The sequence below is a fragment of the Dehalococcoidia bacterium genome (assembly GCA_040902535.1).
Classification (GTDB): domain Bacteria; phylum Chloroflexota; class Dehalococcoidia; order DSTF01; family JACRBR01; genus JBBDXD01.
On record JBBDXD010000022.1, the window covers coordinates 177,855 to 235,525 of the forward strand.

The following is a 57,671-nucleotide window of genomic DNA, read 5'->3' on the forward strand; positions in this document are numbered from 1 at the left end:
GTTCGGCAACGTCGAGGAAGAACGCTGATGTGTGTACACGTCATCCTGAGCCGCGGCGAAGATCTCTCTCGTCATGCGGGCACTTCGGCCAGGGCGAGAGCTGCTTCGCTTTGCTTTACATGACTCCTGGGCTCCGGCCCTCTACAGCTCTGAGTTGCGCCCGCTGAGCTTCGAGAACGCGAAACCCGCCACCGCGAGTACGACCACGAGGATAAGGAGCTTCTTCACGATTGAATCCTTTCCACTCCGCCAATTTCCGGCCGGCTAGCCTATGGCTGTTCCACCGACCGTCATTCCACTGATCAACACCGTCGGGATGCCGACGCCGACGGGGACGGACTGACCGTCCTTGCCGCAGGTCCAGCGACCATCGCTCAGCGCGAAGTCGCTGCCGACTGCGGTCACCTTGCGTAACACGTCCGGCCCGTTGCCGATGAGGTTCACGTTCCGGATCGGCGCGGTGACCTTGCCGCCCTCGATCATGTACCCCTCGGTGACGCTGAACACGAAGTCGCCGTTGCTGATGTTCACCTGGCCGCCGTTGAACGCGACGCAATAGATGCCGCGCTCGACGGAGCGGATGATGTCCTCCGGCGCCGACTGTCCCGCCAGCATGTAGGTGTTCGTCATGCGCGGCATGGGATAGTGCTTGAACGACTGCCGGCGGCCGTTGCCCGTCGGTTCGACCTTGAAGTGCTTCGTGCTCATGTGATCCTGGATGTAGCCCTTGAGCACGCCATCTTCGATAAGCACGTTGTAGCCGGGCAGGTTGCCTTCGTCATCGATATTGATGGAGCCTCGGCTGTCCTTGATCGTGCCGTCGTCGACGACAGTGCACAACTCGGACGCGACGACGTTGCCGACCTGATCCGTGTAGTTGCTCGTGCGCTTGCGGTTGAAGTCCGCCTCCAGTCCGTGACCGATCGCCTCGTGCAGCAGGATGCCGCTGTCGCCGCCGGCCAACACGACCGGAAATGTGCCCGCCGGCGCGTCGATGGCGGATTGCAGCACCGTCGCCTGGCGCGCCGCTTCCCGCGCGAGCATCTCCGGCGTGTGCGTCTCGAAGTACGACATGCCCATGCGGCCACCGCCGCCCCAGCGCGCGTTCTGACGGTTGCCTTCCCGCTCGGAGAGGCACGACACGTTGAAGCGCACGAGCGGCTGCACGTCGCCCGCCATGCGGCCGCCGGCGGTCACGATCATCACGTGCTTCAACTCGTCGATGAAGTTGACATCGACCCGCGCGATGCTCGCGTCGTAGGCGCGCGCAGCGTCATCGGCGCGGCGGATCAGGTCGACCTTGTCGGAGGCAGGGACGCTGAGCGTACCCGCTTCGGGCGTGTAGAAGTTGGCCGACTCGTAGTGCATCACATCGACCGGCTCTGCCTTGTCGCCGCGCGATGCAATGCGTGCGGCCGTGTCGGCGGCGCGGCGCATCGACTCGCGGCTCAGGTCCTCGCTGTACGCATAGCCGATGGCGTCGCCCTGCAACACGCGCACGCCGACGCCCTGCGTGGTCGTGCGGCTCGCCGTCTTCACGTGCTGCTGCTCGAACGTGATGTTCGAGCCCTGGCGGTGCTCGAAATACAACTCCGCGTGGTCGCCGCCCCGGCTCATCGCGACGCCGATCAGGTCAGCGGCCACGGTCCCATCGATGTTGTAGCGGTCGCGAAAGAAGGCCTCGGCCATGCGTCCGCTGTCGGTCATCGGGAAGTCCTCTCGGTGGAGCGTTCGACGGGTGTCGCGAGCATGATAGCAAGGCCGCGCGGCGGACACCGATTCGTCATAACGAGCGCACTGTTGAACGAGCTCGCGCCGTGTCTGTTGACGGTAACTGGCTCATGGCTTGCTTCCGTGCGACGAATGTCAGGCTCTTCGGCCAGATCAGCGCGCCCGCGCCGTCGATCGCCGCGATGAAGCGCGACGTGCGCATCGCCTCGCGCAGATGGCGACGCCATGCCGGCACGCGACGCTCCGCGGCCACGGCGATCAAGACCGCGGCTTCGAAGTCGCTCTTCGGCTTTGTAGGGCGCACGAAGTCCACCAGACAGAACCGCAGCCAGAACAGCGAGTCGACAAAATGCACGTACCGAAAGTCCGTGACCGCAAGTCCCGCATCGCAAAGCCGTCGAAACAGCACCTTCGGCGCATAGATGCGGACGTGGCCGCCCGGCGTCTCGTAGTAGCCGCGCGACAACTTCCAGAACGGGATCTCCGTGAAGTGCGATGGCACGGCGCCGTGCAGTGTCCCGCCGTCGCGCATGGCGCGCGCGATCTCAGCGATCGCGCCGGCGTCGTCAGGCAGGTGCTCGAGCGTTTCGGTGCAGATGACGGCGTCGAACGCGGCGTCGCGGAACGGGAGATGCGACGCATCGGCCGCGACGAGGTCCACGCGATGCGCGCCGATGCGTTGGCGCGCCTTTCGCAGCTCCGCCGCGTCGTAGTCGACGCCGACAGTGAAGCACCCGCGCTTCGCCGCTTCGATGATGTGGCGTCCATCGCCGCACCCGACGTCGAGCACGCGCATGTGCGCGCCGCGCGGCAGGCGCTCGGGGCGAATACTGAGCTTGGCGGACGCGATCTCAGGCATGGGTGGTGGACAACAGAGAACAGACAACAGACAACAGAGGAGACGCGCAGTGTCTGGGGAACGAAGGCTTGCTGTTCGGTTGGTGGCATTCCACGGCGGGATCCTTCGCTGCGCTCAGGATGACCTTCGGTTGGTCGCTGCCGCATCGGGGTCTACCACTGACGACTGACAACTGACGACTCACCCCAGCTACGTCATCCGCATGCCGTCGAGGTGAGCGAGGTCGTTGAGACGCCAGAGCGCGCGTCGGGCGCCCGCCGCCCGGATCGACGTGATCGATGCGTTGAACGCGTAAAACGGGAAGTCCGAGTGCAGACCCAGCACGTGCCCGACGTACGACTGGATGACGCCGCCGTGGCACGTCACCGCGACCTTCTTGCCGGGATTCTCGGCGATGATCTGGTCGATCGCGCCCGAGATGCGGGCGCGGAACGGCGCGCTCTTCTCGTTGCCGGGGAGGTTGTCCCAGGTCGGGTCGTCTTCGAAGCGGCGCTTGATGGCCTCGTGCGTCATGCCCGGCGGCAGGATCTCCTCGGGGTTCACCTCGGTGCCGCGGAGCGGTTCGTTGATCTCCTGCAGGTCGTCGAGGACTTTGATTTCCAAGTTGAGGCGCTTGGCGATCTCGGCGCCCGTGTTGTAGGCGCGCTGCAGCGGGCTGCTGTAGACGACGTCGACGCCGTAGGTGGCCATGCGCTCGCCGAGCCTCCGCGCCTGCTCCTCGCCGACGGGCGTCAGCGGCGGGTCGAAGACGGACGGAGCGCCGACGAGGCGAGCTTCGTTATTGCCGGACTGGCCGTGACGGATCAGGTAGAGGCGGACGGCATCGGGGCGGTTGAGGAGCAGGATGTCCTGGAAGTAGTACGCCATCGGGTCGATGGGCGCGGGTACGGTCCGGGGGTCGCGGTCGGGGTCGCGCATCGAGGGGTTCGCCATGGCGGCAAGGTAATGCGGGGTCGCGATTGAGGCAACCACACTTCGCCCCAAGGACTCGGCGGCGACGGGGCATTGTTTCACGTGAAACATTAGTTCTGGATTACGACGAGTGCCCATGTTGACAGGTGACCAAAACGTCACCTAACATTCGACGGTGGAAGCGGTGTTCAAAGCGCTCAGCGACGAGCATCGGCGGGTGCTGCTGGACCGGCTCTTCGAGCGTGATGGCCAGGCGCTCACGGAGCTGGAGGCGGCATTGCCATCGATGACCAGGTTCGGGGTCATGAAGCACCTGCGCGTCCTGGAGGGCGCAGGGCTCGTGACTACGCGCCGGGTGGGGCGCCAGAAGCTGCACTATCTCAACCCCGTCCCGATCCGTCTCGTGCTCGACCGCTGGATCAGCAAGTACGCCGCACCCTGGGTCGAGACGATGACGGGCATCAAGCATGCACTGGAGGACGACATGACGACCCAAACAGCACCCAAGCATGTCTTCGAGATCTACGTGAAGACAACGCCACAGAAGCTCTGGGACGCGATCACGAGCCGAGAGATGACGCGCGAGGTTTTCGGCCTCGACGTTGAATCCGACTGGCAGCCCGGCTCGAAGTATCGCTACTCGTTCCTCAGCGCGTTCTCGATGGGCGAGATGAACGTGCAGGCGGGCGACTCCGCCCACTTCGGCACGATTCTCGAGGCGGAACCGCCGAGGCGGCTCGTGCAGACGTTCGAGAGCGACTTCCCGGAGGAGATGGGCGGCGGGCCGGACCAGGCGACGAAGGTGACGTGGGAGATCGAGCAGATGGGCGACGTCTGCAAGTTAACACTGCTGCACGAGGGCTGGAAGGACGAGTCGATGGCGTTCCAGTCGTCGCGGACCGGTTGGGCGCAGATCTTGAGCAGCCTGAAGTCGCTGCTGGAGACGGGATCGGTGCTGGCGTTCCCGGAGGCGTAAGCTTCCGGCAGGGACGACGGGCACGTTTGGACGGAGCGCGATGACACCTGCACGCATGGCCCTGCGCATCGATGCGCTGTTTGAACTCGCGCTGGCAACACTCGTCGTGGTGGCGGCGGCGACAGGCGTCGATGTGGGAGAGGCGTTCGCACTCAACGAGTGGCTGGTCATCGTGATTGGCATTGCGCTGGTGCCGGTCGGCGTCGGCCTGTGGCTGGCGAAGCCCGACCGACCGACGCTGTTGACCATCGGCGTCGCGAACGCGGTCGGCGCGGTGGCGTTCGCGGTCTACCTGGCGCTTCGAGGGGGCGAGATGAACGGCTACGGCCTCGCCGTCGTGACCGCCGCCGTCGTGGGGCTGGTCGCGCTCGCAGTGGCGGAATTGTCGCTGGCGCGCGATGCGGGACGGCACGCCTTTGTCTCCTGATGGCTGGTTATGAAGCCGGAGACAGCGTTACACTGAAGTGCAAATGTTCACACCAGCCGAAGTAATAGGAGGCCTGTTTTGGCTCGAGAAGTAGTCATCGTCAACGCCGTACGGAGCGCGATGGGACGTCGCAACGGCATGCTGTCGGGCACGCACCCGGTGACGCTGGGCGGGAAGGTGCTGCGGGCGGTTGTCGACCAGGTAGGCGTCGACGATGCGCTCGTCGGCGACGTCGTGTTCGGCAACGTCTCGCAGGTGGGCGAGCAGGCCGCGAACATCGGCCGCAACGTCGTGCTGGAGGCGGGCTTTCCGATCGAAGTGCCGGGCACGACGGTGGACCGGCAGTGCGGGTCCGGCCAGCAGGCGATCCACTTCGCGGCGAATCTGATCGCGGCGGGCGTGGTCGACGTGGCGATCGGCGGCGGCGTCGAGGTGATGTCGCGGGTGCCGATGGGCTCGAATTTCAAGGTGGCGGGTTTCCCGTTCACGGAGTTCATGCGCACCGAGTACGACCTGACGTCGCAGGGCGTCGCGGCGGACAACATCGCGCGCAAGTGGGGCATTTCGCGGCAGCAGCTCGACGAGTTCGCGCTCGAGAGCCAGAACCGGGCGAAGGCGGCGCGCGACGGCGGCAAGTTCAAGAAGGAGATCCTCGGCGTCGAGGTCGAGCACGAGGGCGTGAAGGGCACCTTCGACACGGACGAAGGCATTCGCGACTCGTCGCTGGAGAAGCTGAGCACGCTCGCGCCTTCGTTCGGCGAGGATGGCCTGCATCACGCCGGCAACTCGAGCCAGATCACGGACGGCGCGGCGGCGGTGCTGATGATGTCGCGCGAGAAGGCGGATGAGCTTGGCCTCAAGCCGCGGGCGCGCATCGTCGCGCAGGCGGTGGTCGGCTCGGACCCGCACCTGATGCTGACGGGCCCGATCACCGCGACGCCTGCCGTGCTCAAGAAGGCCGGCCTGACGTTCCAGGACATCGACCGCACGGAGATCAACGAGGCGTTCGCGTCGGTCGTGCTGGCGTGGCAGAAGGAGACGGGCGCGGACCTGTCGAAGGTCAACGTGAACGGCGGCGCGATCGCGCTGGGCCACCCGCTGGGCTGCACGGGCGCGCGGTTGATGACGTCACTGCTGCACGAGTTGGAGCGCACGGGCGGCCGTTACGGGCACGAAGTGATGTGCTGCGGCGGCGGCATCGGCACGGCGACGATCATCGAGCGGTTGTAAACCTTCGGACAACAGAGAACAGACAACAGAGAACAGAGGAGCCCCGGCGATTGGCCGGGGCTTCATTGCGGGCGTGGCCCGTCACCTGGTCTAGTTGCGACGGGCGTGCCGTGATGAGATCCTTCGCGTTCGCTCAGGATGACGTTATGCGATGCTCTGTTGTGTCGCTGCGACGACTGTGTCGTGATGAGATCCTTCGCGTTCGCTCAGGATGACGTTATGCGCCGGTTGGTGCGCGGGTCGAGCTGTTCGTGCTGGGAGATTCTTCGCTTCGCTCTGAATGACGGTATGCGGCGGCGCTGGTGTGCGGTGGGTCGGTGTCGCCGTGACGGGATCCTTCGCCTGCGCTCAGGATGACGTCGATGTAGAGATCACTCCGTCCACTCGATCGGTGCGTCGTCTGCGCGGTGTGTGAGTTGTCCGCGCTCGGCGGTGTTGACGTCGATGATCGTGATGCCGGCGACGTCTTCTCCGTGGATCGCGAGGAAGCGTCCGTCGGGCGACCAGACGATGACGCAGCCGTCCATCAGGTGGCGGCCGGCGCCGGTGATCGGGTCGACGACCCACGTTTCGTGGTGCGTGCGCTCGATGTCGTACGTGGAGACTGCGATGTTCGTGCCGTCGGCCGTCCAGCGGATCTCGCCCGGGTAACCGCTGGGGAACTCCGTGACGACGCTGGCGCCCGTGTCGATGTTCACCGTCGTCATGATGTACGGCGGATCGAAGCCGCCGCCGAACGCGACCTGCGTGCCGTCGGGCGACCAGGCGAGGTACATCGGGCCGCCCTTGCCCGCTGCTTCGGGCGCGAGTTGTTCGGGCGTGCTGGCGTTCGCCGGATCCGAGCCCATGTTGCCGAGATTCGTCACAGCGTTGGTCGTCGCGTCGAGCATCCAGAGTTGCCAGCCATCGGCCGCGGCCTGCGTGAAGAGGAAGCGCGATCGATCCGGCGACGGGTAGAAGTACATCGCCGCGCCGGGGACGCCGTCGACCGGGGTCAGCGCCCCATCGAGCGAGAGCCAGCGCAGGCCGGCCCTGCCAGCGAAGGTGCCGGAGACCAGCAGGCGGTCGCCGTGCCAGGCGAGCGTGCTGATGCTCGTGGTTGCGTCTGCATCGATGAGCACGCGGACGGATGGCGATGCACCATCGATCACGATCAGTTGCGTGCGGTTGTCGAGCGTCGTCGCGGAGAACGCGAAGCGCGCGCGGGCGGGCGACCATTCGGGCGACATGCACCACTGAAACTCTTTGGCGTAGGCAACGCCGCCGGTCGACGGGCCGGGGTTGGCGTCGTCGTGGAGCGTCACGGTGCAGGTTTCGTCGCCACCGAGTTGCACCCACCAGCCGGACGCCGACGAGAGGTCATCGACCGGCGTCGATGGCGGTGCGTAGCGCTGCTCCTCGATGACCTGCGGGAAGCGCACGCCGACCAGTTCGTGGCCGGTGCGGTAGGTGAGGGCGCCCCAGACGCCGGCGGGCAGGTCTGGCACCGGCGTGGCGGTCGGCGCGGGACGCGGGGTCGCGGTGGCGTCGGGGTTAGCGACGGTGGCGCTGCCGGGGTTCATCGCCACCCAGGCGAACACGGCGGCGAGCAGCATGGACGGCACGAGCAGGATACGAAGCGCGGTCATGGGGCACCTCCTGTGATGCTAGTACAGCGCAGCGCGGGTGATGGTTCCGGACGGGTGGCTGGCGGTTGGGCTACGCGTCGTAACCGATGGGTGTGTTGGTGGTTGTCCGCGTGCGGCGGACGTGAACAGCCGAGGGCGGCTGGTCTCCGCGCTTCGCGTCAGGTGTACCGGCGACGGAGACAAACATGTGCAGCCACGGCAGGGCGGCGATGCGGAGGGGCGTCATCGAACGCCAGTGGTTGTCCCGCCTGCGGCGCACGGAACAGCCGAGGGCGGCTGTTCTCCACGCTGCGCGTCTAGTCTTGTCGCGCACGCCAGGCCATGCGAGCGGGATGCGCGCTAGGGCAGGGATTCGGCGATGCGGAGGGCGTCGTCGAACGCGAGCGCCGTTTCCATGCGGAAGAACGTCTGGCCGTCGTTCCAGATGAGCGTGTTGGCTTCGACGGTGCGGTCGGAGCCGGGGACGAATACGCCGCCGGCGTCGTAGAACTGGACGATGTGGGCGCCGCCGCTGACCCATCGCGCGGGCATGCCGTCGACGAAGGTGTCCTCGACGGTGACGCCGGGCGGGGCGCCCTTGCCGAAGTTCGCGTCGGAGGGAAGGCGGGCCTGCCAGAGGTCGAACTCGTCATAACGGATCACGGCGACGGCCTGGTCGCCGTAACGGACGATGTAGGTGGCGCGCGGATCTTCGCCGGCGGGCAGCACCAGGTCGAAGCCCGTCGCGTCGCTCGCATCGTCGATGGACGTCAGCCACGCGCGCGACGCGATGTCGTCGGGCGGCGGCAGCGGCGTTTCGGCGGGGATGACTTCGATCTCGGAACCTTCGATGCCGAAGAAGTCGGCGACCGCGGAGCGGCTCGACGGGACGGCCAGCGTCGCCACGATCGCCGCCAGGACGATGGCGAGCGCGGCGCCGGCGAACGCGAACGGCGGGCGCGTGTGCGGGGTCGTGCGCCGCGTTGCGGGCGTTCCGGCGATCGAAGCGAGCACGCCTGCGCGCAGCGACGGCGTCGCTGGATATGACGCCCGCGCGGCAATCGCGCCGATATCCCGGTCAAAGGTGGACTCATTCATGGATGGCCTCCGCCAGTTGCGGGTATTTCTGCTCGATCAACTCGCGCAGACGCTTGCTTGCGCGGTGCAGCCTGGATTTCACGGTGCCGGCCGGCTTGCCGATCGTCGCGGCGATCTCACGCTCGGGCAGGTCGAGGAAGTAGCGCAGGTGCAGCACGACGCGGTCATCGAGCGGCAGTTCGTTGATGGCGCGGGCGAGTGTGGATGCGTGGGCATCGCCAAGCGAGACGTCGGGCGCTTCGGTGGACGTCGGGGTGATGGCGGCGAAACGTCCGAGCAGGCCCGTCCGACGCTGCCGTGAGCGGACCTCGTTGATCGCGGTGTTGGTGACGATCCGCAGCAGCCAAGGCCGGAAGGGCTCGCCGCGTCGGAAGCTGGCGAGGTGGCGATAGGCGCGGATGAAGGCGTCCTGGGCGACGTCTTCCGCGGCGGGGGCATCGCGCACGACGAGGTATGCCGCACGGAAGGCGACCTCCTGGTATTGCTCGACGAGCGAGCCGAAGGCGGCGTGGTCGCCGCTGCGGGCGCGCTCGATCGCTTCGGCTTCGCCGATGAGCGTCTGTTTCACGTGCTAACGGTACACCGGTGGGTGTGGGGTGGTTCCGTTTGGGCGTCCGGGGATGTTGGATGTTGGAAGGAGGGAGTCATCATTCGGTGCGGCATTCACAAAGGGTGGGGTGGGGTCGTAAGATGGATGGGAGTCGTGATTAGGAGATGCGCCCCGAGGGGCCTGAAAGGAAGCTTCGCATGCGGAGAGTGGCAGTCGTCGGCGCGGGCATGACGCGCTTCGGAAAGTGGATGGACCGCGGGCTTAAGGATCTGGGGCGCGAGGCCGTCGAGGGCGCGATGAAGGAAGCGGGCGTCGAGCAGTCGCAAATCGAGGCGGCCATCGTCGGCAACGCGACGGCGGGGCTGATTACCGGCCAGGAGATGATCCGCGCACAGGTGATCCTGCGCGAGATGGGCTTCGGCGACATCCCGATGATCAACACCGAGAACGCGTGCGCGAGTTCGTCGACGGCGTTCCACCTGGCGTGGATGTACGTCGCGTCGGGCATGTATGACGTCGTGCTCGCGCTGGGCGTCGAGAAGCTCTACCACGAGGACAAGCGTCGGTCGTTCCAGGCGATCGGATCCGCCGTGGACATGGAGGCGATCAAAGACCTGATGAAGGCGACGGCCGCGCGCGGGCGCAGCGAGGGCGATGCGTCGAACGCGGAAGACGGCGGCGGCGCGGGCGAGAAGCGCTCGATGTTCATGGACTTTTACGCGGCGAGCGCGCGCGAGCACATGAAGCGCCACGGGACGACGGCGATCCAGTACGCGAAGGTGGCGGTGAAGAGTCACCAGAACGCATCGCTGAATCCGTACGCGCAGTATCGCGAGACGTATACCGTCGAGGGGATTATGAACTCGCCGATTGTCGCGGAACCGCTGACGCGGCTGATGTGCTCGCCGATCGGTGACGGCGCGGCGGCGTTAGTGCTGGTATCGGAGGAGAAGGCGCGCCAGCTCACGACGAAGCCGGTCTGGGTGACGGCATCGGTGCTGGGATCGGGGAAGGACCGCGCGCCGGGCGAGCCGGGCGTCACGACGCGCATGGCGCGCAAGGCGTACGAACTGGCGGGCGTCGGGCCGGAAGACATCGACGTGATCGAACTGCACGATGCGTCGTCGCCGGCGGAGTTGATGGAATACGAGGAGTTGGGGCTCTGCAAGGTGGGCGAAGGCGGCAAGCTCATCGAAGACGGCGTGACGGCGCTCGATGGCAAGATCCCGGTAAATCCGAGCGGCGGCCTGCTCTCGAAGGGGCACCCGATCGGCGCGACGGGGTGCGCGCAATTGACGGAAGTCTTCTGGCAGTTGCGCGGCGAGGCGGGCGACCGCCAGGTGAAGGGCGGCGACGCGAAGATCGGGCTGACGCAGAACGGCGGCGGCATGATGAAGGGCGAAGCCGCGGCGATGACGATCCACGTGCTGGAGCGCTGAGGCTTAGTCGTCAGTTATCAGTCTTCAGTTGGCAGTGTTCAGTTAAGGCGAGAGGCCCACGTTGTGGGCCTCGCCCAGTCAGTAGGAGGACGTGCGGTCGAGGATGCGGATGTTCGTGCCTTCGACGACGGTCTCGCCGTTGACGATTGCCTTCGAGGCGTACTGAGCTTCCGTGCAGTAGCCGTCCAGCAGCGCTGTGGGCTGCGCGCACTCGAATTCGACGGCGCCGGTGCCGAACCAGCGGCGGTGTACGTCACGCGGGTCGACAGCGTTCGTCACCACGCCATCGACCGAGAGCAGGGACCACTCGGTGGTCGCGCCATCCCACTCGCACGAGGTGTCGGTTGGGCCCCTCGGGTATGCCTGAGTGAAATACAGCAGCTCCGTGCCGTCCGGGGACCATTCGAACGGGAAGAAGACGCGATGGTCGTCGGAGACCGTGGCGAACAGCACATGTCCGGTCTCGATGTCCACGATGCGCAGCTCATGACGGCGCAGGTTTAGGTTTTCGCACGGCTCGATTTCCCCCGTGGCGATGCGCGTACCGTTGTTGGGGACGAAGTAATCGAGCGGCGTGCTGATGATCACGCGGCCGTCGAGATACACGGTCGCGCGGTTGCCGGGCTGCTCGCTTTGCGTCGATCCGGTGACCACGAACGCCTGGCCGTCGGCGCGCCAGACGGGGTGTGCGGCCTGGCCAGTGAGACCGCCGAAGCGTGCATCGCTCTGCGGGATGCGCAGCACTTGATCACCGGTAAGCGCGTCGACTACCAAGACGGCCGTTACGTCGGCGAACGTCCGGCCGCAGGGACCGCTCGTGGCGCCTTCGGGAAGCGGCAGGCATAGTTCGTCTTCGGTCTGAACGGTCAGCGCCAGCAGCCGGCCATCTGGTGATGAAGCCACGTCGTAGAGCCAGCCTTTGTCGATCTCGAGGACGGTGAGCTTGTCCGTACCGTCAATGCGGTGACTGTCGAGGCGCTTGCCGTAGTTGACGACGATGCGGTCGCCGGCGATCACGGCGGATGACGGCGTGTCGCTGTCGTGGCCGGCGTCGAATGATGCGATCTGGCGCATCGCTACGCTGTCGAAGACGCCGATACGCCACGTTTCGTCGCCCGACTTGAACGCGACGAGCTCCCGCGACGCCAGGCGTGCAGCCAGCTCGTCGTCTCGTCCGACATGGTCGGTGCCAGCGAGGGCAAGGATGAGCAGCACGATCCCGGCGGCGACACCGGCCATCGCGGCGACGCTCGCCGTGGAGGCCACCAGGCTCAGCTTGCTCTTCGGGATGAGCGGGAGCGCGAGCAGACCGCGCAACCAGGAGCGGCGTTCGACGCCTGGTTCCACGAGGGCGGCCTCGTAACGGTCGCGCACGTCCAGACGACGCAGGACTTCGGCGACGTGGTACTTCACGCCATCGACGCTGATGTCGAGGGCCGACGCGATCTGTTCGTTCGTCAGGCCGCGCCGCAGGAGCGCGAGCACCTCCTGCTGCCGTGGCGTGAGCGTCTCGGGATGGCGTGGGCGGCCTCGGGTCCGCAAGCAGTCCTCCTCGTTGCCTTGCGGGCGGCACTCTAGCGAATGCGAAGCTGAATTGCCCTACTCTCGGGCTGGGGAAACCGCGCGATCTGGGCTGCATGGTTCGCTTGATGCACGGGCGGGAAATGATGCGGAATCGAGAATCTGGATTGATATTCTCGATACAAGAGCATCAAGGAGGTTGTGATGGGAGTGCTGAAGGAAGTCCTAACGGCGAATCAAAAGTATGCCGCATCGTTCGGAGACAGGTCGTCGCTGCCAATGCCGCCGGGACGCCATTTCGCGATCCTGACGTGCATGGACGCGCGCCTCGATCCGGCGAAGTTCGCGGGGCTGACGGAGGGCGATGCGCACGTCATCCGCAACGCCGGCGGCCGCGCGACCGACGATGCAATTCGATCGCTTGTAATCTCGTACAAGCTGCTCGGCACTCACGAGTGGTTCGTGGTCCACCACACGGACTGCGGGATGCTCGCGTTTACCGAACCGATCATGCGTGATCTGCTGTCCGAGAGCCTTTCGCCCGCGACGATTGAGCACGGGGTCTGGAGAAACACGGGCGATGCCCCCGGTTCCAAAGACGGCCAGTACATCGACTGGCTGACGATCGACAATCAGGAGCAAAGCGTCGCGGACGACGTAGAGCGCCTTCGGCGGCATCCGCTGATACCGCCCGACATCGCGATCTACGGCTATGTCATCGATGTCAAGTCAGGCCGTCTCAACGAGGTGCCGTCGGCGTCCGCAATCGGCCGGGCCAAGGCGGCCTGACCGCTCACCGCGATCATCCGGCGACCTCCGTGAGCGGGGGTGGCGTATCTGCGCCAGGCGCGTCGCTTGACGGCGCTTTTCGCGTTTTGACGCAGACTCCAGCGGGCGGCGTTGTTAGGTCAGGGCGGTCTGCCCGTGGGATTCGCGTGTCCGTCACCTGCCGACTCAGAGTTGGAGGCATCTTGACGTTGTTATTGAGGCGGATCCGGCCCGCGGATATCATTTGCCGGTACCCCGCGCTCAGGCATCTGCATCTGCGTCCAGACGGCTGGCCCATCGACGCCCGAGGCCCCGCGGCCGATCGGACCGTGATCCACTTGAAAAGCACCCGCGGATGAACGTCTCGAACCTACGCCAGAAGCTGCTGATCTCCGTCGTGCTGGGGATCATCGTGTTCGGGGCGCTGGTCGTGTACGGCGACATCCGCAGCGTGCGCGCCAGCCTGGCCGACTTTCGCTGGGAATTGATGCCCCTCGTGCTGCTCATCGCGGCGGGGAACTACGTGCTGCGCTGGGTGAAGTGGCATTACTACCTGCGGCGGATCGGCGAGACGAGTGTGCCGCGGTTGGACAGCTTTCTGATTTTTATGTCCGGCCTCGGGATGGTCGTGACGCCGGCGAAGGTCGGTGAGTGGCTGAAGTGCTACTTGCTCAAGGACAAGTACGGGACGCCGGTGATGCGCTCGACGCCGATCCTGTTCGCCGAGCGTCTTACCGACGCACTGGCGCTGATGCTGCTGGCGCTGGTCGGCGTCGTTGCGTTTGAGCGGAGCGTCTGGCCACTCGTCGCGGTCGTGATCCTGGGATCGGCGATCGTCATCGCGGTCTCGCGGCACCGGCCGGCATGGCGGCGCATGGTCGACCTGGCACGCAGACTGCCGCTTGTCGGCCGCCTCTCGCCGCGCATCGACGAGATGGCGGAGAGCAACTATCAACTGATGGATCCGTGGGGCGTGGTGCTCATGACTGGCCTGAGTGTCGTGGCGTGGGGCACGCAGGTCGTGGCGTTCTACCTCGTGCTGGCGGGGCTCGGCGTCGATGCGGGCGGCGATACGTTCATGAAGGCATCGTTCATCTTGCCGATTTCGACGTTGGGCGCGGGGATCCTGCTGCTGCCGGGCGGCCTTGGCGTCGCGGAGACCGGGATCGCATCGCTGACCGAAAGCCTCCTGGAAACGAGCAGGGGCGTGGCTTCGACGGCCACGCTGTTGATCCGCGTCTCGACGCTGTGGTTCGCGGTTGTCCTTGGGCTTGTCGCCTTCTTCGTAGTCATGCGGCGAGAACCCGTGGGGGAGCCAGAGGATGAAATCGCAGAGAGCCGCCTCGTTACGGCGAGCGACCCCATCGCGTAGGTCGTTGCCTTGAGCATCGAACAGGCGACGGCGGTGAGCACAACAGCGGCGCCCGACGGGTTGCTGGCCGCTTCGGGCGAACTGTTGCGAAAGCACGTCGCCGGTATTTCGCTGGCGCTGTTGTTGGCAGCGCTCCTCGTCGCGCCTCGCTGGTGGACGTTCGTGAGCGACCCGGACGATGGCGCGCGCGTCTCGATCAGCCCGTATGCGGCCGGCGCGGTCGGTTACGACGAAGCGTTGTACGCGGCATCGATCCGCGACGCGTTCGAGGGCGAGGTGCCGATCCGCGACCCGTTTCTCGTCAATCACCGGGACGGTTCGCCGCAGCGAAGCTCGATACCGCACACGGTCATTGGCGCGGCGGGACGCGTCACCGGCGGGCCGTTTGCGTCGCTGGCGATCGCGACGACGGTCGCCGCGCTCGCCGCGCTCGTCCTGCTCTACGCGCTCATGCTGGGTATCACCGGCTCTCGCTTTGCGGCGCTCGTGCTGATGCCGATCGTGATCCTCGCGGTCCATGTTTTGAACTTCGCCGATGGCATCTTGCCGCTGCGTCACGCGGAGGTCCTTGGTGCGCTCGTAACGGTCGATCCGGAGGACCAGGTACACGCGTGGGCGCGTTTTCCGGCGCCAATCCTCGTGCTGGCGCCGTTCTTCGCGGCAGTGCTCGCGTTGCCGAAGGCCGTGGCGGCGGGCTCGCGCGGATGGATGGCGACGGCCGCGACCGCGATCGCGTTGCTGATCTATACGTATCTCTACTACTGGGCTGCGCTCGGGCTCGCGCTCGCGGCGTGGCTTGCCGTGCTGATGCTGCGCGGCGAGCGTGCCGAAGCAGGCCGGTTGCTCGCCATCGGCGGGCTGGCGCTCGTCATCGCGTTGCCGGAGATCGTGGTCATTGGCTGGGCCGGTGTCTCGCTGCCGGCGGACGTCCGCGACCGGGTGGGACTTGATCCGATCGGGCTGGATACGTCGCTCGCCTCGTCGATCGCGCAGCGCTTGCTCGTCGGTCTGCCGCTCTTGATTGCGTTGATGCTCCGCGCGACGTCGCGCAGCATGTTGTACGTGTTGTTGTTCCTGGCGCCGCTCGTACTGGCGCCGGTGCAGGGCGTGCTGCCGCAGCAATGGCACTTCGAAACGCAGGTGTGGGGCGTCTTCGCGATCCCGGCGTTCGTCGCCGGAGGCGTCGCCATAGCGTCGTCGTTGCGCTGGTCGCAGCCGCCTCGATTCGCGTACGCGGGGATCGTCGTGGTGGCGCTCGCTTCGCTTGTGTACGTCGGGGCGCTGCAGGCGCGCGCCGTAAGCAGCACGGCGGACGGGTACGTGCTTTCGGACGATGAGCAGGCGGCGTTCGCGTGGATGCGGGCGCACGTCGATGAGGACGACACCGTGGTGTCGCCGAGCGTCAGCACGAACCTGCTCCTCGCGGGGCTGACATCATCGGCGCAGTACCTGGCGGATGGCGGCTTCACGTATGCCGAGGACGATGAACTCGGCGAGCGCATCCTGCGCGTGCAGGCCGCGTACGGATACAGCGAGGGCGAAGTCATGCGACGCGTGAGCCTCGACGGTGAGTTCGAGGGGTTCCCGCTGAACGACCCGGATCCCGACGTCGAAGCGCAGGAGCGGCTACTGGAGGACCACCTGGCGTTCTTCATCTTCAGCTTCGAGATCACGGACCGCGGCGCGTTCGAGGCGCGAGCGGAGTCGTGGCGCGGCAGGTATCGGACGCTCCTGAGCACGAACGATGTGCTCGACAGATATCCCGCCGAGTACCTGTACTGCGGCCATCGCGAGCGATTCTACGGAGCGTCGGCGCCAGCGGAAGGAACGCTGGTACGCGTCGCGTTCGAGCGGGGCGACGTGCGGGTGTACGAGCGCGTGGACGTGGACAGCGCCGATGTCATGGCGTTCCCGGGATGCTCGGCGTGAACGAGAGCGGAACGGCAGCGCGCCCGGCCGCGAGCAGCGACGGCGCACGATGAAGGTCTACGCGCTGTACGCGGCGGTGATCCTCGCCGGGCTTGGCGCCGGTTACGTTTCGCGGCGGCTGCGGCACCCTCTGATCGTGACGTGGGGCGTGTACGCCATTTTCGCCGCGGTCCTGGCGGCGGTCATCTGGAATTATTCGCAGCCCGAAGTCTTCCTGAACGATTTCAAACGTGCCTACTATCCCGGCGGCGAGTTCATCCGCGACGACCCGGATGAACTGTATGCGGGTGACGAACCGCTGCGGTTCGTCAACATTCCGATCATTGCGTGGCTCTTCGCGCCGTTTACGTTGATGAGCGTCGATACGGCCGGCGCGCTGATGACGGCGCTGGGCATTGCTGCGGTGGTGGCATCGTTTGCGGCGCTGGTGTGGTTCGCCGGGCTGTCGGGCGAGCGCGCGTTGTTGCTTGCGGGTGCGTTTGTGATCAGCGGCCCGCTCTACTACAGCCTGCGCGAGGGCAATACGAGCCACGTCGTCTTGCTGATGTTGATCGGCATGGCCTTCTGCGTGCGCAGCCGGCGCTACGGCTGGGCGGGCGTGTTTTTGGCCGCCGCGACACTCATCAAACCGCCGCTGGGCCTCATCGCATTGCCGTTCGTGATGCGAGAGCGCTGGAGCTTCATTGCGACGTTCGCGATGACGGGCGCGCTGGCCGGCGGGTTGTCGCTCGCGCTGTATGGTCTTGACCTGCACCGCGATTGGTACGACTACTCCGTGCGACCCTACTCGGAACACCCGCTCGGGGCGGAAAACGTGCAGTCTCTCGATGGCGTGCTGGCGCGCTTCTGGACCGACGATTACCTCGACCGCTTCGTGCCGATCGAGAGCCTGGGCGCGGGGTTCCGCACGCTCCGGACGGCGATCGCGGGTATGATACTCGTCGGCGCGGGCTACGTGATGTGGCGCGGACGTCGCACGAACGCGTCCGCAGAACTGGTCGATGCGTGTACCGCGCTCTGTCTTGCGCTGCTGCTGGCGCCGACGTCGTGGACGCACTACTACCTGCTGCTGCTCTTACCAGTTGGATTGATGATCGCCGGGACGCTCGGATTGCCGTGGACGCGTCTTCGACTGGCTGCGGCGATCGCCGGCGTCGTGTTGATCTCGCCGCCGGTGATCTTCATCGACCCCGACTATCCGATCCTGGAGTGGCTCGTGCCGCGCGTGCTCATTTCGCACTACTTCTTCGGAGGCGTGGTGATCCTCGGACTGCTGCTCGAGTCGCGGTGGCGGCTCGGCAGGCGGCAAGACGAGGAACAACGTGCGCTCGCCGACGAGGTCGCGTCGTCGCGTCCTTCAGCGACGGCGGTGGCATCGCGATCGGTGTGAGGCTCGGGTTGGCGAGCGCTGTGTGTGAACGGGGAGCCGGCGCGTCCGTCACAACCAGCGTTTCGCCCAGTGTGCGATCTTCTGGCTGGCGCGGCCCAAAACCGGGTTGCCGTGGCCCGGCAGCGCGACCTCGTAGTCCAGGGCGGCGAGTTTGTGCACGCTGCGCTTCGCCTCTTCCATGTCGTGGCTCGGCATCGGCATGGGCAGTTGCAGGCCGAACCAATTGCCGATGGCGTCGCCGGTGAACAGCACGCCGCGCTCCCGCGAGTACAGCGAGATGCTGCCCGGCGTGTGTCCGGGCGTGTGCAGGGCTTCGAGCCCGCCGGCGACCGGCAGCACTTCGCCCGCGCGGACCTGGCGGTCGACGGTGAGCGTGTAGTGCCGCGACTCCGGCGTGCTGACGTCGAACGGGCCTATGTCGAGGTGACGCCATGGCTTGCGCCCATCGATGTACGGCGCGTCTTCGACGTGGGCCAGGAGTTGGGCGCCGCTGCGCTCGACGAGCGCCGCGACGTTGCCTGTGTGGTCGTCGTGATAGTGGGTGGCGACGATCGTGCGCAGGTCGGCGGGTAGGCGGCCGAGCGTCGCGAGCGCGTCGAGAATGCGATCTGCGGCGTTGGGGCTGCTCGTATCGACGAGCGTGACGCCGTCGGACTCGTCGATCAGGTAGCTGCGCCCGGTTTTCAGGCCATCGATCGAATAGATGCCGTCGGCGACTTCGCGCATGGCGCGACGGTATCGGCCGCATGGCGCTGCGTCAATCGCCGCGCAGCCGAATCGCAGGCCGGTGCTGGTCCGGTCTGCGGAGGGCTACGCTGTTTCGCCGGAGGAGAGCGCGGTGAGGTCGAGGCGGTGGGGCTTGCCGGTGAGGTCCACGGCATCGAAGCGGCCGGCCTTTAGCTCTTCGATGAGGCCGGCAACGTCGTTCACGTCGCGCTCGAAGTTCGTGGCGCAGCGGCCGATATCGCTGCGCGAGTGCGAGTCCGTGCCGGCGGTGCCGGCGACCTCCATGTAGTCGCAGAGATCGGCGGAGAACTTGTTCTCCTTGGTGGTGCCGCGCCCGTTGATCTTTTCGAGCGCGGCACAGTACCTGTAGGCGGGATTCTGCGAAGCGCGCACGAGCGCGTCCTGATAGTCCCGCTCGTTCTCCATGTACCAGGGCATCTGGCGGCGATAGGGGTGCGCGGCCACCATGGCGCCGTTGGCGGCTTCGACATGGTGGGCGAGTTCGTGGGAACGGTGCATGCCGTAGACGTACTTCGTGATGCCGTATACGAGGATGTGGCCGTCGTCGGTGTTGATCTCGATCGCAGGGAGCACCAGGTAATTGTGGCGCTTCGCCAGCTTCGCGACGTCGTCCGGATCCCAGAGGTAGTCGTGCTCGCTGAGGCAGATGGCATCGAGCCCGGCCTGCCGCGAGCGTTCGATGAGGTCGTCCGGCGAGAGATACGAGTCCCAGGAGAGGGGACGTGTGTGCGTGTGTAAATCGATCAGCAAAGTAGATTCCCGGTGCTCGCTGGGGACGTGGGAGTATAGCGAACGTCGGTTCTGGTGCTAGAGTCCGATGGGCGCCGGTGCGAAGGACGGCGCAAACGGGTTCACGTAGCGCACGCCCTCGATTTGCGGCCGAGATTGAAGATCCTCGGTGATTAGTACAGGGATCGCGTGGATCTTTGCCGCAGCCCACATCTGCGCATCGTAGATGTTCATCCGGTGGAGGTGTGCGGCACGGATGGCCTCCTCAGCGATGGCCAGCGTCAGATCGATGAACACAGTGAGAAAAATCCAATCTCCAAGCCAGGCAATAGCTCCCGCGGGCTGGAGCAACGGCGACCCTTCCCTCGGCCGCGTGACGGCACTGTAGAACTCTGAAACCACCTGTGCCGTTGTGACGGCGTCCCTTCGCGAGGCGAGACCTTCGAGAATCTCGTTTGCTGTAATTGACTTTGCGCCGCTCCGAGGGTCGACCGCATAGACCAAGACGTTCGTGTCAACGAGGCATCTGACGTTCAAGCCGCTCCTCATGGGCGTCGTCGCGATTGAACTTCCACGCGGGTTCGTTCCCGACGTATTTTTGTGCTTCCCGACGAGCCTTGCGGAGAGTCTGGATGAAACGCCGTTCTATCGCCTTGTCCGTGGCCGGGCGCAGTTCGGTGCAAGTATGCTCAAGGCGCTCTCGAATCAGCGCGGCCTCAGAGATGCCGCGACGCTTCGCTTCCTTCTTGAGTTGGCGGTCCATGCGCTCCGGCAGGTAAAGCTGCTTGCGGGTCATCGCCATGGCTGTGCCTCCAAGCGCATTATACATCACTTATACATCTATTGTTTCTTAGTCCACGCCGAGGATCAGCGTGCCGGTGGCGCTCAGCAGGCCGCCGGTGGCGTTCACGCACGCGAGCTTCGCATCGGGCACCTGGCGGTCGCCGCACTCGCCCCAAAGTTGGCGGACGGCTTCGATCAGGATGAACATGCCGTACATGCCCGGATGCGTGTAGGACAGCCCGCCGCCGTTCGTGTTCATCGGAAAGTCACCGCCCGGCGCACTGCGCTGGTTCGAGAGGAACGGGCCGCCTTCGCCCTTCGCGCAGAAGCCCAGTTCTTCGATCGTTACGAGCGCTGTGTACGTGAACGAGTCATACACCTCCACGACGTCGATGGCCGCGTGCGTGACGCCGGCCATCTCGAACGCCGCCTTGCCGGAGTAGCGCGCGGGCGTCTGCGTGAGGTCGGGCATGCCCAGCAGTGACTGGTGCGTGCTGGCCTCGCCGGAACCGAGCACCCAGACCGGCTTCTTCGCCATCTCGCGCGCGCGGTCGGCGCCGACCACCACGACGGCGCCGCCGGCATCGGTGACGAGGCAGCAGTCGTAGATGTGGAACGGGTACGCGATCCAGCGCGAGGAAAGCACGTCTTCGATCGACAAGGGATCGCGCATCATCGCCCGGGGGTTGAGCTGCGCCCACTTGCGCGTCGCGACCGCGATCTCCGCCAGTTGTTCGGACGTGGTGCCGTACTCGTGCATGTGACGCATCGCCGCCATGGAGTACGTGCTCGGCGGCCCGCCGACGCCGAACGGCATCTCGAACTGCGCCGAGGGCAGCGTGGCATCAAAGAAGCCACCGCCGCGCGGGCCGCGCCGGTTTCGTCCGGAGAGCCCCGTCTCGCCGTGCGTGATCAGCGCAACGTTGCAGAGGCCGGCGTTGATGGCTGCGGCGGCGTGCTCCACGTGGATGACGAACGACGACCCGCCGGTCATCGTGTTGTCGGTGTACATCGGGATGATGCCGAGGTATTCGCAAAGCTGCACGCTGGCCATGCCGCCGATGCCGCACGTGAAGACAGCATCGACCTCTGACTTGTCGATGCCAGCATCGCGAAGCGCGTTACGCGCCGCTTCGGCGTGCATCATCAAAGGCGTCATGTCAGGCACGATGCCGATGCGGTCCGTCTCGTCGGCGCCGACGATGGCGACCTTGTTCTTGAGCGTCATCGAGTCTTCCCTTCCGGACGCGGGTTGGTATCGCAGGAGGCGGTTGCTGCGTTCATTGTGAGGACTGCGATGGCTTGAAGAACGGCAACGTGATCTCGTCGGTGGCGTCTTCCCAGACGACCTCGACCGGCATGCCGCAGCGAATGTTCTCGGGCGCCGGCTCTACGCCGACGAGGTTCGTCATGAGGCGCGGCCCTTCATCGAGTTGGACGATCGCCGTCACGTACGGCGGCGTGAATCCGGGCATCTGCGGCCTGTACTGGATCGCGAACGTGTAGAGCGCGCCCTTGCCGCTGCACGTCCGCCATTCGATGTTCCAGTTGAAGCACGTCGGGCAGAACTGCCGCGGGTAGAAGAAGAACGCGCTGCAATTGGTGCAGTACGGCAGCGATAGCTCGTGCCGTTTGCATGCGTCCCAGAACGGCTGTGTCTCGGGCGATGGATACGGGACGGGTTTCTGATACTCGGCCATGCCTGCTCCTACCGTGCGGCACCCTCCGCGGCAGGGCGCTCGATACAATAACCGCAGGGTCGCGTTGCGTTCAAATGGGTGGGAGGACATGGGTGCCGGTCACGCCTCGCAATCAGCCGTTGCTCACGGCCGTCGAACTGCAGGCGCGGCTCGACGAGTTCTACGCGGCGCTGCAGCAGTTCAACGACGGCTGGTACTTCGAGTCGCACGAGACGCTCGAGGACCTCTGGATGGTGACACCATTCCCGGAGCGGGAACTGTTCCAGGGCTTCATCCAGGCGGCGGCGGCATTCGTACACATGGTGCGCGGCGAATATCCAGGCGTCCTGAAGCTGCTCGATGCGGCGATCGACAAGCTGTCCCGCGCTGAGCCGGAGCGCTTTGGCGTCGACATCGCGGGGTTCGCGCGCGACCTGGAAGCTGCCCGCACTGAGTTCGCCGCCCTGGGGCCGGAACGGTTCCTGGAATGGGACGCAGCACGCGTGCGGAAGATCGCGTTTTCGCCGGACTGAGCAGCATCGCCAAATTACGGTCCGATTGGCCGCAGATGTGAGAACTCTGTGATGCTGGACGGCTGCCATGAGGCGCCGTGCTGCGGATACTTACGTGCGGAGGGTTCGACGCGACCATGAAAATCCTGCTGGCCGAAGACGACCTGCGACTGGGCCGCGCAGTCAGGCGCGTGTTCGAGGAAGAGGGCTACGAGACGATCGTAGTGAGCGACGGCGCACAGGCACTGAACATCGCGACGGGGGCCGAGTTCGACGTCATGGTGCTGGACATCATGCTGCCCGAGCTGGACGGCTTCGAACTGTGCCGCCGGCTGCGCCTGGACGGCGTCCAAACACCGGTGCTGATGATGACGGCGCGCGTGGAGGTCGAAGACCGCGTGAAGGGGCTGGACGCGGGCGCCGACGACTACATGCTCAAGCCCTTCGCCGTCGCGGAGTTGCTGGCGCGGGTGCGCGCCCTCACGCGGCGGTCGTCGAAGGTGAACGGCGCCGCAAGCGGCCAGCAGCTGCGGGCAGCGGACCTCGTGCTGGACGTGACGCGGCACAGCGCCCGCCGCGGCGGCCACGACATCGAGCTGACCGTCAAGGAGTTCCAGTTGCTGGAACTCCTGCTGCGGCACCAGGGTGAAGTCCTGACGCGCTCGCAGATCCTCGACCAGGTGTGGCAGTACGACCGCGACTTCGCCAGCAACGTTGTGGACATCTACATCCACTACCTGCGAAACAAGATCGATAAGGGTTTCGACAAGTCGCTTATCCACACCGTGCGTGGCATCGGTTACTCGCTGCGCGCCTGATTCGCGCGCGCGCCGTGCGTGCGATACACCTGTTGGATGAGTGACATCGGCCTGCGGCTCGAGCGGGTGCGTTCGCGGATCGCGGACGCGTGCGATCGCGCGTCACGCGACGCTTCCTCCGTGACGCTGGTCGCCGTATCGAAGACGCACGCCGCGCGGAGCATCGCCGAAGCGTATGCCGCCGGGCAACGCGACTTCGGCGAGAATCGGGTGCAAGAAGGCGCAACGAAGATCGAGGAACTGCGCGCAACGGGCGTCACACCGGTATGGCATCTGCTGGGCCACTTGCAGGGCAACAAGGTGCGGGCCGCGCTGAGCCTCTTTGATATACTCCACGGCGTTGACTCGGAACGGCTTGGCGAAGCGATCAGCGCACGTGCGGACCGGCCCGTGCGAGTGTTCCTGGAAGTGAACATCGCGGGCGAGGCGACCAAGCAGGGAGTGCCGCCCCCGGCGGCGCCGGCCCTCGCTGAGGCCATTGGGAGGCTCCCTAACATCGAACTTGCGGGTCTGATGACCGTGGCGCCCATGGTCGATGATCCGGAGGACGTGCGTCCGGTCTTCCGGACGCTGCGCGAACTGCGCGATGCCATCGGGCTGCGAGAGCTTTCGATGGGCATGACGGACGACTACGAGGTCGCCGTCGAGGAGGGCGCCACGGTCGTCCGCATCGGGCGCGCGATCTTCGGCCCCCGGGAGGGATGACCCGGCGCGCGGCGCCCGATCTGGCTATGAAACTCGGACTCATCGGCTGCGGATTCATGGGCGAAGCGATGCTGAGCGCGACGATCTCGCGCGGTGTCGTGCAGCCGGACGATGTCTGCGTGGCCGAGATTAACGAGGACCGCTGCGCCATCGTGCAGGGCGCCCACAAGGTGCGCACGACGTCCGATGCGAAGGTCGCTGTCGATGGCGCCGACATCGTGATCCTGGCGATCAAACCGCAAGAGTTCGAAGCCGCGGCGCACAGGCTCGAAGGGGCGTTTCACCGCGAGCAGACGATCGTGTCGATCATGGCGGGCGTGCCGGTCGACAAGATCGCACGCGCGCTCCGCCACGCGAGCATCGTGCGCGTGATGCCGAACACGCCGGCGGCCGTCGGCGAGGGGATCAGCGTGTGGATCGCGACGCCGGAGGTCGAAGCGGCCACGCGGGAGCAAGTCGCTTCGATCCTGAGCGCGATGGGCCGCGAGATCTACGTCGACGACGAGAAGTATCTCGACATGGCGACCGCGCTGTCGGCCAGCGGTCCGGGCTTCATCTTTTTGTTGCTGGAGGCGTTCATCGATGCGGGCGTACACGTCGGGTTCAAGCGCAACGTCGCGGAGATGCTCGCGCTGCAGACATTCATCGGCTCGGTGAAGTATGCGGAGGCGACGGGCAAGCACCCGGCGGCGCTCCGCAACGAGGTGACCTCGCCGGCGGGCACGACGGCGGCGGGGCTGATCGCCCTGGAGTCGGCGGGGATCCGCGGCGCGATCATCGATGCGGTCGAGGCGGCGTACGAGCGGTCGAAGGAGCTGGGGGCCTAGATGTTCTTCGGGGGCGGCTGTGTCGATGACGCGACGAGCACGGCACAGGTGATCTGTCTTTTCTTCAACCTCCTAGTCGTCGCCGTGTTCATACGCGTGCTGCTGAGCTGGTTCAACCTCGACCCGTCCAACCCGATGGTCCAGGCGCTCCATGCCATCACGGAGCCGATCCTGGACCCGATCAGGCGCATCTTGCCGCGGATCGGCATGTTCGACATCTCGCCGATCGTCACGCTGATCCTGCTGCGGGTGGTGTCGATCGCGCTGCAACAGATGGTGATCGACGGCGGCTTCTAGGCCGCAATGCGGCTGCAACGGTAGCCCTCGCAGCCAACATAATTGCGAAGCCTTATACGCGAATGGCCCGCTATACTTCAACGAGAGCCGCACGGAAGCACCGATTTCAGGCTTGTCCGTTGTTCCGGATGTCCACCCCTCGTTTGCCGGCCCTCCTTGCGGATCATCTCGCATCGTCTCCCTCCCGGACGGCCGTGCCGGGCACAGCTGGAAAGGGCGCCGCATGGCGGACCGCCGTCTCGACGAACTGGCCGTAAACACGATCCGCACGCTCGCGATCGACGCGGTGCAGAAGGCCAATTCCGGGCACCCAGGCGCGCCGATGGGCGCCGGCCTGATGGCGTACGTGCTGTGGGACCGCTTTCTGAAGCACAATCCTGCCGACCCCAGGTGGTTCGACCGCGACAGATTCGTGCTGTCGGCGGGGCACGCTTCGATGCTGCTGTACAGCCTCTTGCACCTGACGGGGTACGGCGTTTCGCTCGACGACATCAAGAACTTCCGTCAATGGCTGAGCCCGACGGCGGGGCACCCCGAAAAGGGACTGGCGCCCGGCATCGAGACGACGACGGGGCCTTTGGGGCAGGGGTTCGGGGCGTCGGTCGGGATGGCGATGGCTGAGCGATTCCTGGCCGCGACGTTCAACCGGCCCGGTCACGAGATCGTCGACCACTACACGTACGTGCTAGTGAGCGACGGCGACATGATGGAAGGCATCTCCCACGAGTCGGCGTCGCTTTCCGGACACCAGCGCCTCGGCAAGCTGATCCTGCTGTACGACGCGAACGAGGTCTCGCTCGACGGTCCGACGAGCCTGTCGTTCAGCGAGGACGTCGGCAAGCGGTTCGAGGCGTACGGCTGGCACGTGCAGCAGATCGACGGGATGGACTACGACGCTGTCGATGGCGCGATTTGCGCGGCGCAGGGCGACGATCGCCCTTCGATCATCGTCGCGCAGACGCACATCGGCTACGGCAGCCCGAACAAGCAGGACAGCAGCGCGGCGCACGGCAACCCGCTGGGCGCCGACGAGGTGAAGCTCACCAAGCGCAACTACGGCTGGCCCGAGGACCGCGAGTTTTACATCCCGGACGAGGCGCTCGCGCACTTCCGCAAGGCGCTTGAGCGCGGCGCGCAGTGGCAGCGCGATTGGGACCGGCGCTTCGAAGCGTACAGCCGCGCATTCCCCGATGAGTCGGCGACGCTCAGGCGCGCGATCACCGGAGAACTGCCTTCCGGATGGGATCAGGCGCTCCCTTCGTTCTCGGCCGCAGACAAGCCGATGGCGACGCGCGCGGCATCGGGCAACGTGCTGAACGCGATCGCGGACGCGCTGCCGCTGCTCGTCGGAGGCTCGGCCGACCTCGCCGAATCGAACGGCACGCTGCTCAAGGACAAGCCGAACATGACCGTGGACGAACCCGGCGGGCGCAACGTCTACTACGGCGTGCGCGAGCACGCGATGGGCGGCGCGCTCAACGGCATGGCGGCGCACGGCGGCGTCATCCCGTATGGCGGCACGTTCCTGGTGTTTTCCGACTACAATCGCCCGGCGATACGCATCGCGGCGCTCAGCGAATTTCGGTCCATCTTCGTCTTCACGCACGATAGCGTCGGCCTCGGCGAAGACGGGCCGACGCATCAGCCGATCGAACACCTGATGGCGCTGCGGGCGATGCCGCACCTGCAGGTCCTGCGGCCCGGCGATGCGAACGAGACGGCGTACGCGTGGAAGGCGGCGATCGAGCATCGCGGCCCGAGCGCCCTCGCGCTCTCGCGGCAGGCACTTCCCGTACTCCAAGCGACCACAAACGGGCGGGCGCAGGGCGTGCTGCGGGGTGCATACGTACTCAGCGATGCGCCTGAAGGCCGCATCGACGCGATCATCATCGCAACCGGCAGCGAGTTGTCGGTCGCGGTCGAGGCGCAGGCGCTGCTCGGGGAGCAGGGCGTACACGCGCGCGTCGTGAGCATGCCGTGCTGGGAACTCTTCGAGAAGCAGGACGAAGCGTATCGTAACGACGTGCTGCCTGCGGGTGTCCGTGCGCGCGTGTCCGTCGAGGCGGGCGAGACGCTTGGATGGCAGCGCTGGGTTGGTGACGACGGCGACATTATCGGCATCCACAACCGGTTCGGGGCGTCGGCGCCGGGCGCGACGGTGCTCAAGAACTTCGGGTTCACGGCGGAGAACGTGGCGAAGCGCGTCGGCGCGCTCGTCGAGCGGCTGAGCGGGGTGCGAGCATGACGCTGCGGATCGCCGTGGCCGCGGATCACGCGGGATTTCCGCTCAAGCAGCGCGTGATCGACGAGGTCAAGCGCTGCGGCGCGACGCCGCTCGACCTGGGCACGAACAGCGCCGAGCCTGTGGATTATCCGGACTTCGCGGAAGCGGTGGGGCGGGCGATCCAGCAGGGGAATGCTGACCGCGGTATCGTGATCTGCGGCAGTGGCGTCGGCGCGGCGATCGCGGCGAGTAAGATGATCGGCATCCGCTCCAGCGTCTGCCACGATACGTACTCGGCGCACCAGGGCGTCGAGCACGACAATATGAACGTGTTGTCGATCGGAGCGCGCATCATCGGTCCCGAACTGGTCGCCGAAGTCGTGCGGGCGTTCGTCGCAGCGGAGTTCTCCGGCGATGAGCGGCATGTGCGGCGGCTGGAGAAGGTGATGGCGATGGAGGCGGGCGGCATCGGAGCGAAGGAGAAGGTGTAATGGCGAATGCGGTACGCGAACTCTACGACAAGCAACGGCAGGCGCCGTGGCTCGACTTTATTCGGCGGAACATGCTCAATGACGGCGGTCTGCGGAGATACGTCGAAGAGGACGGGATCCGCGGCGTTACCGCCAACCCGACGATCTTCGAGAAGGCGATCGGCGCTGCCGACGACTACGACGAGCAGATCGCGCAGTTGGTGCGCGAGGGCGTCAAGCCCGAGGAGATGTTCGAGCACGTCGCGGTGACGGACATCTCGCACGCGGCGGACATCCTGCGGCCGGTATACGACTCTTCGGGCGGCTCCGATGGCTTCGTGAGCATCGAGGTGTCGCCGGACAAGGCGTTCCAGACGCAGGCCACGATCGAGGAAGTCGAACGCTGGTGGCGGCTCATCGACCGGCCGAACCTGATGGTGAAGATCCCGGCCACCGACGAAGGGCTGCCGGCGATCGAGCAGTGCATCGCGGACGGCGTGAACATCAATATCACGCTGATCTTCGCGATCGAGTTTCATGAGCGGGTGATGGAAGCGTACGTGCGCGGGCTCGAGCGGCGCATCGAAGAGGGCCAGGACGTGCGCGACTCGAACTCCGTCGCAAGCTTCTTCGTCAGCCGCGTCGACACCGCCGTCGACAAGCTGCTCGATGCGAAGATTGAAGCTGCGACGAGCGAGGCGGAGCGCGAGAAGCTGCGCTCGCTGCTGGGCAAAGGGGCGGTGGCGAACGCGAAGGTAGCCTATCGCAAGTTCCAGGGCGTCTTCGGCTCCGAGCGCTTCAAGAAGCTCCAGGCGAAGGGCGCGAAGGTGCAGCGGCCGCTGTGGGCGAGCACCGGCACAAAGAACGCCGCGTACAGCGACATCCTGTACGTGCAAGAGCTGATCGGGCCCGACACGGTGAACACGATGCCGCCGCAAACGATCGATGCGTTCCGCGACCACGGGGTCGTCCGGCGCACTGTCGACGAGCGCTACGAGGACGCCGAGCGCGTGCTTGCGGACCTGGCGGAGGTTAACATTTCCATAAAGGACGTGACCGATCAACTCCAGCAGGAAGGCGTGGAATCGTTCTCGACGTCGTTCCGCGGGATCAGTGAGACCACGGCGCGGAAGGCCGCAGAGATTGCCCGGAAGGTGAGCGCGGCGTGAAGTTCGAGCTCGGCCGCCATGGAGAAGCGGTCGAGCGGCGCATCCAACAACTGGTCAGCGAAGGCGCCGCCGCCCGAATCTGGCGCCGCGATGCGGCGTTCTGGGGCGGCGATCCCGCACGCGCCGCGTCGGTCGCGAACCGGCTCGGTTGGCTCGATGTGGCGCGAGACATGCACGAGCGCGTCGAGACGATCGAGCGGTTTGCCGCGGAAGTCCGTGACGCTGGCTTCACATCGGCGGTACTGCTCGGGATGGGCGGCAGTTCGTTGGCGCCCGAGGTGCTGCGTCAGAGCGTCGAGCGCGACGAGACGTATCCGACGCTGCACGTGCTCGACACGACGGACCCGGCGTCGATCCTTGCCGTCCACTCGCAGGTCGATCTGGCGGGGACGCTGTTCTTCGTCTCGTCGAAGTCGGGCGGGACGATCGAACCGAACGTGCTCTTCGCGTATTTCTACGAGCAGGTCCGCGCTGCGCTGACTGATGGAACGCCGGGCGCCAACTTCGTCGCGATCACCGACGAAGGCTCGCCGCTCGCCGAGGTGGCGCGCACGAATGAGTTTCGCCGAATCTTCGCGAACCCTTCGGACATTGGCGGCCGCTACTCGGCGCTGTCGTACTTCGGCCTGGTGCCCGCTGCCGCGTCGGGCATCGACGTCCGGCGCTTGCTCGAGCGCGCACTGGCCGCCATGGACGAAGCGCGCGTGGATGACAGTGCCGCGCTTCGTCTCGGCGCCATGCTCGGCGAATTCGCCCGTGAGGGGCGGGACAAGGCGACGTTCCTTGTGTCGCCGGAGATCGCCTCGTTCGGGCTGTGGCTCGAGCAGTTGATCGCCGAGAGCACGGGCAAAGAGGGTGCGGGCATCCTGCCCGTTGCCGGCGAGCCTGGGGGGTCGCCGCTGAAGTACGGCGACGACCGCGTGTTCATCGAATTGCGGTTCGAGGGCGGCTACGACGCCGAGGTCGATGCGCTCACGGGCGCGTTGATCGCCGAAGGCTTTCCGGTCGCCGTCATCGAGTTGGAGGACGGCTACGACCTTGCATCGGAGATGTTTCGGTGGGAGTTCGCCGTCGCGGTCGCCGGACAGGTGCTGGGCATCAACCCGTTCGATGAGCCAAACGTGCAGGAATCGAAGGACAACACGACGCGCGGGCTGGCGGAGTTCGCATCACGCGGGACGCTCGACGTCGCAGGCATCGACGGCGGATCGCCGATGGCGCTGACGCCCGGCCGCGAACCCGACCGCGATGTGCTGCACGCCTTGCAATCGCTCCTCGCGCGCATCGGCGAGCGGGATTACTTCGCCATCACGGCGTATCTGCAACAGACGCCGGGATCCGACGAGGTCTTCGCAGACATGCGGACGGTGGTGCGCGATGCGCTCGGCTGCGCGACGACGCTCGGCTACGGGCCGCGCTTCCTGCATTCCACCGGTCAGCTTCACAAGGGCGGGCCGCCGGCCGGCGTCTTCCTGGAGGTGACGGCCACCGACGTTCGAGACATCGAGGTGCCGGGGAAGGAGTACACGTTCGGACAGCTCAAACGAGCACAGGCGATCGGCGATTTCGAATCGCTGGTGGCGCACGGGCGGCCGGTGCTTCGAGTACATCTGGGGACTGACATCGATGCGGGGCTCGCGACGCTACGGACGGCCGTCCGAACCGCGCTGCGGCAGCCGGCAGCAGGCGGACGGAGGTAGCGCATGGACATCGGCATGATCGGCCTGGGGCGGATGGGCGCGAACATGACGCAGCGGCTGCTGGCGGGCGGTCACCGCGTGGTGGTTACGGACCTGAACCCGGATGCCATCGCGCAAGCGGTGACGGAGGGCGCTGTGGCCGCTCCTACGCTCGATGACATGGTGGCGGCGCTTTCGCCCCGGCGCGCGATCTGGATGATGGTGCCGGCCGGTCAGCCTGTCCAGGACACCGTCGACACGCTGGCGTCGAAGCTTTCGCCGGGAGACGTTCTTATCGATGGCGGCAATTCTAACTACCACGACTCGATGCAACGGGCGGAGCAACTTGCTGCGCAGGGGATCGAGTACGTCGACGCGGGGACGAGCGGCGGTATCTGGGGGCTGACGGAAGGGTTCTGTCTCATGGTTGGCGCATCGCCCGAGGCATTCGCGCAGATCGAGCCGGTGCTACGGACGCTGGCGCCAGCCGACGGTTACGCGCACGTTGGGCCGAGCGGCGCCGGGCACTTCACGAAGATGGTCCACAACGGCATCGAGTACGGGATGATGGCGGCGTACGGCGAAGGCTTCGAGTTGCTCGCGGGCTCGCCGTTCGAACTCGACCTGCACCAGATCTCGGCGCTCTGGAACCATGGTTCCGTTGTGCGGTCCTGGCTGCTCGAGTTGACGGAGCGCGCCTTCGACGGCGATCCGCGTCTCGAACGCGTCCGCGGCTTCGTCGACGACTCCGGGGAGGGGCGCTGGACCGTCGAGGAGGCGATCGATCAGCGAGTGCCGCTGCCGATCATCACGCTTTCCTTGATGCGGCGATTCTCTTCGCGCCAGGAGATGTCGTTTTCGGCGAAGGTGCAGGCGGCGTTGCGCAACGAGTTCGGCGGCCACGCCGTGCGCTCGCAGGGCGATGGATCGGCGGCGCCGTGACGGCAGCGACAGACCTTCGCGAGAACCCGCTGCGACAGGGACTGCGCCTGCCGCGCACGCCGCAGCCATGCGCGGTCGTCGTCTTCGGCGCCACGGGCGACCTGACATCACGAAAGCTGATGCCGGCGCTTTACAACCTCGTGCGCGAAGGCATGGTGCGGGGTGGACTCTCCGTCGTCGGATTCGCGCGGCGTGACTGGTCGGACGAGCAGTTCCGCGCGGTGATGAAAGAAGCCATCACGACGTACTCCCGCGAGCCGCTGCAGGAGGACATCTGGGATAGCTTCGCGCGGTCCCTGCACTACGTCCCGGGCACGTTCGACGACCTCACCGCCTACCTGCGTCTCGGCGATCGGCTCAAAAAGCAGGATGAAGCGCACGGGACGGGCGGCAACCGGCTGTTCTACCTGGCGACGCCGCCCACGGCCTATGCGTCGATCGCGCAGCGCCTGGGGGAGGCGGGGCTGGTGCGGGGCAGCAGGACGGGCGGCTGGTCGCGGCTGGTCGTGGAGAAGCCGTTCGGACGCGACCTGGCCTCGGCGCGCGAGCTGGACCAGGCGCTCGGCATGGTGTTTCGCGAGCGGCAGATCTTCCGCATCGACCACTATCTCGGCAAGGAGACGGTGCAGAACATCCTCGTCTTTCGCTTCGGCAACGGGATCTTCGAGCCGATCTGGAACCGCCGGTACGTCGACCACGTGCAGGTGTCGGTCGCGGAGACGGTCGGCGTGGAAGGGCGCGGCGGATACTACGAAGAGGCGGGCGCACTTCGGGACATGGTGCAGAACCACCTGCTGCAGGTGCTGTCGTACGTGACGATGGAGCCGATCGCGTCGTTCCGTGGCGACTCCGTCCGCGACGAGAAGGCGAAGGTCTTCGAAGCGATCCGCGCGATTGACGACGTCTCGCGCGACACCGTACGCGGGCAATATTCGGCCGGCGCAATCCTCGGCAAGCAGGCGCCGGGATATCGCGAGGAGGACGGCGTGTCGCCGGCATCGAACGTCGAGACGTACGTGGCGATGAAGCTTCAGATTGATAACTGGCGCTGGGCCGACGTGCCGTTCTACCTGCGCACGGGCAAGCGCCTCCCCAAGCGCGCCACCGAAGTCGCGATCACGTTCAAGTCGGCGCCGCTCGAACTGTTCCGGCAGATCGCCGGCGAGGCTCCCGCGCCCAACTTGCTCGTGCTGCGCATCCAGCCGGATGAAGGGATCTCGCTGCGGTTCGGCGCGAAAGTGCCCGGCACACGCATGGACGTCCGCCCCGTGAACATGGACTTTCGCTATGGCTCGACGTTCAGCCAGGGGGCGCCTGAGGCGTACGAGCGGCTGCTCCTCGACGCGATGCTCGGCGACGCGACGTTGTTCACGCGTTGGGATGGCGTCGAGCTGGCGTGGGAGTTGCTGACGCCGGTGCTCGAGTCATGGTCGGCGGGCGCCCGTCAACTGGAACCGTACGAGGCCGGTAGCTGGGGGCCGGATGGCGCGCGTGAGCTGATTGAACGGGATGGACGCGAGTGGCACCGGATGTGAAACCGATCGAGCGGCTCGAGGTGCGGCCGATCGACGTCGATCCGGCGGCGATCGAGGACGAGTTTTCGCGCGTCTGGCGTGACGCGTCCGGTTCGGGCTACGACGAATCGAGCGTGCGGCTGCGCGTGCTCAACCTTGTCGCGATCGGCGGCGCGGATAAGGACGCCGAGCGCTTCGAGAGTGTCATGCAGGTCGTCCCGCGCAAGCACCCCTGTCGCGGCATCCTGGCGCTGACATCGGACGCGCGGCGTTCGGTGGACGCCACGATCTCAGCGCACTGCTTCCGCGAAGGCGGTTCCGTCGAGATCTGCTCGGAGGAGGTCGTGCTCACCGCGGGAAGCGCGCAACAGCGCGAACTGGCGTCGGCGGTGCTGGCGCTGCTCGTACCGGAGATCCCCGTCGCCGCGTGGCTCCTCGGGCGCGCCGAGATGACGTCGTATCTCACGTCGGAAGTGATCGAGGCCGCGGACGTGCTCCTGGCAGACTCCGGTGAAGGAGATCCGGGTGCAAACATACGCGCGCAGTTTGATCTGCGTGAGAAGCACGATGCCCGCATGTTTGACCTGGCATGGGGCCGCTCAGAGACCTGGCGCGAACTGACCGCGCAGTTCTTCGATGGCGATGACCGGCTGCAACAGCTCGAGCGCATCAAGGCGATCGAGATCCGCGGCTATCGCGGGCGCGCCTCCGCCGCGCCGATGCTGCTGGCGGGGTGGCTGGTCTCGCGCCTCGGATATTCACTCGCCGATCTGGACGGCGACGAAGAGGCACTCCGTGCGACGCTGTACGACGGCTCGCGCGGCGTCACGCTCAGCGTCGCTCCGGGCTGGGCGCCCGACGTGATGAGCGGGCTGCGCATCATCACCGACTCTGCGCGGTTCGAGCTGCAAGGCCACGAGCTGAGCCGCCATCTGCATGTCATCGAGCAATGGGGCGCGCACGAGGAGATGCGGCGCGCCGTCGATCATCCTGCGCTCGACGACGCGGCGCTGGTGATGCTCGGCCTGGACGGCAGCCCTGATCCGGAGATAAGCGTCGAAGCGGCGGCGGCCGCGCTGGCGCTCCTCGGCGGATAGCTACTCGTCGCGCAAGAAACCCCAGATGATGGTCATGAACTTGTCGAGCTGGTCGTGGTGTACCCAGTGGCCGGCGTCCATCACCAACTCCGTCTGGTAGTCGTGGAACGCGGACGCTTTGCCGTCGGCCTCGGGGTCGGACGCCCAGCTTTCCGAGCCGCGGATCAGGAGCACGGGGCACGTGATCTGGTTCCAGATCTCGCGCGCTTCGGCGATGTTGAACTCGTAGGGAGAGTGCAGCCGGACGTAGTTATCGAACTTCCAGCTCAATGTGCCGTCATCGTTCTGGCGTGCGCCGTGGATCGTGAGGTGCCGTGCCATGTCTTCGGTGAGGTGCGGATTTTCTTCGAGCATGCGTTTGACGGCGTCATCGGTGGACGCGTAGCGGCGAGGCTTGCGCAGATCGAACTCCTTCATGTGGCCGATCCAGTGGCGCATGCGCTGGGAAGCGGGCGTCGGCTCGCGCACGGGCGGCCCCAGGCCCTCGATCGCAACGACGCGCTTTACGGAGTCCGGGAAGACGCCGGCGTACTCGAGCGCGACGGCGCCGCCGAGCGAGTGGCCGATCACGGTGAGCGGGTCGCGGTCGATCTCCCGCGCGAGCATGGCGATGTCCAGGACGAACTCCGGCAGGCTGTACTGTCCGCCGACGGCCCAGGCGCTGTCCCCGTGACCGCGCAGGTCGGCGGCGTACACGCAGTAGCGGTCCTTGAGCTGGACGGCGACCTGGTCCCAGGTGCGGGCGTGGTCGCGGTTGCCATGAATGAGCAACAGCGGCGGATTCGCCTCGTCGCCCCAGACGGCGTAGTGCAGCTTGAGGCGCTGAGACCAGTAATATCGCGACTGCGGTCCGGACAAGGCACTTCCCCTTCGATACGCGGCAACGCTACGTGAGCGCCGGTATCACGGTCAATGCTGACCGCGAGTTCTCGAATGGCGATTCATGTGAGCGATGCCAAGAAGAAGGCCCGCGCATCGCGGGCCTTCGTGATCGTGTGCGGTGTGTGGCTAGCGGCTGCCACGCAGGCGCGGGTCGGCGATATCGCGGATGGCATCGCCCAGGAGGTTGAAGCCGAGCACGGTGAGCGTGATCGCCGCGCCGGGGAAGATCGCCGCCGGCAGGTGGTACGGCACGGTCTGCCGCGCGCGGTTGACGTCCTGTCCCCACGAAGCAGAGCTTGGAATGCCGAGCCCGAGGAACGACAGCGCGGCCTCCGCGAGGATGATCGCGCCCAACAGCGTCGTCATCACGATGATGCCGAGCGCGACGACGTTCGGCAGGATGTGCCGCAGCAACACGCGAGGCGCCGATGCGCCGCAGGCGCGAGCCGCCTCGACATACTGGTTGTTTTTCTCCGATAAGACGGTGCCGCGTACGACGCGCGTGACGCCCGGTATGACGGCCAGCATCAGCGCGAAGACGATCGTCGTGAACGACGGGCCGAGCGCCTGCGTGATGATCAACAGGAGCAGGAGCGCCGGGAACGCGATCGCCGCGTCGACCGTGCGCTGGATGAATGAGTCCGTGAAGCCGCCGAGATAGCCGGAAACGATGCCAAGAAGGATGCCGATCGAGCCGCCACCGAGCACCGAGATGAATGCCACGGACAGCGAGATGCGACTTCCCCAGACAATGCGGCTGAAGATGTCGCGCCCGGAGCGGTCCGTCCCGAACCAGTTGCTCGATGAAATAGGGTCGTTGACGCCGCCGGCGTTGATATCAGTAGCGGAGTACGGCGCGATGAACGGCGCGAACAGGGCCGCGACGGCGAACGCCAGGATGATAATCAGGCCCGCCGTGCCGAGCGGGTTCTGGCGGGCGAGGGTAGCCAGCTTGCGGAGGCGCTTGCCGATCGTCGGGCCGGCCAATCCGCGGTCGGTAAAGACGGCGGGAGAAGGGATCGCGGTCTCTTGGGACACGGCCTCTGCTCCTTACGAATACCGGATGCGGGGATCAAGCCAGGCGTAGCTGATGTCGACGACCAAGTTCAGCACGACGACGGTGACGCCGGCATAGAGCGTCATGGTCTGGACGACGGGAAAGTCCTTGCGGAAGAGCGACTCAAACGTGAACAGCCCCAACCCCGGCAGGGCGAAGATCTGCTCGACGATGATCGCGCCGCCGAGCAACCCCGAGACTTGCAGGCCAAGCACCGTCACCACCGGGATCAGCGAGTTCTTGAGTCCGTGGCGGACGATCGTCGTGCGTTCGCGGAGGCCCTTGGCGCGGGCGGTACGCATGTAATCCTGGCGCAGCACTTCGAGCAGGGATGAGCGGGTGAGGCGCATGACGCCTGCGGCGGAGCCGATCGCCAGCACCGCCGCAGGCGGAAGGAACTGCTTGAGGTTGCCGATTGGGTCTTCAGTGAGCGGAACGTGCTTCCCGAGTGGCGGCGCGTACCCCCACCACTCGAGCGGCAAGATCAGGACAAGCGTCGCGACCCAGAACGCGGGTACCGCCAGGCCGAAGATCGCCGTCACGCGTACGACGTAGTCCATCGCGGAGTTCTTCCAGATCGCCGATATCACTCCGGCGGGTATTCCTACGACCACGGTGATGATCAGCGTGAGGACCACCAGTTCGAGCGTGATCGGGAACCGGTTGACGATCGACTCGGAGACCGGCCGGAAGTTGACGATCGATGTCCCGAGGTCGCCCGTCAACACGCCGCCGAGCCAATCCCAGTACTGCTGGTAGTAGGGATCGTTCAGGCCCAGGCGCTCACGCTCCGCAGCGATACCCGCCGCGGTGCAGTTCAATCCGCACCTGAGTTCCGCCGCGTCGCTGCCCGGCACGATGCGCAACAGGAAGAACACCGTGACGGAGAGCACGAAGAGGATCAGGACGCCGATCAATAACCGCCGCAGAATGTACGTTTGCATAGGCTACAGGTCTAGCCACCAGTCGTTGAGGTACAGCGCGCTCGCGCCGATGCCCTCGGTGATGCCCTTGACGTAGGTCTGGTACAGCGTGAACGAGTAGGGGCTGACCAGCGGCAGGAACGTCGGACCCTTTTCGTAGATCATCTTCTGCAGGTCGTGCGAAGCGGAGATGAACTCCTCCGGGTCGACGATGCCCTTGACGCGGTCGATCTCGGCGTCGATTTCCGGGTACAGCGCGCCGACGCCCGCCGCATAGATCTTATTGCGCGCGGGCCCCTCGGAGTGCTGCCAGTCCATGTTGAACTCGGCGTACTCGTAGACCTGGTTGAGCGCCAGGTTGGAGTCGTAATCCAGGTTCGTGTAGCGGTCGAGCCACGTCGCGAACGCCAGCGGCTCCTCTTCGACGTCGAACCCGGCGTCCTTCATCTGCTGCAGCCAGATCGGCAGGTGGAGGTTGTGCTGCTCGATGGTCGACTCCGCCGGGTAACTGACCTTGATCTTGACCGTGTCGCTGCCGGTCGCCGCGTTGATCAGGCTCCTCGCCTCCGCGGGGTCGTAGCGCTGGTACTCCTCGAGATCGTCGCCGGAGAGCGCCAGGTCGCCGAGCGGCCAGTGGTAGATGCCGTTTGCCTGCGCTTCGCCACTGTAGACGCGGTCGACGTAGACCTGCCGGTCCATGGCGAAGTTCGCTGCCTTACGGATGCGGTCATCCTGCCACGGGTCGCGCGTCGGGTTCATGGTGAAGGCGATGAACGTGTTCACGGGGTCGCGGACGACGTTGTACGTCCCGCCCTGCTGAAGCTGGTTCGCCTCGTCGACGGTTTCCGCGCCGTAGACCGAGAGCTGGCCATCGGCGAAGGCCGTGCGGATGGTGGCGCGGTCCGTGATGATGCGCACGTCGATGCCATCGGCGTACGGGATCTGCGCGTTCCCGTTGTTTTCGTCCTTGCGGTAGTAGTTCGGGTTGCGGTCCAGGGTCGCGCCCTGGCCCTCCGAGTAGCTCCTCAGAATGTAGGGGCCGGCGCCCGCGGCTTCGGATCGGAGCTTGCCGATGTTCTCGTCCGTCAGCGCCTCCACCGGCGCGATCATGTTGATAGCGCTGCCGATGCGGTTGCGGAAGAAGGCGTATGGCCCCTTCATCGTCATCGTGTAGGTCATGCCGTCGGCAGAGGCTTCCTGTTCCGTGAGCCATTGGCCGATGAACGCGAAGGCGTTCGACTGCGGCAGCGACTTGATGCGCTCGTAGCTGGTCACGACGTCCTGCGCGTTGAGGTCGCGCTCGGGCACGCCGAGATTGTTCGGTCCGACCTTTACGCCGGGCCGGATGGCAAAGACGTACGTCGTGTCATCGGGCTGCTCGTAGCCGGTCGAGAGGTCGTCGAAGCGGAACGAACTGTCGAGCGCCGAGAAGTTGGCCAGTGCGTTGTAGAGGCGCGGGAAGTATCCGACCGAGGCGGCGATGCCGATGTACGGGTCGAACGTGTCGAAGTCGGCCGTGCTGCCGACGAGATAGCGCCCGCCGGCCTTCGGCGTGCCTTCTTCACCGTCACCGTTGGTGGTCGTGCCGGTTGTCTCCGAGTCGTCGTCATCGCCACCGCCGCAACCGACGATCCAGATGGCGCCCGCGGCCGCACTGGCGGCACCTGCGCTTTGCAACGCGCGCCGGCGCGTGATGCGTTGTGTCGTGAACTTATCCCAGTAGCTGCTACCGGCCATTTCTGTCTCCCTTCAGAAACAAGAAGGTTCCTCCGCCTCCGAGTGGCATTGAGATAGCCTCAAATGCCGCCTACAGTCAAGCGATACGTGAAGTCATCGTCAGGATTCACGGTTCGCCTGATGGTGCCCCAGTGTACTCTACCGCGGGTCGTTTGCGTACCGTACTATGCATGGTTCCCCGACGGAACAGACCCGCTCTTCATAATTGTCAACAGACCCGAGGTCATGGTCTTTATCGCACGGCTCTGGCCGTACTTGATGCGTTATCGCCTCCGGATGTCGGTCGGGCTACTCGCCCTGGCTGTCGCCGCCGGATTCTTCGTGCTGTCGCCGTACATCCTCGGCGCCGCCATCGATGACCTTCGCGAGGGCGTCACAACCCGGAAGTTGTTCCTCTACGCGGGCATCCTGATCGGCCTCCAGCTCGGCGACAGCGCCTGCCGGTACGTCACGCGGGTCTTCGTGAGCGGGTCGTCCCGGCATATTGAATACGACCTGCGGAACGATGTGTATTCGCACATCCAGTCCCTGGACCAGCGGTTTTTTCATGACAATCAGACCGGCGACCTGATGGCGCGCGTTTCGAACGACGTCACGACCGTGCGGGAGATCCTCGGTCCGGGGCTGATGGACCTTTTCCGGTCGGCGCTCCTGTTCGTCGCCGGCCTGGCGATCATGCTGACGATCGACGTAAAGCTCGCCCTGCTGGCGGCGGCGCCGCTGCCCCTGATCACGCTGATGTTCGTCTGGGTCGGGCAGGTCGTGGAGAAGCGGTATTACGCCGTCCAGAACCGCTTTGGCGACCTGGCGACGTTCGTCCAGGAGAACTTCTCCGGGGCGCGCGTCGTGAAGGCGTACGTCCAGGAAGAGAACGAAGCTGCGGCGTTCGAGCGGCAGACGAAGGAATTCGAAGAGGCGAACCTCCACTGGGCGCGGCTTTCGATGGCGCTCTGGCCGCTGCTGGCCGTCCTCATCGGCGTGAGCACCGTGATCGTGCTGTACGTCGGCGCCATCGAAGTGAAGAACGGGCAGATCACCGTCGGCGACTTCGTGGCGTTCAACAGCTACATCGTCTTGCTGGCGATGCCCATGGTGAACCTGGGCTGGACGCTGAACATGTACCAGCAGGCGGCAGCGTCGATGGTGCGCGTGGAGGAGGTGCTGTCGCGCAAGCCGCTGATCGTCGACGCCGTGGACACGCAGCCAGTGCCGCCGATCCGGGGCAGCATCTCGTTCGAGCGCGTGAGCTTCGGCTACTTCAACAAGCCCGTGCTGTACGACATCACGCTGGATGTGCCCGCCGGGACGACGCTGGCCGTGGTCGGCCCGACGGGATGCGGCAAGACGACGCTTGTCAGCCTGATCGCCCGCGTGTACGACGTGAAATCGGGCCGCATCGCCATCGACGGGCATGACGTTCGCCACATCCCGCTCCAGCAACTGCACGAGGCAGTGGCGTTCGTGCCGCAGGAGTCGTTCCTGTTCTCCGCCACGATCGAAGAGAACGTCGCGTGGGGCGGAGACGTCGGACCGGAGTCGATCGGACGGGCGATCCAGCTCTCGCAGCTTGTGAACGACCTGCAGCAATTGCCGCACGGCGTGCACACGATGGTCGGCGAGCGCGGCGTGTCGCTGTCCGGCGGCCAGAAGCAGCGCGCGGCGATCGCGCGGGCGCTGGCGCGCGAGGCGCCGACCCTGATCCTCGACGATGCGTTGTCGCACGTCGATGCGTACACCGAGGAACGCATTCTCGCGGGGCTGCGCGGCTTCATCGCGCGGCGCACGGCGATCATTATCGCGCACCGCGTGTCGGCGGTGAAGTGGGCGGACCAGATCGTGGTCATCGATGATGGGCGGATCATCGAACGCGGCACGCATGAAGAGCTGATCGCGCGTGATGGCGCGTACGCGCAACTCGACCGCAGGCAGCGGCTGGAGCAGCAACTCAGCGACGAAGGCATTGTGATGGAGGACGACGAGTAGGGTGGACGTCGCTGGTTACCACGAAGACGACGACGTTATAGGCAAGGCCTACGACAGGCGCCTGATGGGGCGCCTGATGGAATACATGCGCCCGTACGCGTGGCGCATCATCGTCGCGTTGGTGCTGCTGCTCGCGACGACGGGACTGCAGCTCGCCCAGCCGCTGTTGATCCAGCAGGCGATCGACCGGGACGTCGTACGCGGCGAGACCGACGACCTGTGGTGGATCACGCTGCTGTTCGTGTCAACGCTCGTGCTGCTGTTCGTCTTCCGCTATGCGCAGGCGATGTTCATGGTGTTCGTGTCGCAGCGCGTCATGAACGACATCCGCATGAAGCTGTTCCGCCATCTGCAACGGATGTCCATCGCCTTCTACGACAAGAATCCGGTAGGGCGGCTTGTCACGCGTCTGACGAACGACATCACCGCCCTCAACGACCTGTTGACGGCCGGCGCCATTACAATCATCGCCGACCTGTTCATGATCGTGGGCGTCGCGATCGTGCTGCTGGTGATCAGTTGGAAGCTGGCGCTGATCACGTTCGTGATCATGCCCGTGCTGGCCATCGTGATGCGGTGGTTCGCCGTCGTCATGCGCAACTCGTTCCGCAAACAACGCCTGCACGTGGCGCGGCTGAACGCGTTCACGGCCGAGCACATCGCCGGCATGATGTTGGTGCAGCTCTTCGGGCGCAGGCAGAAGGACGCAGACGAGTTCCGCGACCACAGCGGGAAGCTGCGCGACGCGAACATGGAGGTCGTGTACGCGTACGCCGCCTTCGAGCCGGTCGTGGCGATCGTCAGCGCGGTGACGACGGGCATGGTGATCGTCATCGGCGGCCAGTTCGTGCTCGACGAGTCGCTGAGTATCGGCCGGCTCGTCGCGTTCCTGCAGCTCGTGTCGATGTACTACAACCCGGTACGTGAGATCGCGGACCGCTTCAACATCCTGCAGTCGGCGATGGCAGCGCTCGAGCGGATCTTCACGCTGCTCGACCAGCCGGAAGGCGTGCAGGACGAAGAAGATGCGATCACGCTGCCGGAGCGCGTGCAGGGCGAGGTTGAGTTCGACCACGTGTGGTTCGCCTACAACGAGGGCACGTGGGTCCTGAGGGACGTGAGCTTCACGATCGCGCCCGGCGAGCGCATCGCGATCGTCGGTGCGACGGGCGCTGGCAAGTCGAGCATGGTCAACCTGCTGCTGCGTTTCTACGACATCCAGAAGGGAGCGATCCGCCTCGACGGCGTCGATATCGCGAAGGCGAAGCAGCGCTCGGTGCGCCGGCACATTGGTCTCGTCCTGCAGGATCCGTTCATCTTTACCGGCACGGTGGCCGAGAATATCCGGCTGCGCGACGAAACGATCCCTATGACGCAGGTGCGCAAAGCGGCGCAACTCGTCGGCGCCGACCGCTTCATCAACGAGTTGCCGATGGGATACGACCACAAACTCGTCGAACGCGGCGGCAACCTCAGCACCGGCCAGAAGCAACTCATCGCGTTCGCGCGGTCGGTGGCGTTCGATCCGGAAGTGATGCTGGTGCTGGACGAAGCCACCGCGAACATCGACTCCGAGACGGAGGCGCTGATCCAGGAAAGCCTCGAACGGCTGACGGCGCGGCGCACGAGTATCATCATCGCGCACCGATTGGCGACGATTCGCAGCGCCGACCGGATCATCGTGCTGAATCGCGGCGAGATCCTCGAAGAGGGCACGCACGATGCGTTGCTGGCGCTGCGCGGGCGCTACTACCGTCTCTGGCTGCTCCAGCAACGCGACGTGCCCGCGGACGCGGTGGCGCCCAGCGGTGATGGGACCCGGACGGCGAATTGAGTCGCGTCGGGGCTGCGTATCGCCAACGGCGCCGGGCACATTGTTCAGTGGCGGCGCAGAACTGTTGAGCCGTCGGGGGAACTGCGCGAATCGTCCGTCATTCGCTGCTCCGGGACTTGTTGCGTCTGCAGGTACATATAGGAGGCGAACGCGACAATTATTAGCGGAAGCGTGTTCGCCGCGCGGACCAGAATCGCACCAGACGTGGCTTCGCTGAAGGCCAATCCGAAGCGGCGCAAGAGCGACGCAACGGCGGCATCGGATGAGCCGAGGCCGAGCGGCAGGAGCGTGACGATCCCGACGAGCTGCGACGCACCGAAGGCGATCCACGCTTCATGGAAGGCGACGTCGTCTGCGAGCGAACGCGCGATGAGCCAGTACTGCAGTGACGTAATGCTGAATATGCCCACCGTGACGGCGCTCCAGGGCACTACCAGCGCCGGGTCGCGAGCGAGCCTCACGAGGCGTTCCATACCATCTCGCACGAAGGCGATCTTGCTGGTTGGCTTTGTCTCATCGGCGCGGACGAGTACACGCGCGGCGATCGAAAGCACCATGCCGGGCAGGACGAGCAGCGGAGCGGCCGCAGCAAGGATGGCCGGTAACCATGCAAGCGGCACGGCTAGCAGCAGTGCCGCAGCGGCGGTTGTGAGCGCGATGACGTAAACGGAGAGGCCGCGCTCGAAGAGCACGAGCGCGGCACCGTCACGGGCTGCCACATTGGCCCGCGAACGTAAGAGGACGCCGCGCAGGACCTCGCCGCTGGATGCCGGCGTGAGTGATCCGGCGACATTACCTACGATAGCGATAGGGAGCGCCGTTTGGATGCTAAGACGATATCCGAGCCTCGTCAGCACGAAGGACGAACGCACGCCAAACAGTAGTGCCACCGGCACGGTGAGGAGCGCTGCGACAACAATCAACGATGCATTGGCGTTGGCGATCGCGTCGCGCATTGCAGCGAGATCCGTGCGGACGACGAGGTACGCGAAGAACGCCAGCACTAGCGCGAGTTGCGCCGCGCGCCAGAATCTCACGATCGTGCCAGCGGTGCCACTTCGCGGCGGCGGCCGATGCCGTACAGGCGTCGCAGCAGCCAGTGCCGTTCGACACGCCGGGTGGTGAGGATGCGTCGCCGCCGGGAGGAAAGTCTGGGCATCATGATAAGCGCGGTGAAGGGCGCGATCAGCGCCGGCGGGATGAGCAGCAGGAAATGTAACACGCGCCGTGGCGCCGGCGTGCCAAACTGCGCTGCGTTGAACGGGGCGCCAATGACCGTAAGCGTCGCGAGCGGGATGAACTCGTCCCACGTGCTGCACTTCCACATCGCCAGCAATCGGTTGCGGATGATCCGCACGGTCTTCTGAAACGATCGCAGCGAGGGGCGCGCCTCGAGGGTGTGTCGATGATAGACGGTCGCGCGGGTCGCAGCGACGGTCCGGTAGCCAGCAGCAATGACGCGAAGCGCAAGATCGAGATCTTCGGCATACGCGAACATGTCCGGATCGAAGGCGTACCCCGAATCCTCGATGAAGGACCGGCGAGCGATGATGGAGACTCCGTGCAGGAATGTCGTGTCAACGATCCGGTCAGCCAGCGGAATGCCGCGATAACGGATGTAGCCGAGCGGTGACAGGTCGGCGGTGTACGCCGCATCGACTGGCTGTTGTCGTTCCATCGCCTCGAATTGGGGGTACCACGGCTGCAAGATGTTCGCGTGCGCGGCCTGGATCGAGGGATCACCTTCGATCGCCGCGAGCAACTCGCGCAGCCACGATCGGTGCAGCACGACGTCTTGATTCAGGAACACCACGTACTCGCCGCAGGCGTGCTCGAACCCGATGTTGTTGCCGATGCAGTAGCCGTAGTTCCGGTCGAGCCGGTGTACCTGCACATCGTCGTAGGTTGCGGCACGATCAGGCGTCCCGTCCGTCGAGCCGTTGTCGATGAAGAGCACTTCGTAGGGGCGGCCGATGTCTTGATCAAGCAGGGTCGTCAGGCATTCGTCGACGTACCCGACGCCGTTCCACCCAAGCACGATCACGCTTACGACGGGCGGCTCATTCAAGGCGATCCTCGTGAAGCTGCCGGGTCGGCGCGGCGGGCGATCACCCGGTAGGTGTGCGGAAGGACGCGCGCGAGCAGCTTGCCGGCCGCCCGTTCGAGCGGGCTGCGACCGGCCACGTAACCTTCGATCCGCAGGACCGCCAGGCCGCCATCGGCGAAGAGGCGTTCGAGGCCGGTGCGGCTGAATGGACGTACATGCGTGTAGTCGTCCCAGAAGTTCCCGATCGGAAAGAACTGAGAATAGACAGAAGGGACGTGGGCGATCAAGCAACCCCCGGGCGCGATCAAACGCGCAGCTGCGCGGACTGTTGCCAGCGGATCGTCGAGGTGCTCGATGATTTCCTTCAGACGCACTACGTCGAACGACGCATCAGCAAACGGCAGTTCAGGTGCTCTCCCGAGCACTGACCAGACGCCGCGAGAGCGCCATAGTTCTGGCGCCGTCGGCTCCATGTCGACGCCGAGCGCATCGCAGCCAAGCGCGCGGGCGGCCATCACGAACCCTCCCCGACCTGCGCCAATATCGAGAATGCGAGGGTGTGCGGGGCTGACCTCCCGAATCGCGCGGAGATCCCACGCATCAAGCTCCGGATGCTCATGAATGTGCTGCAGGGGGCCGGCGATCGAGGAATCGATGGTCCGCGAGATCTTCCCGCCCTGCGAGGAGTGGGCGGCGAACAAGCTGATCACCGCTCGCCCTCGAGCATGCTGGAGAGCGCGCCCACCAGTCCCACGTTGGCGCCCACCACGATCAACGACTGGGCAACTCCGGCGACGCCGAGCCGGTTGAGCCCGGCGAGGTCATCGATGGCGAGTGCGACGTCCAGCCCGAGTCCGGCGAGGATCAACACGAATCCGCCGCCGACGAACGCCTCGAATCCCAGGTAGCGGTGATAGAAGCGCAGGACGCTATCCTCGTTCGTGATGCCCCGGGCCGTCGTATAGAGTCGCGATGCGAACCCGAGCAGCAGCGCGTTCACGCCGACGACGAGAAAGATGCCGCCGGCGAAGATAGGTTGCCACGAGAGGTCGCCGATCTCGACCGTCTCATCGGGCAGCGCGAGCGCGAGGGTGAGCACGCCGAGCAGCGTCAGGAAGATGCCTGGCAGCGTGAACAGGTAGTTGGGGCTCGCGAGCAGCAAGAAGCGCAGATGCCGCCAGCCGTCGCGCACGGTGTTGAGCTTGGCCTCGCCGAGCCGCTCGCCGTAGGGCACCGGCACGTCCATGACGCGCAGCCCGCGGCGCGCCGACTTGAGGATCATTTCGGATGCCAGTTCCATGCCGTCGGTCTGCAGTTCGAGCCGGTTGAGCGCATCGCGGGTGAACGCCCGCAGGCCGCACTGGCTGTCGCCGACCTTGAGGCCGGTGAACACCTTGAGAAGCGCGGAGATCGCCGGCGTGCCGATGTAGCGATGACTCCAGGTCATGGCGCCCGGGGCGATACCGCCCGCGAACCTGTTACCGACGACCAGGTCGTAGCCGTCGGCCAGCGGCGAGACCAAGTCGTCCAACTGCGAGAAGTCGTACGTGTCATCACAGTCGCCCATGACGAGCCAGTTGCCGCGCGCTTCCGTGAACCCGCGTCGAAGGGCGGCGCCGTAGCCGCGCGTGGTCTCGTGTACGATGCGTGCGCCGGCCTCTTCGGCGAGTTCTGGTGACCCATCGGAGGAGCCATTGTCAACGATGACCACTTCGCCGGCGTAGCCGCTCTGCCTGACCCAACCGAGCGCTTTCGTGACGCAGGCCGTCACGGTTTCACGCTCGTTGAGGCAGGGCATGACGATGGAGACGAATGGCGCCCCAAGCTCGGCCGCACGCGGCTCCGCGGCTTGACGCTCGAACGCGTCCCCGGAAGAGTGAGCAATTGCCATGGTTGGCCACCCTGTATACGATGCGCCGACACCGGAGACACCCCGGCGCGGGCAAAGGCTTCGGGAGTGTACTACAGATGCAGCCACCGCCCGGTGAATTGTCGGTCCGTGCGTGGAGGGGATTAAGGGTGCCAGCCACGTGACGGACGCGCAACGCCCCTTCATGGAACGCATCAAGACCGGCTGGAGCCCGCGGCGCCTAGGGGAACTCCCTACCGCCGTGAAGGTCTCGATCGCTCTCGCTATCGCGGTCAATCTTCTCTTTGCATTCGCGTACCTCTGGAGCCGCGGCGGCCAGGAGACGAAAGTCCGCGTCGAAGTGCGCGGAGATGAAGTCACCGCGTGGCTCGACGGCAAGCAGATCATCTCCGAGACGCTGGGGTCGATGGCCGGACGCGGCGGCGTCATGATCCGTGTCGATCCGACGACGTTTATCCCCAGTTTCCCGACACCTCGCGGCCTCGACAGTCTGCGCGTGACGGATCTCGAGAGCGGCGAGGTCCTGTTGGAAGATGACTTCTCGTCGCTGGATCCGCAATTGATTCAGCGTGGCGGCGCCGCCGTCGAGGATGGGCACGTCGGCAGCCGCGACCTCATGGTCATCGGCCCGTTCGGCGCCGGCTGGCGGGATGTCCGCGTCGAAGCCGAGTTCGACAATATCGTTGGCGGCGGCGTGATGGTGCGGTCGGACGGCCAGCTCAACGGCGCCTCGTTCAATTTCCGGCCGTACCGCCACCTGGATTCCAGCCTTCAACTGCTCAAGGACGGCGCCGTGGTCGAAGGCGCCGCCGGCCCCCGTCTCGAAGCGTCGCAGGGCGAGGTCATGCGCTCGCTCGTGGCGATGACTGTCCGTGGCTATCCGATGGTGCTGCTGGCATTCGCCGGACTTGTGGTGGTCGTGGGCGCGGTGCTCTTCGTGGAAGTCCCGTTCGATATGACATCACAACGGCAACGACTGCGCGACCGCTGGCGTGCGTTCGACCGCTGGTTGCCGCTGGCGCCGTGGATCTTCGTTTCGCTGATCGCGCTTGGCGCGGTCATCGTCACCGCGTACATCAACACCGTCTACAACGATCGTCTGCCGCATGTCCCGGACGAAGTCTCGTACATCTTCCAGGCGCGCACACTGGCTTCGGGCAGGCTTTCGGTTCCGCCGCCCCCCGTGGAGGAGTCGTTCAACTTCTTTCATCCGCCGCTGATCGCCGTGTCCGATGGCAAATGGGCCAGCATCTACCCGCTCGGTCACCCGCTCGTGCTGGCGATCGGCGTGAAGCTGGGCATCCTGTGGCTGATGCCGCCGCTCGTCGGCGGCGCGACGCTGCTGTTGCTCTTCGGCGCGGCGAAGCAGATCTACAACGTGCGCGTCGGCCTGATCGCTGTGTTGTTTCTTGCGGCGTCGCCGTTTTTCCTCATGACAGCCAGCAACTACATGTCGCACAACACCGCCGTGCTGTACGTCGTCGCGAGCCTCTTCTGCATTGCACACCGCGACAGGCATCCCCTGGCGATGCCAGTCCTTGCCGGCATCTTTTTCGGTCTGCTGCTCAACACGCGCCCGCTGACTGCGACGGCACTTGTCGTGCCGTTCGGGCTGATGCTTCTTGCCTGGCTGATACCACCCGATAACCGCATCGCTGCGCTCAAGAGCATCGGGTTCTTCGTCCTCGGCGGAGCGGCGATGCTGCTGGCGTACGGTTTGTACAACCTTGGCACGACCGGCGACCTGTTCCTGGCGGGCTACTCGACGGGAGCGGACCTGAACGAAGTCGTGGGTTTCGGCGGCGCGCATTCGGTCGGACTGGGCCTGCAAAACGAACAGACGCAGATGGCGACGCTGCTGCTCGTATTCAACGGCTGGCCGCAAGTGCTGGGCATCATCATTGTGGCGACGCCGTTCATATTTGGCACGCGCGACCGCTGGGACTGGATCCTGCTGGCCTGCGCGATCGCCGTCATGGGCGTCTACACGCTGTACGAAGCGCCGGGATTGATGCACGGTCCTCGTTACTGGTACGAGGCCATGCCCTTCCTGGTGTTGCTCGCCGCACGCGGGATCGAAGTGCTCGCATCGGCTGGTGCGCGGGCCGCCGCGGGCATCCTCGCGTCCATCACGGGTGGGAGCCGGCGCGCGGACTGGGCGGGCTATGCCGTGGTCTACCCTCTGGTCGCGGCCCTCTCGCTGGTTGCCGCCAACGATTGGTTGCGGGGTGACGGACTGGACTTCGCCGTCGATGCCGTGCCGCGATCGGCGAACGAACTGCAGGGGTTCAACGGCGTCAACAATAATATGGTGAGCGCCATCGACGAACGCGACCTGAGCAACGCCCTGGTGCTCGTCGAGACGTGCCCGAATTGGCAGTGCATCGGCAGCGTCTTCTGGCGAAATGCGCCGACGCTTGACGGCGATATTGTCTATGCGAAGGACCTGCCTCACCGAAACGGTCAACTCTTCGATCTGTATCCCGATCGGCTCGTGTACCAGGCGTTGTACGGCGCCGGCGAAGTATCGGTGTATGGCGGGCTGCCCGAGGGCGATTCGCCGGATGCAGAACCGCCACGCGCCGGTGATATCCCCACCGCTACGCCGGAGCCGACGGCGACGCCAGATCCCGATATCGCGCAGCGCAACGATACGCGCCGCATCGCCGATCTCGAACGTGTCCGCCAGGGGCTCGAGGAGTACCAGGGCGCGCACGGCGGGTATCCGTTGGCGGAGGGCGTGCAGACGCTGTGCGCCTACCCGTTCGACTCCGCGTGCCTGTTGGAAGAATTCATCGATCTGCCGCGCGATCCGAACCCGCAGGGCACCTACTGGTACCAGTCAGACGGCGTGACATTCGTCGTGTACACGTCGCTCGAGATGCCCGGGGACGGGTCGCAGTGCCCCGATCCGGTGCCCCCTCACCTGGCGCAGATACCGAATCTTTACTGCGTCAGGGGCGGCGACGCCCCGTTAGCCGAGCAGTGATCCGAGGCGCTGGCACAGCGCCTCGAGTTCGTACGTGCGTGATTGCAGTGCGGGCGCGATGCCCCGCGGCTCCCAGTTATTGAAGCGCCCGGGGTGTCCGTAGTCCGTCTGCTCGAAGCGGGCCTCGCCCTTCGGCGCGCGGATGACGATGAGACGTCGCACCATGGGGTGGGGTGTGCCGTGCGCGGGGTCGTAGCCGGGGTATCGCTGCTCCGTCACGGTCAGTTCAAGGATCGCTGGTGCTTCGCTCATGGGCGGACTGTAACCTGTCCGCCGCGGCGCCGTCTCTCCGTCTTTGGTCGGAGTCCGTGATGCGACGGCTCAGAACTTGAGCTCTTCCGGCTCATCGCCCTCGCTGCGATCGGGCGGGTAGACGATGCGAGAGCCGCCGCCTTCGTTGGGGCCGACGACGCCCTGCTCCTCCAGCATGTCCACCAGACGAGCGGCTCGTGGATACCCGATGCGGAGGCGCCGCTGCAAAAGAGACGTTGACACGCGGTTGTGCTCGTACGCCAGTTCCTTCGCGCGATCGAACATGTCGTCGGTGGCGCCTTCCTGTTCGAGTTCCGCCTTCGCCTCGTCGAAGAGGTGGTCGAACGTCGGGCGGTCGATGTCGGCGAAGCGATCCTGCGTCCAGAACTCCACCAGCTTCTCGATCTCCTCGTCGGAGACGAAGACGCCTTGCAGGCGCTTGGGCTTGGCGGCGTCCGGCGCCATGTAGAGCATGTCGCCGCGCCCGAGCAGCTTTTCGGCGCCCGCCATATCGAGGATCGTGCGCGAGTCCACTTGCGAGCTGACCGCGAAGGCGATGCGCGTGGGGAAATTCGCCTTGATCAGGCCCGTGATGACATCGACAGAGGGGCGCTGCGTCGCGACGACCAGGTGGATGCCCGTGGCGCGTGCGAGCTGCGCAAGGCGGCAGATCTGGCGCTCGACCTCGAACGGCGCCGCCATCATCAGGTCCGCAAGCTCGTCGATGATGACGACCCAGTACGGCATCTTCTCAGCGGCGCGCGGGCTGCGGTTGTAACCGTCGATGTTGCGGACGGCGATCGACGCGAACTTGCGGTAGCGCGACTCCATCTCGTGGATCACGGCCTGCAGCGTGCCCACGACCTTGTCCATATCGACGACGATGTTTGAGAACGCGAGGTGCGGGATCGGCCGGAACGCCGATAGCTCGACGCGCTTCGGGTCGATCATGACGAACCGCACTTCAGAGGGTGATGCGTGCATGAGGATGCACGAGATGATGGCGTTCATGCAGACGGACTTGCCGGAGCCGGTCGTACCGGCGATCAACAAGTGAGGCATCTTCGTCAGGTCGGCGACGATAGGTTCGCCGGATACGCTCTGGCCCAGCGCGAGCGTAAGCTTGCTCTTACCGGACGCCTTCTGGAAATGTTGCGCCTGCACGACGCTGCGCAACGTGACGAGCGACTTCGTCGCGTTTGGCACTTCGATGCCGAGGACGGGCTTACCCGGCACGGGGGCCTCGATGCGGATCGAAGGCGCGGCGAGCGCCAGCGCCATGTCGTTCGCGAGCGACGTGATCTGCTGCACGCGCACGCGCGTCCGCGAGACTTCTTCGGCGTGCGTCTTCGGCCGGCCGTCCTTGTCGAGGACCGTCTTGCCTTCCTTGTCCTTCTCGACGATGTTGCGCGTCTTGATCTCCCACCCCGGTTCGATGCCGAACTGCGTGACCGTCGGCCCTTCGTTGACCTGGACGACGCGTGCATCGACGCCAAAGCTCTTCAACGTTTCCTCGATGAGTTGCGCCCGCAGCGTGTTATCGGCGGTCTCATCATCCACGGGCTTCTTGTCGCTGAGGACATCCATCGAAGGAAGCTGCCAGCCGTCGCGTGAGCGGCGCTTGCCGAGTTCGTCGACCGTGACGCCGGGGCCATCGTCGTCTTCCTCGTCCCCCTCGTCGTAATCGAACATGTCGGCCTGGACGGCTTCCTCTTCGTCCTCCTCATCCTCTTCGACCTCGTCGGCGACCGCTCCGGAGGTGCGCGCCCACATCACGGAATCGATCGGCACCTTGACCGAGCCTGTGGGTGCGGGCTTCGTCGGGAAGATGAACTCGAACATCGAGCGGGCGCCTGCGCCCATGCGATGCGGCAACCGCCAGTCCCACGCCGCGCGCGCCATGATCGGCGCGTTTTGCATCGCGGTCTGGGCGCCGGCTGGCCAGATCAAGGCGAACGCGGCGACGCCGATGATCAGCCACGCGAGAATGCCGAGCGGGTTGCCGGCGAGCCGCTGGCCCAGGTCGCCGCCGAGCGTGTGATCGTGTACGGAAACATCGCCGAGGCTCCAGTCAGGGCGGAAGAATCCGAAGAAGCCCGTCAGGAACAGGCCCGCCGCGACGCCCATCGCCCAGGGCCGCCAGTCCGCCCACAGCTTGTGCTGTTCATCGCGGATGACGAGCCAGCCGGCGTAGAGCAGCAGTCCGATCCAGCCGAAGATCAGCAGCCCGAATGTCTCGACGAAGCCGTTGCGCGCATCGGCGAGGCCGGAGGTGAAGGGCACGAGCCACGGCACGGCCAGCAGGGCCATCACGATCAGCGCGACGCCGATGCTCTCGCGGCGGATCAGCAGGTCATGCAGCGTCGACCAGGCGGACTGGCCACCGCGCCGCCTCCCGACGGCCTTCACCGGCGCCTTCTTTGCGCGTGTTCCGGGCTTCGCTCGCGTCCTTGCGGCCAAGTGCTAGACCTCCACCGCTACGGGCAGCACCATCGGTCTGCGACGCGTCTCGTCGTACAGGAACTTCGCGACGGCATCCTTTACGGACGTATGCACGGCGCCCCATTCAACAATGTGGTCGGCGCCTTCGAGCGACTTCAACACCGTGTTGCGCGTGCGTTCGATGAGATCGTCGCTTTCGTCCATGTCGACGAAGCCGCGCGAGACGACTTCGGGGCGTCCGGCGACGCGGCCCGTCTGCTTGTCCATGGCGAGAATGACCACGACCATGCCGTCGGACGCGAGATGCTTACGGTCGCGCAGCACGACGTGGTCAATGTCGCCGACGCCGAGGCCATCGACGTACACGTAATCCGCTTCGATGCGAGCGCCGAAGTCAGCGCCTTGCGTGCCGATCTCTAGCACGTCGCCGTCGGTGAGGATGAAGGTCTCCGTGCCCTGGTTCATCGCTTCGGCGAGCTGCGCGTGCAGCACCATGTGCCGGTACTCGCCGTGCACCGGCACGAAGTACTTCGGGCGCACAAGCGAGTGCACGATCTTCAGCTCTTCCTGCGCGGCGTGCCCGCGCACGTGCACATCGGCGATGCGGTTGTACAGCACCTTCGCGCCGAGCTTGAACAGGTTGTCGACGGTGCGGTGTACGAGCGCTTCGTTGCCCGGCACGGCCGACGCCGACAGGATGACGGTATCTCCTTCGACGATCTTGATGTGCTGGTGATCCTGGTTCGCCATGCGCGTCAGCGCCGATGTCGGTTCGCCCTGGCTGCCCGTTGTGACGATCGCGAGCTTATCGTGCGGGATGTTCGGCAACTCGCGCACCGAGACGAGCATGCCCTCCGGCGCCCGCAGATAGCCGCGCTCGATGGCCATGTTCACGTTGTCGATCATGCTGCGGCCGGTGATGAACACGCGCCGCCCCGTCGCCTCCGCGGCATCGAATACTTGCTGCACGCGCGCGATCAGCGACGCGAACGTCGTCACGACGACGCGCCCTTGCGCCTTCGCCATGAGCTTGAAGATCGACTCGCCCACGATCTGCTCGGACGGCGTATAGCCGGGCACTTCGGCGTACGTGGAGTCGCCGAGCAGCAGCGTCACGCCTTCCTCGCCGTACTGCGCCAGCCGCGAGAGGTCGGTGGCCTGCCCCATGACCGGCGTGTGGTCGAGTTTGAAGTCGCCGGTGTGGATGCAGATGCCGACAGGCGTGCGGATCGCGTATCCGACGGAGTCGGGAATGCTGTGCGCGACCTGGAACGGCTCGATCGTGAACGGCCCTTCCTCGACGACATCGCCGAGGTGCATCTCCCGCAGGTCCGTGCTGGCGAGCAGCCGCGCTTCCTTGAGCTTTACGGTGATCAGCCCGTGCGCGAGCGGCGTCGCGTAGACGGGCACGTTTATCTGCTTGAGGATGTACGGCAGGGCGCCGGTGTGGTCCTCGTGCCCGTGCGTGATGAAGATCGCGCGCAGATTCTTGCGGTTCTCGATGATGTAGCTGACATCAGGGATCACCAGGTCGACGCCGAGCATGTCCTCGGCCGGGAACATCAGCCCGCAGTCGATGGCGATGACGTCGTCGCCGTACTCGAAGAGCATCATGTTCTTGCCGATCTCTCCGAGTCCGCCGAGCGGAATGATGCGCAGTTTGGTCTCTGTCATGGCGTCCTTTACAGCAACCGCATCTGCTGCGGGTCCGGGTCCGATGTCGTCGCGGCGGCCTCGACTGGCGGCGCGGGTTGCGGCTGTGGAGCTTCGGCGCGCATGTGCGCCGGCACTGGCGTGGCCGCCGCCGTCGCCGCGACGCCGCCGTTGAGGGCGCGCGCGAGAAAGTCCGGCAGCTTCGCGAAGTCCGCCTCGATGACCCGGCGCAGGTTGCCCTGGTGGAGCGCGGCGGCCGGGTGGTACATCGGCACGACGATCTGGTCGCTCTTGCGCCGCGGCTGCCCGTGCACGCGGCTGATCGCCTCGCCCGGGAAATAGCGCTGCATCGAGTGACGGCCGAGCGTCACGATCACCTTCGGGTTGATGATGTCGATCTGTTCCTGCAGATACTTGCCGCAGGCTTCGATCTCGTCCGGCTGCGGGTCGCGGTTTTCGGGCGGCCGGCACTTGACGACGTTCGTGATGAAGACCTTGCGCCGGTCGTAACCGATCGATGCGATCAGGCTGTCGAGAAACTTGCCGGAGGCGCCGACGAACGGGCGCCCCTGCTGATCTTCGTAGAAGCCGGGGCCTTCGCCGATGAACATGATGTCGGCGTCTGCGTTGCCTTCGCCGGGGACGGCGTTCGTGCGGCTCTTACAGAGCCCGCAGTCGCGACATGCGGCGACGCTCTTCGCCACCTTTGCGAGCGCCCGGCGCTTGTCGTCTGCTGCGTCCATGCTCAGACTCTCTCGACTTCCAACTCCGCCCGATCGTGGCGGCGGAGCGCTCGCAGCGTTGCATACACGATCTGACAGCCCAGGAAGAGCGCTATCAGACCGTAGACACGCTTCAACACCTCGGTGTCGAGCCGGTTCGCCACGAACGACGCTCCGATCGCCGCGAGCACCGCGGCCGGCACGACCCACGTCACCGCATTCTTGTCGATGGTGTCCTGCCGCAGGTTGGTGAGCGTCCCGATCGCCCCCGCGGCGACGATCACCACGAGCGAGACGCCCTGTGCGACCTTCTGCGGGTCCTCGCCGCCGTCGACGTGCGCGAGGCCGACGATCACGATCGCTGGAACGAAGATCGCGCCTCCGCCCACGCCCAGCACGCCGGCGAGCACGCCGCCTGCGAAGCCGAACACCACCTCGATCAGCAGACCCTCGAGGCCCGAGCCAGGAGCGCCGGCTGATACTTCCCAGACCAACTGGCGGAACGCGACGAAGAAGAGAAACACCCCGAAGGCCAGCCGCAGCTGCAGGGCAGGCACTCTCACCATCGCCTTCGCGCCCGCGATCACACCGAGCACAGCGCCCGGGGCAAGGGCGAACACGAGTTGCCAGTCCACGTTCCCCGCCTGCCAGTACGCGAACGTGCCGGCGACAGCGATGAACATGATGATGGCGAGGGACGTGCCGTGGGCGCGATGCTGGTTCAGCCCGAGCTGTCCAGTCAGGAGGGGCACCATGACAGCGCCGCCGCCTACACCCGAGAGACCGCTGAATGCGCCGCCCGCGAGTCCCGTCAGGGTGGAGCGTGTGCTTCGCGATCCCAGTGTCGTTCCCCTCGCCACCGTTACGCGATCATATCACAGGGGGCGGGCGGGTCGATACCGAAAGTGAAGAAGATCGATCAGGTGATCGATTAACTAGCAACTAGACATAAGACGTGCTCGATGGGAGGCAAGAGCTTCACAGGGAGTACGATCGCGGGATGCGGGATGCGGGATGCGGGATGCGGGATGGCTTACGGGAGGCTGGAGTGAGTGCTCCCATGTTTGAAGCGATCGCCAATGGTGACATCGAAGCCGTCAGGCGGCTCGTCGATGCAGATCATACTGTGGCGCGCGCACACAATGAGCAGGGCGTATCGGCGATCATGTTCGCGCTCTATCGCTGGCAGCACGACATCGTGGAAGTGCTGCGGCCCCACGCCGCGCCGCTCGACGCGTTCGAGGCGGCTGCGGCCGGCGATGCGGCGCGGCTGCGCGAGCTGCTCGCCGCCGATCCGGCCATTGCCAAAGCGTACGCGGCGGACGGCTTCACCGCGCTGCACCTCGCGGCGTTTTTCTCGCGCCAAGACGCCGCCCGGGCGCTGGTCGATTGCGGCGCCGATGTGTTGGCGGTGACGCGCAACGACATGGCGAACCAACCGCTGCACGCCGCGGCGGCCGGCGGTTCCGTCGCCATCTGCGAGTTGCTGGTGAAGCGGGGCGCGGACGTGAACGCGAAGCAGCACGGCGGCTATACGCCGCTGCACGAGGCAGCGCATCGCGCGGACGTGGCGATGATCGACCTCGTCCTGGCGGCCGGGGCCGACCGCAGCATCACGACCGACGACGGCAAGACGGCGCGCGATATGGCGCTGGAGGGGAGGTCGGCGAAGAGGCAGCGGCGGCGAAGCTGGCAGGGTGACCCGCAGCGATCGGAGCGCTCCCGGCCCTGACGCCCGCCTCAAGCGTAGGGCTGCCGTCAGGCTGTGGTCCGGCGGCGGCGCCCATACTGTCCGCTATGCGATGGTACGTCTGCTGGATTGTCTTGCTGTGCGCGGTCGGCCTGACGGGCTGCGATGATGACGGTGCTTCGGGATCGCCCGAACCATCTCTCGCCGCAACCACGCCGACGCCGGACGTCGCGACCATCCGGGCGGCAGGAGCGGCGGCGCGCGATGCCGGCGGCGGCACGAGCGTCATGCTCTTCTCGATCGGCGATGCATCGGCGCGCCGCCTCGATGACGTGCCAGGCGTCGCGTTCGCGGAATGGTTCGACGGTGGCACCAAATTCGTCGGATATGACTGGAACGAGAACGCGTACAAGATCATCGACCTCGACGGCACGACCGTCGCGACGTTCGGCCAGGAGGCGGCGGGGAACCGGCGGAACAGCTTCATCACGGCGGCGAACGACGGGACGAGCGTGCTGCTGCACCGCGAAGACAGCGGCGCTGATGTCTTGCTCAGCGTCATGTCGGGCGAGGAGCGCGCGTTCGCGCCCGGCTCCCCGGCCGCTACGAATGGCGGATTCGAATTCTCGCCCAACGGCTCGCAGGTCGCGTTCAACCGGGTCGTGGACGATCGCGCGAGCGTCTACCTGGCCGACAGCGCCGGCGAAAACGCGCGACCGCTCCTCTCGGCCCAGTATGCGAGCGTCGGCATCGCTGGTGGTCACGCGTGGTCGCCCGACGGCCGCCTGCTCCTGGTAGAGGAGCGGCACGTGGTCGATGCGTGCCTGTCCTGCTGGTCAAACGTCGTTATAGACCTCGAAGGCAACGCCGTCTGGACCATGCCGGGTCTGAGTGATGACGCGGTGCTCATCGATGTCCGGTGGGCGGGCGCCGGGCGGCTGCTCGTCACGAAGAACCAGATCGTCGATGACGGCAGCATCGTGGCGGAGTCTGTAACGCTCGTCGACCTAGCGTCGGGCGGCGAGCGCGAGGTGGATCCTGGCATCGCGCAACGATTTCTTTCGCTCTCGCCCGACGGCGATCACGCGATCACGCGGCTCGGCGACGGCGCACGTTGGGAAGAGTACTGTGCACTCGTGGCGATCGACTGGGACTCTGGCGAACTGACCGAGATCGCAAGCATCGAGCCGGCGGTGGCTGATTTCGAGACGGTCTTCTGTACGACCGTCGACTGGTCGTCCGACGGCACGAAGGCGATCGTGTCCGCGAGCGGAATCTGACGGCACGGCCTTGAACCGTGCGCGCGCGGCGACTTTACATCCGCCGCGAGCCGATGAAGGTGTTGCCTTCGACGAGTTTCGCCATGAGGGTGCCGGCTCCGTAGAGGACGACAATCGGCAGGGCGACAATCGTCTGCGTGATCGGGTCGATCGAAGGCGTGACGATGGCCGCCGCGACGACGGCGAGCAGGACGGCGTAGCGCCAGAAGCCAATGAGCTGCTTCGAGTTCACGACGCCGATCTTCGCGAGCGCCATGATGACGAACGGCAACTGAAACACGAGGCCCGTGATCAGCAACAGCCTGGTGA

The 57,671-nt window shown here is 65.8% G+C and carries 52 protein-coding genes (1 of these 52 only partly in view); 25 read left to right on the forward strand and 27 right to left on the reverse strand.

Features of this window, described 5'->3' with window-relative positions:
- Positions 1-264: 264 nt before the first annotated feature.
- From WEB52_12705 to WEB52_12715, 3 genes are all read right to left on the reverse strand, one after another.
- A complete protein-coding gene (locus tag WEB52_12705) occupies positions 265-1,707 on the reverse strand; it encodes a metallopeptidase TldD-related protein (protein MEX2227298.1) in 1,443 nt (480 codons plus the stop codon).
- Positions 1,708-1,783: 76 nt separating this feature from the next.
- Positions 1,784-2,590, reverse strand: coding sequence for a methyltransferase domain-containing protein (locus tag WEB52_12710; protein MEX2227299.1), 807 nt, complete (start codon positions 2,588-2,590; stop codon positions 1,784-1,786).
- A gap of 189 nt (positions 2,591-2,779) precedes the next feature.
- The gene (locus tag WEB52_12715; protein MEX2227300.1) at positions 2,780-3,523 is read right to left on the reverse strand and encodes a histidine phosphatase family protein; all 744 of its coding nucleotides are present in this window, start codon (positions 3,521-3,523) and stop codon (positions 2,780-2,782) included.
- A gap of 154 nt (positions 3,524-3,677) precedes the next feature.
- On the opposite strand from WEB52_12715, the gene WEB52_12720 reads away from it, so the two are divergent.
- The 3 genes from WEB52_12720 (at position 3,678) to WEB52_12730 (ending at position 6,135) form a co-directional block, all read left to right on the forward strand.
- A complete protein-coding gene (locus WEB52_12720; protein MEX2227301.1) occupies positions 3,678-4,478 on the forward strand; it encodes an SRPBCC domain-containing protein in 801 nt (266 codons plus the stop codon).
- Positions 4,479-4,518: 40 nt separating this feature from the next.
- Positions 4,519-4,905: a hypothetical protein gene (locus WEB52_12725; GenBank protein ID MEX2227302.1), complete on the forward strand. Its 387-nt coding sequence runs from the start codon at positions 4,519-4,521 to the stop codon at positions 4,903-4,905.
- A 78-nt stretch (positions 4,906-4,983) separates the two neighbouring features.
- Entirely contained in the window at positions 4,984-6,135 is a 1,152-nt protein-coding gene (locus WEB52_12730; protein ID MEX2227303.1) for a thiolase family protein, read from the forward strand.
- Between the two features lie 371 nt (positions 6,136-6,506).
- Here WEB52_12730 and WEB52_12735 read toward each other — a convergent pair whose 3' ends face one another.
- The 3 genes from WEB52_12735 to WEB52_12745 form a co-directional block, all read right to left on the reverse strand.
- Entirely contained in the window at positions 6,507-7,763 is a 1,257-nt protein-coding gene (locus WEB52_12735; GenBank protein ID MEX2227304.1) for a hypothetical protein, read from the reverse strand.
- Between the two features lie 339 nt (positions 7,764-8,102).
- Complete coding sequence (locus WEB52_12740) at positions 8,103-8,840, reverse strand: hypothetical protein (protein MEX2227305.1); 738 nt, start codon at positions 8,838-8,840, stop codon at positions 8,103-8,105.
- Positions 8,833-9,408, reverse strand: a complete 576-nt coding sequence (locus tag WEB52_12745; protein ID MEX2227306.1) for a sigma-70 family RNA polymerase sigma factor — start codon at positions 9,406-9,408, stop codon at positions 8,833-8,835. Before WEB52_12745 ends, WEB52_12740 begins: the two co-directional genes overlap by 8 nt.
- A gap of 179 nt (positions 9,409-9,587) precedes the next feature.
- Here WEB52_12745 and WEB52_12750 point away from each other — a divergent pair, with 179 nt between their 5' ends.
- Complete coding sequence (locus WEB52_12750) at positions 9,588-10,829, forward strand: thiolase family protein (GenBank protein MEX2227307.1); 1,242 nt, start codon at positions 9,588-9,590, stop codon at positions 10,827-10,829.
- A gap of 78 nt (positions 10,830-10,907) precedes the next feature.
- Here the strand turns inward: WEB52_12750 and WEB52_12755 are convergent, their stop codons facing one another.
- Complete coding sequence (locus tag WEB52_12755; GenBank protein ID MEX2227308.1) at positions 10,908-12,371, reverse strand: helix-turn-helix transcriptional regulator; 1,464 nt, start codon at positions 12,369-12,371, stop codon at positions 10,908-10,910.
- Between the two features lie 180 nt (positions 12,372-12,551).
- Between WEB52_12755 and WEB52_12760 the strand changes: the two genes are divergently transcribed.
- From WEB52_12760 to WEB52_12775, 4 genes are all read left to right on the forward strand, one after another.
- Positions 12,552-13,139: a carbonic anhydrase gene (locus WEB52_12760; protein MEX2227309.1), complete on the forward strand. Its 588-nt coding sequence runs from the start codon at positions 12,552-12,554 to the stop codon at positions 13,137-13,139.
- Between the two features lie 334 nt (positions 13,140-13,473).
- On the forward strand, positions 13,474-14,490 hold the full coding sequence (locus WEB52_12765; protein MEX2227310.1) for a lysylphosphatidylglycerol synthase transmembrane domain-containing protein: 1,017 nt from the start codon (positions 13,474-13,476) through the stop codon (positions 14,488-14,490).
- Between the two features lie 9 nt (positions 14,491-14,499).
- Entirely contained in the window at positions 14,500-16,419 is a 1,920-nt protein-coding gene (locus tag WEB52_12770; protein MEX2227311.1) for a hypothetical protein, read from the forward strand.
- Positions 16,420-16,468: 49 nt separating this feature from the next.
- Positions 16,469-17,809: a glycosyltransferase family 87 protein gene (locus WEB52_12775; GenBank protein ID MEX2227312.1), complete on the forward strand. Its 1,341-nt coding sequence runs from the start codon at positions 16,469-16,471 to the stop codon at positions 17,807-17,809.
- 48 nt (positions 17,810-17,857) lie between these two features.
- On the opposite strand, the gene WEB52_12780 is transcribed toward WEB52_12775, so the two are convergent.
- The 6 genes from WEB52_12780 to WEB52_12805 all read right to left on the reverse strand — a co-directional run bounded on the left by WEB52_12780 (position 17,858) and on the right by WEB52_12805 (position 21,768).
- Complete coding sequence (locus tag WEB52_12780) at positions 17,858-18,535, reverse strand: MBL fold metallo-hydrolase (protein ID MEX2227313.1); 678 nt, start codon at positions 18,533-18,535, stop codon at positions 17,858-17,860.
- An 84-nt stretch (positions 18,536-18,619) separates the two neighbouring features.
- Entirely contained in the window at positions 18,620-19,306 is a 687-nt protein-coding gene (locus WEB52_12785) for a PHP-associated domain-containing protein (GenBank protein ID MEX2227314.1), read from the reverse strand.
- Between the two features lie 57 nt (positions 19,307-19,363).
- Positions 19,364-19,822: a PIN domain-containing protein gene (locus tag WEB52_12790; protein MEX2227315.1), complete on the reverse strand. Its 459-nt coding sequence runs from the start codon at positions 19,820-19,822 to the stop codon at positions 19,364-19,366.
- The gene (locus WEB52_12795) at positions 19,800-20,087 is read right to left on the reverse strand and encodes a hypothetical protein (GenBank protein MEX2227316.1); all 288 of its coding nucleotides are present in this window, start codon (positions 20,085-20,087) and stop codon (positions 19,800-19,802) included. The genes WEB52_12790 and WEB52_12795 overlap by 23 nt, the downstream gene beginning before the upstream one ends.
- A 48-nt stretch (positions 20,088-20,135) precedes the next feature.
- Positions 20,136-21,296 carry an acetyl-CoA acetyltransferase gene (locus WEB52_12800; GenBank protein ID MEX2227317.1) on the reverse strand — a complete coding sequence of 387 codons (1,161 nt, stop codon included), beginning with the start codon at positions 21,294-21,296 and terminating at the stop codon, positions 20,136-20,138.
- Positions 21,297-21,348: 52 nt separating this feature from the next.
- On the reverse strand, positions 21,349-21,768 hold the full coding sequence (locus WEB52_12805; GenBank protein ID MEX2227318.1) for a Zn-ribbon domain-containing OB-fold protein: 420 nt from the start codon (positions 21,766-21,768) through the stop codon (positions 21,349-21,351).
- A 92-nt stretch (positions 21,769-21,860) separates the two neighbouring features.
- Here WEB52_12805 and WEB52_12810 point away from each other — a divergent pair, with 92 nt between their 5' ends.
- The 12 genes from WEB52_12810 to WEB52_12865 all read left to right on the forward strand — a co-directional run bounded on the left by WEB52_12810 (position 21,861) and on the right by WEB52_12865 (position 34,001).
- Positions 21,861-22,280 (forward strand): DUF309 domain-containing protein, encoded by a 420-nt coding sequence (locus tag WEB52_12810; protein MEX2227319.1) that lies wholly within the window; start codon positions 21,861-21,863, stop codon positions 22,278-22,280.
- Positions 22,281-22,396: 116 nt separating this feature from the next.
- The gene (locus WEB52_12815; protein ID MEX2227320.1) at positions 22,397-23,077 is read left to right on the forward strand and encodes a response regulator transcription factor; all 681 of its coding nucleotides are present in this window, start codon (positions 22,397-22,399) and stop codon (positions 23,075-23,077) included.
- 36 nt (positions 23,078-23,113) lie between these two features.
- Positions 23,114-23,782 (forward strand): YggS family pyridoxal phosphate-dependent enzyme, encoded by a 669-nt coding sequence (locus tag WEB52_12820; GenBank protein MEX2227321.1) that lies wholly within the window; start codon positions 23,114-23,116, stop codon positions 23,780-23,782.
- A gap of 26 nt (positions 23,783-23,808) precedes the next feature.
- The gene (gene proC / locus WEB52_12825) at positions 23,809-24,609 is read left to right on the forward strand and encodes a pyrroline-5-carboxylate reductase (protein MEX2227322.1); all 801 of its coding nucleotides are present in this window, start codon (positions 23,809-23,811) and stop codon (positions 24,607-24,609) included.
- Positions 24,610-24,906, forward strand: coding sequence for a YggT family protein (locus tag WEB52_12830; protein ID MEX2227323.1), 297 nt, complete (start codon positions 24,610-24,612; stop codon positions 24,904-24,906).
- A 223-nt stretch (positions 24,907-25,129) separates the two neighbouring features.
- Positions 25,130-27,151, forward strand: a complete 2,022-nt coding sequence (gene tkt, locus WEB52_12835) for a transketolase (GenBank protein MEX2227324.1) — start codon at positions 25,130-25,132, stop codon at positions 27,149-27,151.
- On the forward strand, positions 27,148-27,621 hold the full coding sequence (locus WEB52_12840) for an RpiB/LacA/LacB family sugar-phosphate isomerase (GenBank protein ID MEX2227325.1): 474 nt from the start codon (positions 27,148-27,150) through the stop codon (positions 27,619-27,621). The genes tkt and WEB52_12840 overlap by 4 nt, the downstream gene beginning before the upstream one ends.
- Positions 27,621-28,769: a transaldolase gene (gene tal / locus WEB52_12845; protein MEX2227326.1), complete on the forward strand. Its 1,149-nt coding sequence runs from the start codon at positions 27,621-27,623 to the stop codon at positions 28,767-28,769. Before WEB52_12840 ends, tal begins: the two co-directional genes overlap by 1 nt.
- Complete coding sequence (locus WEB52_12850) at positions 28,766-30,469, forward strand: glucose-6-phosphate isomerase (GenBank protein MEX2227327.1); 1,704 nt, start codon at positions 28,766-28,768, stop codon at positions 30,467-30,469. Before tal ends, WEB52_12850 begins: the two co-directional genes overlap by 4 nt.
- Before the next feature lie 3 nt (positions 30,470-30,472).
- Positions 30,473-31,390, forward strand: a complete 918-nt coding sequence (gnd, locus tag WEB52_12855) for a decarboxylating 6-phosphogluconate dehydrogenase (GenBank protein MEX2227328.1) — start codon at positions 30,473-30,475, stop codon at positions 31,388-31,390.
- A complete protein-coding gene (zwf, locus tag WEB52_12860; GenBank protein MEX2227329.1) occupies positions 31,387-32,925 on the forward strand; it encodes a glucose-6-phosphate dehydrogenase in 1,539 nt (512 codons plus the stop codon). Before gnd ends, zwf begins: the two co-directional genes overlap by 4 nt.
- Positions 32,910-34,001 (forward strand): glucose-6-phosphate dehydrogenase assembly protein OpcA, encoded by a 1,092-nt coding sequence (locus tag WEB52_12865; protein ID MEX2227330.1) that lies wholly within the window; start codon positions 32,910-32,912, stop codon positions 33,999-34,001. Before zwf ends, WEB52_12865 begins: the two co-directional genes overlap by 16 nt.
- Here WEB52_12865 and WEB52_12870 read toward each other — a convergent pair whose 3' ends face one another.
- The 4 genes from WEB52_12870 to WEB52_12885 all read right to left on the reverse strand — a co-directional run bounded on the left by WEB52_12870 (position 34,002) and on the right by WEB52_12885 (position 38,600).
- Entirely contained in the window at positions 34,002-34,859 is an 858-nt protein-coding gene (locus tag WEB52_12870) for an alpha/beta hydrolase (GenBank protein ID MEX2227331.1), read from the reverse strand. It abuts the gene before it with no gap.
- Positions 34,860-35,009: 150 nt separating this feature from the next.
- Positions 35,010-35,921, reverse strand: coding sequence for an ABC transporter permease (locus WEB52_12875; protein ID MEX2227332.1), 912 nt, complete (start codon positions 35,919-35,921; stop codon positions 35,010-35,012).
- Between the two features lie 12 nt (positions 35,922-35,933).
- A complete protein-coding gene (locus tag WEB52_12880) occupies positions 35,934-36,884 on the reverse strand; it encodes an ABC transporter permease (protein MEX2227333.1) in 951 nt (316 codons plus the stop codon).
- A gap of 3 nt (positions 36,885-36,887) precedes the next feature.
- Positions 36,888-38,600, reverse strand: a complete 1,713-nt coding sequence (locus tag WEB52_12885) for an ABC transporter substrate-binding protein (protein MEX2227334.1) — start codon at positions 38,598-38,600, stop codon at positions 36,888-36,890.
- Positions 38,601-38,825: 225 nt separating this feature from the next.
- On the opposite strand from WEB52_12885, the gene WEB52_12890 reads away from it, so the two are divergent.
- On the forward strand, positions 38,826-40,583 hold the full coding sequence (locus WEB52_12890) for an ABC transporter ATP-binding protein (GenBank protein ID MEX2227335.1): 1,758 nt from the start codon (positions 38,826-38,828) through the stop codon (positions 40,581-40,583).
- A gap of 1 nt (position 40,584) precedes the next feature.
- Positions 40,585-42,417: an ABC transporter ATP-binding protein gene (locus WEB52_12895; protein ID MEX2227336.1), complete on the forward strand. Its 1,833-nt coding sequence runs from the start codon at positions 40,585-40,587 to the stop codon at positions 42,415-42,417.
- 44 nt (positions 42,418-42,461) lie between these two features.
- Here the strand turns inward: WEB52_12895 and WEB52_12900 are convergent, their stop codons facing one another.
- The 4 genes from WEB52_12900 to WEB52_12915 are packed head-to-tail and all read right to left on the reverse strand — an operon-like array spanning position 42,462 to position 46,355.
- Positions 42,462-43,454, reverse strand: coding sequence for a lysylphosphatidylglycerol synthase transmembrane domain-containing protein (locus tag WEB52_12900; protein MEX2227337.1), 993 nt, complete (start codon positions 43,452-43,454; stop codon positions 42,462-42,464).
- The gene (locus WEB52_12905) at positions 43,451-44,485 is read right to left on the reverse strand and encodes a glycosyltransferase family 2 protein (GenBank protein MEX2227338.1); all 1,035 of its coding nucleotides are present in this window, start codon (positions 44,483-44,485) and stop codon (positions 43,451-43,453) included. The genes WEB52_12900 and WEB52_12905 overlap by 4 nt, the downstream gene beginning before the upstream one ends.
- A complete protein-coding gene (locus WEB52_12910) occupies positions 44,482-45,174 on the reverse strand; it encodes a class I SAM-dependent methyltransferase (protein ID MEX2227339.1) in 693 nt (230 codons plus the stop codon). The genes WEB52_12905 and WEB52_12910 overlap by 4 nt, the downstream gene beginning before the upstream one ends.
- Complete coding sequence (locus WEB52_12915) at positions 45,171-46,355, reverse strand: glycosyltransferase family 2 protein (protein ID MEX2227340.1); 1,185 nt, start codon at positions 46,353-46,355, stop codon at positions 45,171-45,173. The genes WEB52_12910 and WEB52_12915 overlap by 4 nt, the downstream gene beginning before the upstream one ends.
- A gap of 139 nt (positions 46,356-46,494) precedes the next feature.
- On the opposite strand from WEB52_12915, the gene WEB52_12920 reads away from it, so the two are divergent.
- Positions 46,495-49,323 carry a glycosyltransferase family 39 protein gene (locus WEB52_12920; protein MEX2227341.1) on the forward strand — a complete coding sequence of 943 codons (2,829 nt, stop codon included), beginning with the start codon at positions 46,495-46,497 and terminating at the stop codon, positions 49,321-49,323.
- Here WEB52_12920 and WEB52_12925 read toward each other — a convergent pair.
- From WEB52_12925 to WEB52_12945, 5 genes are all read right to left on the reverse strand, one after another.
- The gene (locus WEB52_12925) at positions 49,309-49,575 is read right to left on the reverse strand and encodes a hypothetical protein (protein ID MEX2227342.1); all 267 of its coding nucleotides are present in this window, start codon (positions 49,573-49,575) and stop codon (positions 49,309-49,311) included. The genes WEB52_12920 and WEB52_12925 overlap by 15 nt on opposite strands.
- A 69-nt stretch (positions 49,576-49,644) precedes the next feature.
- Positions 49,645-52,035: a DNA translocase FtsK gene (locus tag WEB52_12930; protein ID MEX2227343.1), complete on the reverse strand. Its 2,391-nt coding sequence runs from the start codon at positions 52,033-52,035 to the stop codon at positions 49,645-49,647.
- A gap of 3 nt (positions 52,036-52,038) precedes the next feature.
- Positions 52,039-53,691, reverse strand: coding sequence for a ribonuclease J (locus tag WEB52_12935; protein ID MEX2227344.1), 1,653 nt, complete (start codon positions 53,689-53,691; stop codon positions 52,039-52,041).
- Between the two features lie 8 nt (positions 53,692-53,699).
- Entirely contained in the window at positions 53,700-54,413 is a 714-nt protein-coding gene (locus tag WEB52_12940) for a uracil-DNA glycosylase (GenBank protein ID MEX2227345.1), read from the reverse strand.
- A 2-nt stretch (positions 54,414-54,415) separates the two neighbouring features.
- Complete coding sequence (locus tag WEB52_12945) at positions 54,416-55,252, reverse strand: sulfite exporter TauE/SafE family protein (GenBank protein MEX2227346.1); 837 nt, start codon at positions 55,250-55,252, stop codon at positions 54,416-54,418.
- A gap of 188 nt (positions 55,253-55,440) precedes the next feature.
- Here WEB52_12945 and WEB52_12950 point away from each other — a divergent pair, with 188 nt between their 5' ends.
- Together WEB52_12950 and WEB52_12955 are read left to right on the forward strand one after the other, a co-directional pair.
- On the forward strand, positions 55,441-56,124 hold the full coding sequence (locus tag WEB52_12950; protein ID MEX2227347.1) for an ankyrin repeat domain-containing protein: 684 nt from the start codon (positions 55,441-55,443) through the stop codon (positions 56,122-56,124).
- A 65-nt stretch (positions 56,125-56,189) separates the two neighbouring features.
- Complete coding sequence (locus tag WEB52_12955; GenBank protein MEX2227348.1) at positions 56,190-57,362, forward strand: hypothetical protein; 1,173 nt, start codon at positions 56,190-56,192, stop codon at positions 57,360-57,362.
- A 34-nt stretch (positions 57,363-57,396) separates the two neighbouring features.
- Here WEB52_12955 and tatC read toward each other — a convergent pair whose 3' ends face one another.
- Positions 57,397-57,671, reverse strand: partial view of a twin-arginine translocase subunit TatC gene (gene tatC, locus WEB52_12960; GenBank protein ID MEX2227349.1) — the 3' portion only. The gene runs 514 nt beyond the window's last position; only the last 275 of its 789 coding nucleotides appear in the window; the start codon falls outside the window, past its right edge; its stop codon occupies positions 57,397-57,399.

Coding starts and splice junctions, on each gene's coding strand:
- WEB52_12740 (MEX2227305.1), bottom strand. CDS start 8,840: ATGAATGAGTCCACCTTTGACCGGGATATCGGCGCGATTGCCGCGCGG.
- WEB52_12885 (MEX2227334.1), bottom strand. CDS start 38,600: ATGGCCGGTAGCAGCTACTGGGATAAGTTCACGACACAACGCATCACG.
- WEB52_12940 (MEX2227345.1), bottom strand. CDS start 54,413: ATGGACGCAGCAGACGACAAGCGCCGGGCGCTCGCAAAGGTGGCGAAG.
- WEB52_12795 (MEX2227316.1), bottom strand. CDS start 20,087: ATGGCGATGACCCGCAAGCAGCTTTACCTGCCGGAGCGCATGGACCGC.
- tal (MEX2227326.1), top strand. CDS start 27,621: ATGGCGAATGCGGTACGCGAACTCTACGACAAGCAACGGCAGGCGCCG.
- WEB52_12925 (MEX2227342.1), bottom strand. CDS start 49,575: ATGAGCGAAGCACCAGCGATCCTTGAACTGACCGTGACGGAGCAGCGA.
- WEB52_12775 (MEX2227312.1), top strand. CDS start 16,469: ATGAAGGTCTACGCGCTGTACGCGGCGGTGATCCTCGCCGGGCTTGGC.
- WEB52_12880 (MEX2227333.1), bottom strand. CDS start 36,884: ATGCAAACGTACATTCTGCGGCGGTTATTGATCGGCGTCCTGATCCTC.
- WEB52_12815 (MEX2227320.1), top strand. CDS start 22,397: ATGAAAATCCTGCTGGCCGAAGACGACCTGCGACTGGGCCGCGCAGTC.
- WEB52_12710 (MEX2227299.1), bottom strand. CDS start 2,590: ATGCCTGAGATCGCGTCCGCCAAGCTCAGTATTCGCCCCGAGCGCCTG.
- WEB52_12830 (MEX2227323.1), top strand. CDS start 24,610: ATGTTCTTCGGGGGCGGCTGTGTCGATGACGCGACGAGCACGGCACAG.
- WEB52_12955 (MEX2227348.1), top strand. CDS start 56,190: ATGCGATGGTACGTCTGCTGGATTGTCTTGCTGTGCGCGGTCGGCCTG.
- WEB52_12800 (MEX2227317.1), bottom strand. CDS start 21,296: ATGACGCTCAAGAACAAGGTCGCCATCGTCGGCGCCGACGAGACGGAC.
- WEB52_12735 (MEX2227304.1), bottom strand. CDS start 7,763: ATGACCGCGCTTCGTATCCTGCTCGTGCCGTCCATGCTGCTCGCCGCC.
- WEB52_12750 (MEX2227307.1), top strand. CDS start 9,588: ATGCGGAGAGTGGCAGTCGTCGGCGCGGGCATGACGCGCTTCGGAAAG.
- WEB52_12725 (MEX2227302.1), top strand. CDS start 4,519: ATGACACCTGCACGCATGGCCCTGCGCATCGATGCGCTGTTTGAACTC.
- WEB52_12915 (MEX2227340.1), bottom strand. CDS start 46,355: ATGGCAATTGCTCACTCTTCCGGGGACGCGTTCGAGCGTCAAGCCGCG.
- WEB52_12820 (MEX2227321.1), top strand. CDS start 23,114: ATGAGTGACATCGGCCTGCGGCTCGAGCGGGTGCGTTCGCGGATCGCG.
- WEB52_12805 (MEX2227318.1), bottom strand. CDS start 21,768: ATGGCCGAGTATCAGAAACCCGTCCCGTATCCATCGCCCGAGACACAG.
- tkt (MEX2227324.1), top strand. CDS start 25,130: ATGGCGGACCGCCGTCTCGACGAACTGGCCGTAAACACGATCCGCACG.
- WEB52_12780 (MEX2227313.1), bottom strand. CDS start 18,535: ATGCGCGAAGTCGCCGACGGCATCTATTCGATCGATGGCCTGAAAACC.
- WEB52_12890 (MEX2227335.1), top strand. CDS start 38,826: ATGGTCTTTATCGCACGGCTCTGGCCGTACTTGATGCGTTATCGCCTC.
- WEB52_12715 (MEX2227300.1), bottom strand. CDS start 3,523: ATGGCGAACCCCTCGATGCGCGACCCCGACCGCGACCCCCGGACCGTA.
- WEB52_12765 (MEX2227310.1), top strand. CDS start 13,474: ATGAACGTCTCGAACCTACGCCAGAAGCTGCTGATCTCCGTCGTGCTG.
- WEB52_12705 (MEX2227298.1), bottom strand. CDS start 1,707: ATGACCGACAGCGGACGCATGGCCGAGGCCTTCTTTCGCGACCGCTAC.
- proC (MEX2227322.1), top strand. CDS start 23,809: ATGAAACTCGGACTCATCGGCTGCGGATTCATGGGCGAAGCGATGCTG.
- WEB52_12935 (MEX2227344.1), bottom strand. CDS start 53,691: ATGACAGAGACCAAACTGCGCATCATTCCGCTCGGCGGACTCGGAGAG.
- gnd (MEX2227328.1), top strand. CDS start 30,473: ATGGACATCGGCATGATCGGCCTGGGGCGGATGGGCGCGAACATGACG.
- WEB52_12840 (MEX2227325.1), top strand. CDS start 27,148: ATGACGCTGCGGATCGCCGTGGCCGCGGATCACGCGGGATTTCCGCTC.